Raw genomic sequence first — 56,891 nt, 5'->3', positions numbered from 1 at the left:
ACCACTCGCCGCAGAAGTGGGCCGATCAGGAGGTGTGCGGCGGGCATGCGGCGAGCCTACCGCCGGTTCGTGAGGCCGGCCGGGTGCGGTGGCTGGGACGCCGTCGCCGGCATCTGACAGGATTCCGGCATGGCCGAATATCTCGTCCTCGCTCTGGTCCTGCTCGGTGTGCTGATCGCCGGCACAGTCGGGCTGGTCGTGCCGCGTCTGCGGCGGCGGCCCGAGCCCCCGCTTCCGCGCACCGAGGTCGACACCCGCGCCGAGGAGGATCTCGCCGGCCCGCCCGTCGAGGCACCGGAGTCCGATCTGTCCACCGGCGTCCTGGTCGAGCCGCCACCCGTCATCGAGGCGCCCGCCCCGACCGTGGAGGTGCCCGAGCCGACCGCCGGCCGCCTGGTCCGACTCCGCTCGCGGCTGTCGCGTTCGCAGAACGTCTTCGGCAAGGGACTGCTTGGCCTGCTCGCCCGCGACCACCTCGACGAGGACGTCTGGGAGGAGATCGAAGACAGCCTGATCAGCGCCGACGTGGGCGTCGACGCGACCCGCGAGATCGTCGACCGGCTGCGCGAGCGGACCCGGGTGCTGGGCACCCGCTCGCCCGGTGAACTGCGCGCGCTGCTCGCGGCCGAACTGGTCAACGCCCTCGACCCCGGGATGGACCGTTCGCTGCGGACCGCCCCGAAGGACGGCGTGCCGGCGGTGGTGCTGGTCGTCGGCGTCAACGGCGCCGGCAAGACCACCACCTGCGGCAAGATCGCCCGGGTGCTGGTCGCCGACGGCCGGACCGTGCTGCTCGGCGCCGCCGACACCTTCCGGGCCGCCGCCGCCGACCAGTTGCAGACCTGGGGCGAACGGGTCGGTGCGGAGACCGTCCGCGGCCCGGAGGCGGCCGACCCGGCCAGCGTCGCGTTCGACGCGGTCCGCCGGGGTATCGACACCGGCGTGGACACCGTGCTCATCGACACCGCCGGCCGCCTGCAGAACAAGGTCGGTCTGATGGACGAGCTGGGCAAGGTCAAGCGCGTGGTGGAGAAGCAGGGGCCGATCGACGAGACACTGCTCATCCTCGATGCCACGACCGGCCAGAACGGTCTGGAGCAGGCCCGGGTGTTCACCGAGGTCGTCAACGTGACAGGTCTGGTGCTGACCAAGCTCGACGGCACCGCGAAGGGCGGCATCGTGATCGCCGTGCAGCGCAAGCTCGGCATCCCGGTGAAGCTCGTCGGCCTCGGTGAGGGCAAGGACGATCTCGCCCCGTTCGACCCGGCGCAGTTCGTCGACGCGCTGCTGGGCACCGAGCCCGCCGGACGGGACGCGTAGTCTCGGGTGACCACTGACGATCGCGCGTACGCGGGCTGGCGCGACCCCGGCCACCCTTCGCAGCGCCTCGGGAGACCGTACGTGACTTCGCAGGAGATCCCGCTGCACGGCGGCAACGTGAGCACCGTGGTCCGGGTCGGTGACACGGTCCGTCGTAACGCCGGGCCGTGGACCCCTTCCGTGCACGCCCTGCTGCGCCACCTGGAGTACGTCGGGTTCACCGGCGCCCCCCGGGCGCTCGGGATGGACGAGCGCAACCGGGAGGTGCTGTCGTACCTGGAGGGGGAGTGCGGGGAGTACCCGCTCGCCCCGCACTGGGTGACCGACGAGGCGCTGGTCACCGTCGCCACCATGCTGCGGATGTTCCACGACGCGCAGTACGGCTTCGCCCCGCCGCCGGGGGCGGTCTGGCGCTCGTTCGGGCCCCCGCCACCGGACACCGAGGTGATCTGCCACCACGACGCCGCGCCGCACAACGTGATCTGGCGGCCGGACGGCACGCTCGGGCTGATCGACTTCGACCTCGCCTCGCCCGGCGCCCGGATCTACGACGTGGCGTACGCCGCGTGGACGTGGGTGCCGATCTTCGCCGACCGGGACTCGATCACGCTGGGCTGGAAGCATCCGGACCGGCCGCGCCGGCTGCGCCTCTTCGCCGACGCGTACGGGCTGATCCCGCGGGACCGGCACCGGCTGATCCGCACCATCCGCAAGCGGATCGTGGACCACGTCGAGGGCATCCGCCGGATGGCCGCCGCCGGTGAGCCGGCGTTCGTCCGGATCGTGCACAAGGGGCACCTGCGGCGGCCGATGCGCGACCTGCGGCTGCTCGACTACGAGCGGCACGCCCTGGAGAACGCCCTCCGCTGAGCGCCGACCGGTCGGTTCCGGAAGGCGGTCGGTCGATGGCTCCACCCGGTCAGCCATCGACGTCCGCCGTCCGGGCGATCAACCCCTGTCCATGCCGCCTGGTGTGCGGACTTCGTGACACGTACGAAACAACCCGTCACGAAACGGAAACCCGCACGGGACCCTGGGTGAAACAGCCGGCCGCGAGGCTTCCGCGCAACCGGCCTACGGGCGACGCTGCCCCGGAAAGCCGCGAAGGAGGACTTCACCTTTAGGAGGCCAGCGTGCCTGAAGCACCGACGATCGACGGCGCCAATACCACGTGGCTGCTGGTTTCGACCGCGCTCGTGCTGCTCATGACCCCCGGACTGGCGCTGTTCTACGGCGGCCTCAACCGGGCCAAGGGCGTACTCAACATGATGATGATGAGCTTCTCGGCCATCGGGCTCATCTCTGTTCTGTGGTGGTTCTACGGCTTCAGCGTCGCCTTCGGGACCGACGTGAACGGCTTCTGGGGTGACCCGGGCGCGTACCTCGGCACCAAGACGTTCCTCGCCGAGACCGACCTGTGGGGCGCCACGGCGGAGAACCCCAGCGGCATCGGGATTCCGCTCTACGTGTTCATGGCGTTCCAGATGGTCTTCGCGGTGATCACCGTCGCGCTGATCAGCGGCGCCATCGCCGACCGGGCCAAGTTCGCCGGCTGGCTGCTGTTCGCCTTCGGCTGGGCCACCCTGGTCTACTTCCCGGTCGCCCACATGGTGTGGGGCGGCGGCATCATCGGCGCTGACATCCACGCACTGGACTTCGCCGGTGGCACCGCGGTGCACATCAACGCCGGTGCGGCGGCCCTGGCCGTGGCGCTGGTGCTCGGCAAGCGGCTCGGCTGGCCCCGCGAGGGCATGAAGCCGCACAACATCCCGCTGGTCGCGCTCGGCGCCGGTCTGCTGTGGTTCGGGTGGTTCGGGTTCAACGCCGGCTCGGAACTGACCGTCGACTCGGTCGCCGGTCTCGCTTTCATCAACACCCAGCTCGCCACCGCGGCCGCGGTGCTCGGCTGGATCGCGGTCGAGTGGGTCAAGGACCGCAAGCCGACCATGGTCGGCGCGTCGTCCGGCGCGGTCGCCGGCCTGGTCGCGATCACCCCGGCCTGTGGTTTCATCGCACCCTGGGCGTCCGTCCTGCTCGGCATCGTCGCCGGGGTCGTGTGCGCGCTCGCGGTAAGCCTCAAGTACCGGCTCGGCTACGACGACTCCCTCGACGTGGTCGGCGTGCACTTCGTCGGTGGCTGGATCGGCTCGCTCTGGCTCGGCCTGTTCGCCACCAACTCGGTCAACGCCGCGATCAGCGACGTGGTGGGCGCCTCCGACGGCCTGTTCTACGGCGGCGGCGCGACCCAGCTCGGTCGGCAGGCCCTCGCCGGCCTGATCGTCACCGCCTGGTCGTTCGGCATCGCCTGGGTGCTCGCCTTCGTCATCGAGAAGACGATCGGCTTCCGCGTCCAGGGTGAGGCCGAGGTCGAGGGCATCGACATCGCCGAGCACGCCGAGAGCAGCTACGACCTGTCCCCGGCCGGCGGCGGCACGGGCAGCGCGTTCGCGATGGCCGGCATCGGCACCCCTGGTGGCGGAGCGCCGAGCGGTGCCACGCCGGAGGCGGAGTCCACCGAGCCGGTCAGCGCCAAGGTCGCCGGTTAACGTTTTTGGGATGGAGGGGTTGGACATGAAGCTGGTGACCGCGGTCATCAAGCCGTACCAGCTGGACGCGGTGAAGGAGGCTCTGCACGCCCTGGGCGTGGCCGGGCTGACCGTCAGCGAGGTCCAGGGGTACGGACGGCAGAAGGGGCACACCGAGGTCTACCGGGGTGCCGAGTACACGGTCGAGTTCCTGCCCAAGATCCGGGTCGAGGTGCTCACCGACGAGATCGACGTGGAAAAGATCGTGGACGCCATCGTCGGCGCCGCCCGCACGGGCAAGATCGGCGACGGCAAGGTGTGGGTCACCGGTGTCGAGGAGGTCGTCCGGGTGCGTACCGGCGAGCGCGGCCTCGACGCCCTCTGATCCGGGCCACGACGACATGACCTCGTTGATCAAGAAGAACGCGTCAGGGCACGCCGGTGACGGCGACGCGAACCTCTTGATCAACGAGGTCGTCGGCGTACCTGGGGGGATCGGGGAGGCCGCCCGCCGGGCCCGGGCGGCCGCGTACGACGAGTTTCTGCGCGGGTTGCTGCCGGCGCGCGACGGGGTCGCGCTGATAGCCGTCGGGGGGTTGGGGCGGCGGCAGTGTGCCCCCTACGGCGACCTCGACCTGGTGCTGCTGCACGCCGGGGTGCCCGGCACGGACGAGTTGGCGGCCTCGGTCTGGTACCCGATCTGGGACGCCGGCCTGCGCCTGGACCACTCGGTGCGGACCGTCTCCGAGGCCCTCTCGGTGGCCCAGGACGACGTCAAGGTCGCCCTCGGGCTGCTCGACGCCCGCCTGGTGGTCGGCGACCAGGCGCTCGCCGACGCCCTGATCCGCACCGCCGCCGATCACTGGCGGCGTACCGCCGTCCGCCATCTGCCGGGCCTGCGGGAGGTCACTGTCGCTCGCTGGCAGGCGCACGGCGAGCTGGCCTTCCTCCTCGAAGGCGACCTGAAGGAGGCCGCCGGCGGGCTACGCGACGTCGGGCTGCTGCGCGCCATCTCCGCAGCGGGGATCACCGACGCGCTGCGCCCCGCCGTCCGCGCCGCCCACCTGCGCCTGCTGGACACCCGCGACGCCCTGCACCAGCAGGTCGGTCGCCGGGTCGACCGGCTGGTCGCCCAGGAACGCGAGGGCGTCGCCGCGCTGCTCGGGGCGGAGGACGGCGACGCCCTCCTGCGTCGGGTGGCCGGGGACGCGCGCACGGTCAGCCACGCCCTCGACGACGCCTTCCGCGCCGCCGACCGGCTGCGCTCCGGCCGCTCCCGGAGCGGGAACGGCGGTCCCGTCCGCCGGCCCGTGGCCCGGGACGTGGTCGAGCACGACGGGGAGCTGGTGCTAGCCCGGACGGCGATCGGCGCGCGCCCCGACCCGAGCCTGTCGCTGCGGGTGGCCGCCGCGGCGGCCACGACCCGGCTGCCGATCGCGCGGGCCACCTGCGAGTGGCTGGCGGCGTACTGCCCCCCGCTGCCCGCGCCCTGGCCGGCCGAGGCCCGGGCCGCGCTGACCACGCTGCTGGGCGCCGGTCCCGGCCTGGTGCCGGCCTGGGAGACCTGCGACCGGTACGGGCTGGTGGACGGCTGGCTGCCCGAGTGGACCAGACTGCGCAGCCTGCCCCAGCACAACCCGGTGCACCGCTACACCCTGGACCGGCACCTCGTGCAGGCCGCCCACGAGGCCAGCCGGCACGCCCGCGAGGTGGACCGCCCCGACCTGCTGCTGCTCGGCGCCCTGCTGCACGACATCGGCAAGGGCCTGCCCGGTGACCACAGCACCGTCGGCGTGCCGCTCGCCGAGACGGTGGCGACCCGGGTCGGGCTGCCCGGCCCGGAGGTCGAGCTGATCGGCACGCTGGTCCGGCTGCACCTGCTCCTGCCCGACGTGGCCACCCGCCGGGACCTCGCCGACCCGGTCACCATCGCGTCGGTCGCCGAGGCGGTGGGGGACACCGGCACACTCGACCTGCTGCACGCGCTGGTCCGTGCGGACGCCGCGGCCACCGGCCCGGCCGCCTGGTCGGACTGGAAGGGACGACTGGTCGCCGAGCTGGTCGCCCGCGTCCGTACCGCCCTGGACACCGGCGTGCTGCCCGAGCCACCCGCGCCCGATCCGGCGCTGCTGGCCGGGCCGCTGCCGGTCGTCCATCTCACCGGAGACCGGGTGGCGGTGGCCGCCGCCGACCGGCGGGGACTGCTCGCCACGGTGGCCGGCTGCCTGGCCCTGCACCGCCTGGAGGTGCTCTCCGCGGACGCCTCCGTGGTCGATGGCCGGGCCCTTGTCGAGTGCCGGGTGCAACCCCGCTACGGCCTGCCGGCCGACCCGGTCCCGCTGCGCGCCGACCTCCGTCGCGCGGTCGCCGGCGACGTGTCCGTCACCCAACGGCTGCGCGGCCGTGCGCTCGCCGCCCGGGGCAGCGGTGCCGCTCCCCGGGTCGTCTGGCACCGCGAGGCCGCCACCGACGCCGTGCTGCTCGAACTTCGCGCCGCGGACGCCGCCGGGCTGCTCTACCGGGTCGCCTGCGCGCTCGACGAGGCGGGAGCCCTGGTCCGCGCCGCGCGCATCTCCACCCTCGGCGCCGACGTGGTCGACGCCTTCTACCTGGTGGGTGGCTGGCCGGACGACGCCACCCGGGCCCGCCTGGAGGCCGCCGTCCTCGCCGCCGTCTGAGTGGGTGGGTACGTCCCGGGGCGTAGCGGCGGTGCCGCTCGTGGACGCACGTCAGGGGGCGTCGGCGCGGGCAGAATGACGGCCATGCGATGGAACGGGCGGCGGGCGTGGCCGGGCGCGGTGGGTGACGCCGTGCTCGCCCTGGCGCTGCTCGGGTTCGGGCAGCTCGCCACCGGGCTCGCGGGGGTCAACCAGCCGGGGTCGACGCCGGTGGACGGGTTCTGCCGGGTGCTCATGGCGGTCGCCGCGCTGGCCCTGGTCGGCCGCCGCTACGCCCCGGTGAGCACCCTCGTCGTGGTCACCGTGGCCACCACGACGTACCTGGTGCTCGGCTATCCGTACGGGCCGATTCTGCTCACTTTCCTGATCGCGGTGTACACCGTGGCCGTGCGGCTGCCGGTGCGCCCGGCGGCGCTCGCCACCGCCGGCGCGTTCGCGGTGCTGCTGGCGCACGTCTTCTGGTCCCGGGGGCCGGCGCCGGGCTGGGCCGGAGTGCTCCCCGCGTCGGCCTGGGCGGTCGTACCCTTCGCTGCGGGCGTGGTCGTGCGGGTCAACCGCGAGGCCGCCGCCCGCAGCCGCGCCGAGCAGGCCCGCGATCGTGTCGAGCAGGCCCGGCGGCAGGCCGACGAGGAGCGGCTGCGCATCGCTCAGGAGGTGCACGACGTGGTGGGGCACGGGCTGGCCGCGATCAGCATGCAGGCGGAGATCGCCCTCCATCTGCTGCCGAAACGGCCGGAGCAGGCGGAGGTCGCGCTGACCGCGATCGGTCGCACCAGTCGGGAGGCGCTGGACGAACTCCGCGTCACGCTGGGCGCGGTGCGCCGGGGCGCGGAGCGCGAACCGGTGCCGGGACTGGCTCGGCTCCCGGCGCTGTGCGAACGGTTGGCCGGTGCCGGTCTCGCCGTCGACCTGCGCCGTGACGGCGACCCTCGGGAGTTGCCGGCGGCGGTGGACCTGGCCGCGTACCGGGTGGTGCAGGAGGCGCTGACCAACGTGCTGCGGCACGCCGGGGTGACCAGCGCGGAGGTGACCGTCGGCTACCGGGCCGACGAGGTGACCGTCGAGGTCACCGACCGGGGCGTCGGCGCCGCCGCCGGCCCGTTCGACGCGGCCGACGGCCAGACCGGAGGGCACGGTCTGGCCGGTATGCGGGAGCGGGTGGCCGCGCTGGGCGGGCGGCTGACCATCGGACCGCGCCCGGACGGCGGATTCCGCGTCTGGGCCCGGCTGCCCGTGGAGCCGCCCGCGTGATCCGGGTGCTGATCGCCGACGACCAGGATCTGGTCCGCCTTGGGCTGCGCGCGCTGGTGGAGAGCGAGGACGACCTGGCGCTCGCCGGCGAGGCGGCCGACGGGCTGCGGGCGGTGGAGCTGGCCCGCCAGGTTCGGCCGGACGTGGTGCTGATGGACATCCGGATGCCCGGCATCGACGGGATCGAGGCGACCCGCCGGATCGTCGCCGACCCCGAGCTGACCGGCACGCGGGTGGTGGTGCTCACCACCTTCGAGCTGGACGAGTACGTCTTCGACGCGCTGCGCCACGGCGCGAGCGGGTTCCTCACCAAGGACACCCGGCCGCCGGAGCTGCTGCGCGCCATCCGGCTGGTCGCCGAGGGAGAGGCGCTGCTGTCCCCGTCGGTGACCCGGCGGGTGGTGCGGGAGTTCGCCACCCGGCCGTCGAGGGCACCCCGTCCGCACCCGCGGCTGGACACCCTCACCGACCGGGAGCGCCAGGTCGTCGGCCTGGTCGGTGAGGGCCTGAACAACGAGGAGATCGCCGCCCGGTTGGTGGTCAGCCCGGCGACCGCTCGGACCCACGTCAGCCGGGCGATGGGCAAGCTGGGCGCCCGGGATCGGGCCCAGCTCGTCGTCTTTGCGTACCAGTCGGGTCTGGTGTCGGGGTGAGGCCCGGGAAGCGGGCCGGGCCGGGCGGAAGCAACCCCGCGGCTGGGCGGTTACCCTAGCGGTGGCCGGACTCCGCAGTGCCGGCCGCGTTGTGCCCGCCGGAACACTGACAAACGGGATGTTCGTGTGTTTGACACCTTGAGTGACCGCCTGTCCGGGATCTTCACCAAGCTCCGCGGCAAGGGGCGGCTCACCGACGCCGACATCGACGCCACCGCGCGCGAGATCCGCCTCGCGCTGCTGGAGGCGGACGTCGCGCTGCCGGTGGTCAAGGGCTTCATCGCGGCCGTCAAGGAGCGCGCCCGCAGCGCCGAGGTCTCCCAGGCGCTCAACCCGGCCCAGCAGATCATCAAGATCGTCAACGAAGAGCTGATCAAGGTGCTCGGCGGCGAGGGCCGACGGCTCCAGTTCGCCAAGCAGCCGCCCACGGTGATCATGCTGGCCGGCCTCCAGGGCTCCGGTAAGACCACCCTCGCCGGCAAGCTGGCCCGCTGGCTCAAGGCCCAGGGGCACCAGCCGCTGCTGGTCGCCGCCGACCTCCAGCGCCCCAACGCCGTCGGGCAGCTCCAGGTGCTCGGTGGCCGGGCCGGCGTCGAGGTGTACGCCCCGGAGCCCGGCAACGGCACCGGTGACCCGGTGCAGGTGGCCCGCGCCTCGATCGAGCACGCGAAGCGCGCGGCCCGCGACATCGTCATCGTCGACACCGCCGGCCGCCTCGGCATCGATGCCGAGATGATGCAGCAGGCCGCCGACATCCGCGACGCCGTCTCGCCGGACGAGGTCATCTTCGTCATCGACGCGATGGTCGGTCAGGACGCCGTCCGCACCGCCGAGGCGTTCCGCGACGGCGTCGGCATCACCGGCGTGGTGCTCTCCAAGCTCGACGGCGACGCCCGTGGTGGCGCCGCGCTCTCCGTGCGCGAGGTGACCGGGCAGCCGATCCTGTTCGCGTCCACCGGCGAGAAGCTGGAGGACTTCGACGTCTTCCACCCCGACCGGATGGCCAGCCGGATCCTCGGCATGGGCGACGTCCTCACTCTGATCGAGCAGGCCGAGCAGGCCTTCGACTCGGATCAGAAGGAGAAGATGACCGCCAAGCTGATGGGCGGCGAGCAGTTCACCCTGGACGACTTCCTCGACCAGCTCATCGCGGTGCGGCGGATGGGCCCGATCGCCAACGTGCTGGCCATGATGCCGGGCATGGGGCAGATGAAGGACCAGCTCGCCGAGCTGGACGACAGTCACTTCGACCGGGTCACCGCGATCATCCGGTCGATGACCCCGGGCGAGCGCACCAACCCGAAGATCATCAACGGTTCCCGCCGGGCGCGCATCGCCAACGGCTCCGGGGTCACCGTGATGGACGTCAACCAGCTGCTCAACCGCTTCGCCGACGCGCAGAAGATGATGAAGCAGATGGGCGGCATGATGGGCCTGCCCGGCGGTGGCCGGCGCAAGGCGACGAAGTCCCCGAAGAACAAGCGCAAGGGCACCAAGGGTGGCGGTCGTCCGCGTACGGGCGCCGGCATGCCGGCCGGCTTCCCGGGTGGCATGCCGCAGCTCCCGCCGGGGATGGACCCGAACGACCTCGCGGGCGGCCAGGGCCTTCCGCCCGGCTTCAAGCTCCCGAAGATCGACTTCAACAAGCTCGGCAAGGGTGGCGACAAGGGCCCGCGCTGACGCGTGTCGGTGACGGCGGGCGACGTTTCCGGCGCTTAGGGTGACGTCGCCCCTTGGAAGGAGATGTCATGACCGCTGCCCCGATCCTGCCCGAACGGCACGAGTGGACGGTCGACGACCTCGGTGATCTGCCGAAGGACCTTCCGTACGAACTGATCAACGGAAGGTTGATCGTGCCGTCCCCCACGCCGCTGCACCAGTTCATCTGCGGTCGAGTCATGTTCGCCCTGGAACTCGCCTGCCCGGACGACTTCTTCGTCAGCATGGACCAGTCGCTCTCGATCGACCGCCGCAACGAGCCACGGCCGGACGTGGTGGTCATCCGCGTCGAGCAGGCCAACAGGTCACCCGTGCCGGTGCAGGACGCTCTCCTCGCGGTCGAGGTGATCTCGCCCGATTCCACTATTCGTGATCGGCACGAGAAGGTGCGCATCTACGCCAATGCAGGCGTCGCCGCATACTGGGTGATCGACCCGTTGCGGGAGAAGGTCACCTTCACCGAACTGCTGCTCAGCCCCAAGGGCGGCTACGAGCCCAGCGTGGAGACCGATGGCCTCGTCACGATCGACCGCCCGTGGAAGGTGACACTGGACCTGCCGGCGTGGACGCGCCGCCGACAGGAGGTCCTCGAACGGGCAAAGAGGTGATCGGGTAGGACTGTGCGCATGGCTCTTCATGTGCGCGGCGTGCTGCTCCCCGACGACGAGGTCCGGGATCTCTGGCTGGTCGGCGACCGGGTGACCTTCACCCCGGTGCCCGGGGCGGAGACGGTCGTCGACGGCGGGTTCGTCCTTCCGGGGCTGGTCGACGCGCACTGCCACATCGGCATCGCCCGCGGTGGCGCCCCGATCACCTCCCTCGACCAGGCCCGCGAGTTGGCCCGCGTGGACCGGGACGCCGGTGTGCTGACGATCCGTGACGCGGGTTCGCCGTACCCGTACCCCGAACTCGACGACGAACCGGACCTGCCGCGACTGGCCCGCGCCGGCCGGCACGTCGCGCCTCCGAAGCGCTACCTGCGTGACATCGGCGTCGAGGTCGGCGCGGCCGAGGTGGCGGCGACGGTGGCCGCGCAGGCCCGAGCCGGCAACGGCTGGGTGAAGCTGGTCGGTGACTGGATCGACCGGGGCGTGGGCGATCTCGCGCCAGCCTGGGACGCCGACACCCTCACCGCCGCCGTCCGGGCCGCGCACGACGCCGGGGTACGCGCCGCGGTGCACACCTTCTCCGAGTCGGCCGTCGAGATCATGGTGCGGGCCGGGGTGGACTCGGTGGAGCACGGCACCGGGCTGAGCCTCGACCTGATCGACGAGATGGCCCGCCAGGGCACCGCGCTGGTCCCCACAATGATCAACATCGCCACCTTCGGGGGCATCGCCGAGCAGGCGCGGGGCAAGTTCCCCGGCTACGCCGAGCACATGCTCGCGCTGCGCGACCGTTTCCCGGAGGTGGTGCGGGCCGCGCACGAGGCGGGCGTGCCGATCTACGTGGGCACCGACGCCGGTGGTGGCATCGACCACGGGCTGGCCGCCGAGGAGATGATGCTGCTGCACGAGCGCGCCGGCCTGGCGCCGATCGACGTGCTCGCCGCCGCGTCCTGGGGCGCCCGCGAATGGCTCGGCTTCCCCGGCCTGGTCGAGGGCGGCCTCGCCGACCTGACCGTCTACCCCGAGGACCCCCGCCACGACCTACGCGTCGTTCGTGCTCCGTCCCGCACGATCCTGCGCGGCCGAGTTCTCCGCTGACCCCACGCCGCGCCGCGCCGGGCCGCGTCACGCTGGGCCGCGTCGGGCGGTGCCGGGCCGCGTCACGCCGTGCCGGGCGGCGTCACGCCGTGCCGGGCCGTGTGCCCCGCCCACCGCAAGATCGTGCTGGATCCAGGAAGTAGGGGCCTCGGCGTCGTGGGGATGCCACTACAACCAGGATCGAGCACGATCTTGCCGGGCGGAGAGGTCGACGAGGGAAGATCCGCGCAACTTCCCTGATATTGCTGCCTCACGTTCGCCGGAGGCAGCAACATCACCGATGTTGTGCGGATCTTGGCGCGTTGCGCGGGGGCGCGGGGGCGTCGGGGGTGCGTGGGCGCGACGACGCGACGACGCGACGGTGCGGCACGTGGAGGGGCCAGATGCGGCGCGCGACGGACGGCGCGGCGCGGGGCGCTGGGACGCGGGGTGGGAGGGTCAGCGGGGCGGGCGGGTGGCGGCGGCGGTGAAGAGGTGCACGGCCAGGTCGGCCAGGGCCGTGGCGGTCTGGTCGATCGGGGAGCGGGGGAGCACGATGTGGCTCACCACCAGGCGGACGATCGTGTCGGCGGCGAAGGCCAACGCTTCCTGGTCCGCTCCCGGCAGGTGGTCGCCGGCCCACTCGATCAGCGCGCCGGACGCCTCGGTGAGGACCACCTCGGCCCGGGTGGTGAGGTACGGAAGCAGTTCGTCCGAGCCGCCCCGGGCGCTGGTGAGGATGGCCTTGACCAGCGGGTTGTCGGCCGCCGTGGCGAGGGTGTGGGCGATCGCGGCGTACGCGCCGGCCCGTACGTCGGCGCCGTGCGCGAGCAACGCCTCTCGGACGTCGCCGACGAACCGGTCCACCTCGCGCCGGGCGAGCGCCTCGGCGAGGCCCGCCTTGCTGCCGAACTCGTTGTAGACGGTCTGCCGACTGACCCCCGCCGTGGTGGCCACGCCACCCATGCGGACCGCGTCCCAGCCGGCGGCGATGGTCCGTGCGCGGGCGGCGTCCACGATTGCGTCCCGCAGTCGCTGGCGTGGTGAGTCGGTCGTCGCAGTCATGGTGGTCGAATTCTACGGTCCCCCCGCCGACCCGCCCAGCGCGCGCGGCGGGCCCCGCCCGGCGCGCGCCGCCGACGTGTCCGGCGTGCGCTGTCGACTCGACCGGCATTCGCCGAAGGCCCCGCTCAGCGCCTGCCCAGCGCGTGTCGCCGGACCGGCCGGTGCCGGGCCCTGCCGCCGCGCGGAGGGCACGTCGCGCGGCGCGGCGCCTCCCGGGCGCGGCGGGGCCCCGCGTGGCGCATAGGATGTGCGGTCATGGCACGCGTGCTCACTCCCCGTGCGGAGGACTTCCCCCGCTGGTACCAGGACCTGATCGCCAAGGCGAAGCTGGCCGACAACGGCCCGGTCCGCGGCACCATGGTCATCCGCCCGGCCGGCTACGCCATCTGGGAGCGGATGCAGGCCGAGATGGACGCCCGGATCAAGGCGGCCGGCGCGGAGAACGCGTACTTCCCGCTGTTCATCCCGGAGAGCTACCTGAAGCGCGAGGCCCAGCACGTCGAGGGCTTCTCGCCGGAGCTGGCGGTCGTCACCCACGGTGGCGGCAAGCAGCTCGCCGAGCCGGTGGTGGTGCGCCCCACCAGCGAGACGGTGATCGGCGAGTTCATGGCCAAGTGGATCGACTCGTACCGGGACCTGCCGCTGCTGCTCAACCAGTGGGCGAACGTGGTCCGGTGGGAGCTGCGCCCGCGGATCTTCCTGCGGACCAGTGAGTTCCTCTGGCAGGAGGGGCACACCGCGCACGCCACCCGCGAGGACGCCCGCGCCTACGCGCGGCGGATCCTGCACGAGGCGTACGAGGACCTGATGGTCAACGTGCTCGGCATTCCGGTGGTGGTGGGTCTGAAGACGGCCCGCGAGCGCTTCGCCGGGGCCACCGCCACGTACACCTGCGAAGGCATGATGGGTGACGGCAAGGCGTTGCAGTTGGGCACCAGCCACGAGCTGGGCCAGAACTTCGCCAAGGCGTTCGACATCAGCTACTCCGCCAAGGAGGGCGGTCGCGAGCACGCCTGGACGACCTCCTGGGGCACGTCGACGCGGATGCTCGGCGGGCTGATCATGGCGCACGGCGACGACAACGGCCTGCGGGTGCCGCCGAGGCTGGCGCCCATCCAGGCGTACATCATGATCGTCAAGGACGGCGAGGGCGTCGCCGAGGCGGCGGCCAAGCTGCGCGACGGCCTGCGCGACGCCGGTGTCCGGGTCGCGCTCGACGACCGGACCGACACCGCGTTCGGCCGCCGGGCCGTCGACGCCGAGCTGCGTGGCTATCCGGTACGCGTCGAGGTCGGCCCTCGCGACCTGGCCGTCGGCAACGCGACGGTGGTCCGCCGTACCGACGGGTCGAAGTCCCCGACGCCGGTGGCCGACGTGGTCGGCGCGGTGCTGGCGGCGCTGGAGGCCGATCAGCAGGCGCTGCACGACCAGGCCCTCGCGCACCGCGAGTCGCGCACCGTCGAGGTGTCGACGCTTGCCGAGGCGATCGAGGCGGCGGCCACCGGCTGGGCCAAGGTGCCGTGGTCGGCGGTCGGCGTGGCCGGCGAGGCCGAGGCGAACGGCCAGGGCGTGACGGTGCGTTGTCTGCTGCGCGCCGACGGCTCGGTGCCGGACTCGGAGGACGAGCCCGACCTGGTCGCCATCCTCGCTCGCGCCTACTGAGGTGACTGTCGACCGCTTCGAGCCGGGTCGGCTGATCCTGCACCGAAACGTGCGGCGGGGGCGGATCGGGTGGGTCCGGCCGGCGCGGGTCGTCCTCGACGACGAGCGAGGGCTGCTGCTCTGGATCGCGAAGGGCTCGCCGGTGGCCCACGAGGTGAACGCGGTCGGCCTGACCATGCGAGGGCTGCCGTTCGCCGACTGGATCACGCCGACCTACCAGCTCGCACAGGTGCGCTGGAACGGACCACCGCTGCTGAAGTTCCTGCCCACCGGCGCGGCGCACTCCGTCTGGTGGTTCCGCGACGCGGCGGGCCGGTTCAGCCACTGGTACGTCAATCTGGAGGAGCCCGGCGTGCGCTGGGACGACGGGGCGGTGGCCGGCGTCGACGTGATCGACCAGGATCTCGACGTGCTGGTGGCCGCGGACCGCACCTGGCAGTGGAAGGACGAGGACGAGTTCGTCGAGCGTCTCGCCTTCGGTGAGGACTACTGGGTGACCGACGAGAAGGCGGTCCGCGCCGAGGGGGAGCGGGTGATCGCGCTCGCCGAGGCGGGTGAGTTCCCGTTCGACGGCACCTGGTGCGACTTCGCACCGCCGCCAGACTGGGACGTACCGGACGAACTTCCGCCCGGGTGGGACCGCCCACCGGTGCGGTGAGAGGTGTTCCGGGTCACCGGTGACGCGGTGTCCGGGTCCGATGCGTGCGATCGGCATCGGATCTGGCAGAATGGGTCGCTGGTATCCGGCGCGCGTTCGGCGCCCTCTAACCCGGGCGCGTTGCCAGTCCACCGAGTAGTCTCCGGCCCAACCCCACGGGTCCGGTCGGCGCTCACCCATGCACACCGCCCCGTACGGGCCGGTGAGATCGCAACAGGAGCGAAACAACTGTGGCCGTAAAGATCCGGCTCCTGCGGATGGGCAAGATCCGCAACCCGCAGTACCGCATCGTCATCGCCGACTCGCGCACCAAGCGTGACGGTCGGGCGATCGAGTTCGTCGGGGTTTACCAGCCCAAGGAAGACCCCTCGATCATCGAGGTCAAGTCGGAGCGGGTCCAGTACTGGCTGTCCGTCGGCGCCCAGCCGAGCGAGGCGGTGCAGCGGCTGCTGGAGCTGACCGGTGACTGGCAGAAGTACAAGGGCCTGCCGGCCCCGCCGCCGCTGAAGGTCAAGGCCGAGCAGGTCGACCGCAGGGCCGCGTACGAGGCTGAGGCGAAGGCCGCCGCCGGGCTGGCCCCGGAGACCCCGGCCAAGCCGGCCAAGAAGGCCGCGAAGGCCGCCGAGGCTCCGAAGGCTGAGGCGCCCGCCGAGGCCCCGCAGGCTGAGGCTCCGGCCGAGGCGCCGAAGACCGAGGCTCCGGCCGAGGCTCCGGCTGCCACCGCCGACGCCGGTGAGCAGGCCTGACATGCCTCTGCGTCCGGCGTTGGAGCACCTGGTCAAGGGCATCGTCGATCACCCGGATGACGTCCGGGTCCGGATGGTCGATTCCCGTCGGGGCAAGCGGCTGGAAGTCCGCGTGCACCCCGAGGACCTCGGCACGGTGATCGGGCGGTCCGGCCGGACCGCCAAGGCGCTGCGCCAGGTGATCGGCTCCATCGGCGGGCGCGGCGTACGCGTCGACATCGTCGACTCGTACTGATGCAGCTCGTCGTCGGAAGGATCGGCAAGCCGCACGGTGTCCGCGGTGAGGTCACCGTGGAAGTGCGGACCGACGAGCCCGAAGCACGGTTCGCCCCCGGTGCAGTGCTGCGCACTGAGCCGGGGGCGACGCCCCCTTCAGCCGCCGATGAGCCGGGCGTGCCGTTCCGGGTTCCCGCGAAGCTGACCATCGAGGAAGCCCGCTTCCACCAGGGTCGGGTGCTGATCGCGTTCGAGGGCATCCTGGACCGCAACACCGCCGAGGCGCTGCGCGGGACGCTGCTCGTGGTGGACAGCGCCGACGTGGAGCCTCCGGAGGATCCGGAGGAGTTCCACGATCACCAGCTGGTCGGGCTGGCCGTGGTCACCCCGACCGGTGAGCAGCTGGGTGAGGTGGCCCGCATCGACCACGCGCCGTCGTCCGACCTGCTGGTGCTGCGGCGCCCCGAGGGACGTACCGCGCTGATCCCGTTCGTCCGGGCGATCGTTCCGGAGGTCGACCTGGCCGGTGGACGTGTGATCGTCGACCCGCCGGCCGGACTGCTCGATCTTTAGGACCACCCCCATGCGCGTCGACGTCGTGTCGATCTTTCCGGAGTACTTCGCCCCGCTGGACCTGTCGCTGATCGGACGGGCGCGGGCCAACGGCGTACTCCAGCTCGCCGTGCACGACCTGCGGACCTGGACCCACGACGTGCACCGCACGGTCGACGACACCCCCTACGGCGGCGGCCCGGGCATGGTGATGCGTCCCGAGCCGTGGGGTGCGGCGCTGGACGCGCTCGCCCCGGCCGAGGCCCCGCCGCCCCGGCTGCTCGTGCCGTCGCCGGCCGGCGTGCCGTTCACCCAGGCCATGGCGCACGAGCTGGCCGCCGAGCCGCACCTGCTCTTCGCGTGCGGCCGGTACGAGGGGATCGACCAGCGGGTCCTGGCGCACGCCGCCACCCGGATGCCGGTCACCGAGGTGTCGCTCGGCGACTACGTCCTCTTCGGCGGCGAGGTCGCGGTGCTGGTGATCCTGGAGGCGGTCACCCGACTGCTGCCCGGGGTGCTGGGCAACGCCGGCTCGCTGGACGAGGAGTCGCACGCGCATGGGCTGCTGGAGGCCCCGATCTACACGAAGCCTCCGAGCTGGCGCGGGCACGACGTTCCGGAGGTGCTCCGCTCCGGCGACCACGGCAAGATCGCGCGCTGGCGGCGCGAGGAGGGGCTGCTGCGGACCGCGTCCCAGCGCCCGGACCTGCTGGCCGCGCTGCCGCCCGAGCGGCTCGACAAACGGGACATCGCGGCGCTGGAGCGGGCCGGATTTCGGCCACCGCCGGGGGATGTGGCAAAGTAGGGGGGTTGCCGCATCCGTCCGCGCCCGCGGGCGGCTGCGAGGATCCCCGACCGGGGTCGGCCCGCCGACCACCACCCGGGAATCAGAATCACCCACCCGCGCACCGAGTGACGGTGCGCCGTGAGCCTTACGAGGACGCAGCGATGAACATCCTGGACGCCCTTGACGCCCAGTCGAAGCGGACCGACCTTCCCGACTTCCGTGCCGGTGACACCGTCAAGGTGCACGCGCGGGTCGTCGAGGGCAACCGGTCCCGTGTCCAGATCTTCCAGGGCGTCGTGATCCGCCGCCAGGGTGACGGTCTGCGCGAGACCTTCTCGGTCCGCAAGGTCAGCTTCGGTGTCGGCGTCGAGCGGACCTACCCGCTCAACGGTCCGGGCATCGACCGGATCGAGATCGTGACCCGCGGTGACGTGCGTCGCGCCAAGCTCTACTTCCTGCGCGAGCTGCGCGGCAAGAAGGCCAAGATCAAGGAGAAGCGGGAGAAGCAGCCCAGCTGACTTCCCGCTCGCCACGCCGCCTGAGCTGCGCGTATGCCGTACCGACCAGACCGCACTACCCTGGTCGTACGGGCGCAGCCAGGCGGCGGCCCCGCCTTCGTGGCGGGCAGCTGTCCACTACCGCCCGTGGAGCCTCGACGAGGCTCCCGGGCGGTGGTGTTTCTGCGGACCGGGGAGTGGCGTGGTGCAGACGCTTGACGAGGACGGCACCGTCGATCCGTGGCGCCGGCGGGTGCGCCGCGGCCGCCGGCAGATGCCCCTCTGGCAGGAGCTTCCACTGCTGCTGGTGGTCGCGTTCTGCCTCGCGGTGCTGATCCGCACATTCCTGCTCCAGGCGTTCTTCATCCCGTCCGGTTCGATGGAGGACACCCTTCTGATCGGCGACCGGGTGCTGGTCAACAAGGTCGTCTACGACGTCCGTGACCCGGTGCGCGGCGAGGTGGTGGTGTTCCGGGGCACCGACCGTTGGGCGCCGCAGGTCGACGAACAGCCGCAGCCCGGGTTCGCCGGCAAGGTCGCCCGCACCGTCGGGGACCTGGTCGGGGTGAGCCGTCCCGGCGAGAAGGACTTCATCAAACGGGTGATCGGCCTGCCCGGTGACCGGGTCAAGTGCTGCGACTCCCAGGGTCGGGTCACCGTGAACGGAACCCCGCTCGACGAACCGTACGTGCTGCGCGACTCCCCGCTGGATCTGCCACCGAATCCGCAGGAGTGCCGCTCCCGACGCTTCGACGAGGTGGTCGTACCCCCGGGTCAGATCTTCGTGATGGGCGACCACCGGGAGGTCTCCCAGGACGCGCGCTGCCAGGGGCCGGTGCCGATCGACAACGTGGTCGGCCGGGCGTTCATGGTGGTCTGGCCGTCGTCGCGCTGGGCCGCGCTGTCGGTGCCCTCGACCTTCGACGACGTGGCCGCGCCGGCTGCCGCCTCCTCCGGGGCGCCCCCGGTCCGTCCGTCCCCGCAGGGCGGTGTGCTGCTGATTTTCCCGTTGATGGCCGCGCTGAGGGGTTCCCGCGCGTTCCGGACGGTGCCGTCCGGCCCGGCAACGTAGGCTCCTTGGCGTGATTGACGAGCAGACCGACAAGCCCCGCAGCTCCTTCTGGAAGGAGCTGCCGATCCTGCTGGGTGTGGCGATCCTGGTCGCGGTGCTGGTCCGCGCCTTCGTGCTGCAGACCTTCTTCATCCCCTCCCCGTCCATGGAGAACACTCTCAAGATCGATGACCGGGTGTTGGTCAACAAGCTGGTCTACGACTTCCGATCGCCGCACCGCGGCGAGGTGATCGTCTTCAAGGCGCCCACCGAGTGGAGCGGCAACCCCGACGGTGAGGACTTCATCAAGCGGGTGATCGGCGTCGGCGGCGACCACGTGGTCTGCTGCGACGCACAGGAACGGCTGATGATCAACGGCAAGTCGCTCGACGAGCCGTACATCTTCTCGATCGACGGGGTCCGCGACAAGCCGGCCGACCAGGAGTTCGACATCACCGTGCCGAAGGGGCGGCTGTGGGTGATGGGCGACCACCGGTCGGCCTCGGGTGACTCGCTGGAGCACTGGCAGCAGTCCAACCAGAACATCACCGAGGCCACGATTCCCGAGGGCGAGGTGGTCGGGCGGGCGTTCACCGTCTTCTGGCCCGTCAACCGGGCCACCTGGCTGACAGTGCCCGATCAGTTCGACGGCATCGGAAAGCCGTAGAACCGGCGGGGGCATGGGCGATCGGCCGCACGTCTGGCAGGCTGGTGCGGTGACCGTCTACACCCCTCGACGCGCGGCGCGGGTGCTGCTCGTCGACGCGGCCGGCCGGGTCCTGCTGTTTCAGGGCTTCGACCCGGCCCGCCCGGAGCACCGCTACTGGTTCACTCCCGGCGGCGGGCTCGACGAGGCGGAGTCCCCGTCGACCGGCGCGGCACGGGAGTTGGCCGAGGAGACCGGGCTGCGGGTCGATCCCGCCGAGCTGGGCGAGCCCGTCTGGTCCGACACGACCGAGTTTCCGTTCGACGGCGACTGGTACCGCCAGGAGCAGGATTTCTTCCTGCTCCGGGTGCCGTCGTGGCAGGTCGACACCGTTGGCTTCAACGACGTCGAGCAGCGCAGCATCGCCGGTCACCGCTGGTGGCTGCCGGCCGAGCTGGCCGCCAGCGGCGACCGGTACTACCCGCCCGAGCTGCCCGACCTGCTGGCCCGGCTCCTGCCGCCGGCCGTCGAGGCGTCGTGCTGACCCCGCCGCGCACCGTCGTGCGCCGGGAGGCCGGCCTCTACGCGCTGGAACGGGCGCTGCAACGGCGCGGGTTCCGGCACGTGGCTGGCGCCGACGAAGCCGGCCGGGGCGCCTGCGCCGGCCCACTGGTCGCCGCCGCGGCGGTGCTGCCGGAGGGGCGACGCGGCGAGATCGACGGGCTGGCCGACTCCAAGCTGCTCACCCCGGCCAGCCGGGAGCGGGTGTACGCCGAGGTCGTGGACCGCGCCCTGGCGTACGCCGTGGTGGTCATTCCGGCCGACGAGGTCGACGCCCGGGGTCTGCACGTGTGCAACCTGGCCGCCATGCGCCGGGCGCTCGCCTCGCTCACCACCCGACCGGAGTACGTGCTGACCGACGGCTTCGGCGTGGACGGCCTGGGCGTGCCGGGGCTGGCGGTGTGGAAGGGCGACCGGGTGGCCGCCTGTGTGGCGGCGGCCAGCGTGCTCGCCAAGGTCACCCGCGACCGGATCATGGTGGAGCTGGACGGGGTGTTCCCGGCGTACGGCTTCGCCGAGCACAAGGGCTACATCACCCCGGAGCACAGCGCGGCGCTGCGGGAGCACGGGCCGTGCCGGGAGCACCGCTTCTCGTACGTCAATGTCGCAGCGGTCTCCGGCCGCGACGGCCGGCCGCCGCGCGCCCGACGGCCCGTCGGCCCGGCGTCGGACGAGCCGATGGAGCGCTCCTGGGCGTCAGGGGGTACCGTCGGCGTGGCGTTGGGCGAGCAGCCTCGGCCTCCGGCGCCGGTGGGGGAAGATGTGGTCATGGAAGGCGGAGTGCGATGAGCGCGGAAGATCTCGAAAAGTACGAGACCGAGATGGAGCTGCAGCTCTACCGGGAGTACCGCGACATTGTCCGCCAGTTCTCCTACGTGGTGGAGACGGAACGCCGGTTCTACCTGGCCAACCAGGTCGACCTGCACGTGCGCAACTCCGACGGCGAGGTCTACTTCGAGGTCGAGATGCACGACGCCTGGGTGTGGGACATGTATCGTCCTGCCCGCTTCGTGAAGAACGTCCGAGTGATGACTTTCAAGGACGTCAACGTCGAAGAGCTGGAGAAGCCCGACATCTCGCTGCCCGCCGACTCCGGCTTCGGCGGCTGACGACCCTCGGCCACGCCACGGTCCCCCCATCCGTGGCGCGGCCCGCCGCGCCGGTCACTCGGCCGGCACCACGACCTCGACGCGCTGCACCAGGTTGTTGGCGAAGCCGCCACGGTTCCACGGCTGCTCGACCGGCTGGGTCCGCCCGGACGCGTCGGTCGCCCGCGCGCTGAGCACGTACCGACCCGGCGTCGCCGTCCACTCGTGCCGCCACCGCCGCCAGGCGAACTCCCCGCCCGTCGCCGGGTCCAGCTCGGCCGGCGCCCAGCTCGCCCCGCCGTCGACGCTCACCTCCACCGCGACCACCGGGGCATGCCCCGACCAGGCCCGACCGTCCAGAGTGCATGGTCCCGGCGGCAGCACCCGGCGGCGCGTCATGAAGTCGGGAAAGCCCGGCGGGCGGACCAGCGCGCGTGGCTCGATCCGGGTGACCGGCACGCCCGGGTCGTCGGCGTCGCGACGCAGCCGGTACGCCACCGCGTTCTGGTAGCCCTCGAACGGCTCCGTCCGGACCTCGATCGAGTGCAGCCACTTCACGTGCGCCATGCCGTACCAGCCCGGCACGATCAGCCGCAGCGGGGCCCCGTGCTGCGGCAGCAGGGGAGCGCCGTTCATCTCGTACGCCAGCAGCACCTCCTCGCGCAGCGCGTCGGCCACCGGCAGCGCCCGCTGGTAGTCCTGCTCGACGCCGCGCTCGACCCCGTGGTCGGCGCCGGTGAAGACCACGTCGACCGCGTCCGCGCCCAGGCCCGCCTCGCGCAGCAGCGGCGCGAGGGGGGTGCCGGTCCACTCGGCGTTGCCGACCGCCTCGACCAGCCAGGGCTGGCTCACCGGCCGGGGGTGCAGCAGAGCCCGGCCGTTGCCGGCGCACTCCATCGTGACCCGGTGGGTGACCCGGGGCCGTTCGCGCAGGTCGGCCAGCGTGACCGTCAGCGGTCGGTCCACCGCGCCGCCGATGGTCAGTGTGTGCGCCGCCGGATCCAGCTCCGGAATGTCGTAGTGGATCAGCAGATAGTGCAGCCCGGCCGGGGTGACGTCGTACCGCAGCGCCTCCAGCGGAAGGCCGTGGTTGCGGGCGGCGAGCTGCAACTCGTCGGCACTGATCGCCTCGTCGGGCTCGGCGAGCCGCGACGGGCCGCTCACGTCGGCCGCCCTCGGCCCCCGGTCATCGACAGTGGTCATGCGATGCCTCCCCGGTGCAGACGGCGGCACCCGCCGTACGCGGCCCAGCCTAGGCCCTTCGTGGCGGCCCGGTGGTGGTGTCCTGGGCCGGTTGGCGTCGGGCCGGGACAGCGCTCGCATAACAGATCATCGAGCCCTTCGGTGGTCGTCCACAGCACCTCCGGTTGTCCACAGCTTCGTCGGCCGGGCTGGCGGACGAGTCGGCCTCGGCCGGAGGCTGCCGTCATGCGACCGCCACCCGTCGACTCGATCCGCCGCACGCTGCTGCTGTGCGCCGCGCTCCCGCTCGCACTGACCGTCCAGCTCTGCGGGCTGGCGGTGCTGGTCGCGGCGGTGCCCGGCCAACCACCGACGCCGACAGTGCCGGTCGCGGCCGTGACCGACCCGCCCGCCGATTCAGCGCCCGCCGAGCGGTTCCGCTGGCCGGTCGACGGGCCACCTCGTCCGGTGCGCCGGTTCGACCCGCCGCCCCGACCGTGGCTGCCTGGCCACCGCGGCGTCGACCTGGCCGCGCCGGCCGGAGCGGTGGTCCGTAGCGCCGGGCCGGGCAGCGTGCTCTTCGCCGGCCTGGTGGCCGGTCGACCGGTGGTCACCGTGGGGCACGCCGACGGGCTGCGGACCACCCACGAGCCGGTCCAACCCGTCGTACGCGTCGGCCAGGCGGTCACCGCCGGCACGCCGCTGGGCGAACTGCTGCCCGGGCATCCGGGTTGCCCGGCCGAGGCGTGCCTGCACTGGGGCCTGCGGCGGGGCGAGGAGTATCTCGACCCGTTGGCCCTGCTCGGCCTCGGCCCGGTGCGACTGCTCCCGGTGCGCCCGCCTCCGCTCGGTCGGGCGGGAGACGGTCAGCGCTGGGCGAGCAGCGCCGGCAGCCGCACGGCCAGCCGTTCGTACTCGTCGGCGGCGTTGTAGACCTGACCGGTGAGCCGCAGCCATCCGCGACCGTTCCAGCTCATCACCGCGACCTCGGCGGCGAGCCGCTCGCCGATCCGCGCCTGCAACGCCCGCGCCGCGTCGATCGTGGTGCCCGTGCCGGGCGGCAGCGGAATGAGGCGCAGGGCCACCCCCGGTCCGCCGGGGTCGGGCAGATCAGCGGGGGCCACCCCGAGCGCGTCCCCCACCACCCGCTGACCGTACGCGGCGAGCGCGGCGTTGTGCGCCCGTACCCGGTCGACGCCGAGGCTGCGCAGCGTGAACAGTCCGGCCGGGGCGGCCAGCCAGGAGGTGTAGTCGAGGGTGGCCTGCCATTCGAGCCGGGCCGGGAAGCCGGCTTCCTGCTCCCACGAGACCACCAGCGGCTCGATCCGCTCCCGCCACTGTGGGGCCACCGCCAGCAGGGCGGTGCCGCGCGGGGCGTACCCCCACTTGTGCAGGTTGCCCGCCCAGAAGTCTGCGCCGATGCTGGCGACCGTGGTGGCCAGCATCCCGGGGGCGTGTGCCGCGTCCACCAGGACGGGCACGCCGCCCTCGTGGGCCACCCCGACGATGGCGGCGATCGGGAAGAGCCTGGCGGTGGCGGAGGTGAGCTGGTCGACGACGAGCAGCCGCGTCCGCCCCGGGCGCAGGCCGGCCCGGATGGTCTGCACGATCTGTTCGTCGGTGGCGGCCAGCGGGATCGGCAGGACGCGGCTGACCGCGCCGGTGCGCCGGCACTCCCGCTGGATGGCCAGGCTCACCGCCCCGTACCCGTGGTCGGTGCTGAGCACCTCGTCACCGGGTTTCAGGCCCACCGACTGAAGCACCACGGCGACGCCGGTGGTGGTGTTGCCGATCAGCGCGCTGCCGTCCGGGTCGGCGCCCAGGAACCCGGCGAGGTGCCGGCGGGTGTGCGCGATCCGGTCGACGAGCCCCTGGGTGAAGAAGCGCAGCGGGTTGGCCTCCATCTCGTCGCGCAGCCGCTGCTGGGCTCGCTGCACGCCGATCGGCACCGCGCCGAACGATCCGTGGTTGAGATGGCTGACCGCCGGGTCCAGGGAGAACAGCAGGCGGGCGCCCGGGATCGGCTCGGGGGGCTGCGGGACGCTCACCCGATGATCGTAACCGTCGAGCGACCCGCCCCCTCGGCCCTTGATCAGGCGCGGGGATGTGCCTGCCGGTAGGCGGCGCGCAGCCGTTCCACCGAGACGTGGGTGTAGATCTGCGTGCTGGCCAACGACGAATGGCCGAGCAGCTCCTGCACGGCGCGCAGGTCGGCCCCGCCCTCCAACAGATGGGTGGCGGCCGAGTGGCGCAGCCCGTGCGGGCTGGTCCGGGGAAGGCCGGCCGTCTCGGCGTACCCGCCGACGATCTGTCGCGCGGTCGTCGGGTTGAGCCGGCCACCGCGAGCCCCGAGCAGCAGCGCGTCGCCGGAGCGGGCACCCGCCAACAGCGGTCGGCCCCGGCGCAACCACTCGTCCAACGCCCGCTGCGCGGGCACCCCGTACGGCACCGAGCGCTCCCGCCCGCCCTTGCCGAACACCCGGATCACCCGGCGACCGTGGTCGACGTCCCCGAGGTCCAGCCCGCACGCCTCGCTGACCCGCACGCCGGTGGCGTAGAGCAGCTCCAGCAGAACCCGGTCGCGCAACAGCACCGCCTCGGCGGCGGCCGCGTCCGGCGCCGCAACCGTCATGGCTTCCGTCGTGATCGTGGCGGGTGCGGTCGTCGGCTGCCGGGCCGGTGCCTCCACCAGGGCGGCGGCCTGGTCGGCGCGCAGGACGCTGGGCAACTCCCGGTGAGCACGAGGGCTGGCCAGTGCGGCGCCCACGTCGGAGGGGAGCAGCCCGGCGCGGTGCGCCCACGCGCTGAACGCCCGCGCCGAGGCGGCCCGACGGGCCAGCGACGTACGGGCGGCGCCGGTGGTCCGTTGCCGGGCCAGCCAGCTCCGCAGCACCGACAGGTCCAGCTCGGCCACCTCCAGGCAGCCCATCCGGACGGCGTGGTCGAGCAAGGCGACCACATCGGTCACGTACGCGCGGACGGTGTGGGCCGACCGGTTGCGGACCCGGGAGAGGTGCTCGGCGAAGTCGTCGACCGCGTCCCGCAGCGCCGGCGGCAGCTCCTGGTGGGTGGCCCGGGTGCCCCGGGTGGACCGGCTCACCGCCGCCGCGCCGATGGCGGCGTTGCGATGGCTGCACCCCCACTGACAGTTGGCACGGCACCAGCGTACGGCCGAGAGCCGCGCAGCGTTCGCCACGATGGTGCCGGTGTCGCCACCACGCCCGTGCACTGGGGCAGTTCGTCCGTTTATGCGCCGCCCCTTCGGCTTGGTGGCCGGGGCGAGGGCGCAGCCGTCGTCGCGGCCACCACCATGGACGGCCCTTCAGCAACGACAGCTTTCGCCTAGACGAATAAGTCCTAACTCAAGACGGGGCTGGGGCTGCGGCGAAGGGCGCCGGTCATCCGCTGTGGCTGCCCGTCGTGTCGATGTGCTGTTGAGCGGTATACCTCAGAGGTATGAATATGACTCTGAGGTATACCGCTTACGACCGCATCCGCCCCCACGGAGGTGACCGAGGGTCACCGCCGGCCGCCGGCTGCGCCAACCGCCGCAGCAAAGGTTAGGAATTATTTGTCTAGGCCTTAAGGTGGCGGGACGGACCTGGAGCTGGTCCGCCTGAAGCGGCAGATAGCCGGCGGCGGCGTGGAGTGGCTGATCCCCGCCGTGACGGAGCGCGGGAAGCCCGGCCGCCGCTTCGGTCCCCCGAAGGCAGGGAGACGGCCCCGGGTGCGGCTACCGCCCCGGGGCCGCTCCGTGTCTCGGGAGGGCCTCCGGACGGGCGGAAGGACCTACTCCTCGTCCCCGCCCGGTGGCGAGTTTCGCGGCGGGCGGGGGTGCCCCTCCGACCCCGACCCGGGAGGTTGACGTGGCACCAGACGACGAACTAAACCGACTAACTGAGCGGGTCCCAGCGGGCACCCGGGGTGGTCTTCGGCTCGGTGAACTCGGTCCTGAACAACGCGCATCCACCCCTGCGCCGGTTGAGCCGCTGGTCGCCGGTTCGGTACCGGGGAATCCAGCGGTGAGCGACCTTCAGCGGCACGCCCCGGTCCGACCGTTCTGGTTCTGCGCGGCGGATGCCCAGCCCTGGCCGTGTGGTCGAGCCCGCGCCGATCTGGCCGGCGAATACGCCGACGAGCCCCGGTTACTGGCGGTCGACATGGCTGATTGCTTGGGGGAGGCGACCCGGGACCTGTGCGGGCTTTACCCGGAGCCCCCGAACCCAGTCGAGATGTACGCCCGCTTCCTCGGCTGGGTCCGGCACCTCGCGATCAACCGGTTCCGCAATGCCGGCCGGTTCCCGCTATAGCGCAGTAACGCCGAGCTTTCGTTCCTCCGGTCGGGGACTCACGCATATCCGTCGGACGGCGGAGATGGCCCCCGCACGGCCGAGTATCCGCCGCCGCAGTCCACACTGGTGCCGGTGTCGCCACACCCATGACTGTGCGCCGTGGCGGTTCGTTGCTTATCCGCCGCCCTTCGGTGTGGTGGCCGGGGCGAGGGCGTAGCCGTCGTCGCGGCGCACCACCATGGACAGCTCCTCCAGCAGCGACAGCTTGCGCAGCGCGGTACGCACGTTCACGCCGGCGCGGGCGGCGAGCGCGTCCACTCCCCGTACGCCCCGGCGGGGCAACGCCTCCAGCAGCGATCGGGCGTCGTCATCCAACGCGTCGGTCGGCCGCTGCGGGCCACGGGCCAGCGGGGCCAGGTCCGCGCCGACCCGGCCCACCTCCTCGAGCACGTGCGCCACCCCGGTGACCAGCCGCACCTCGGAGCGCTCGCGGAGCAACTCGTGTGCGCCGACGGACATCGCCGAGGTCACCGGCCCGGGCACGACCATCGCGACCCGTCCGGTGTGGATGGCCCGTCGGGCGGTCTGCGTCGCGCCGCTGCGCGCCGACGCCTCCACCACGACGGTGCCGAGGGTGCCCCCGGCGATGACCCGGTTGCGGATCAGGAACCGGGGGCGTAGCGGCTCGGCGCCGGGTGGCCACTCGCTGACCAGCAGCCCCGTGTCGGCGATCCGGTCGAAGAGCGCGGTGTTGCCCATGGGATACGGCCGGTCCACCCCGCAGGCCAGCACCGCGACGGTCAACCCGCCCGCGTTGAGGGCACCCCGGTGGGCTGCCGCGTCGATGCCGAACGCGCCGCCGGAGACCACGGTCCAGTCCCGCTCGGCCAGCCCGTACCCCAGTTCCGTGGCGACGTGCTGGCCGTAACCGGTGGCCGCCCGCGCGCCGACCACCGCCACCGAGCGCTCCAGCGCCTCGCCCAGCGGCCAGGCTCCGCGTACCCAGAAGCAGAGCGGCGGCGCGGTTTCACCGTCCACCCGGCGGGTGGCGTCCGGCAGCCGGAGCGTTTTCAGGCCGGCCACCCGGGCCGGCCACTCCGCGTCGTCGGGGGTGACCAGGCGGGCACCGAGCCGGTCGGCCCGCTCCAACGCCTCGGCGGCGACCGCCCGCGCGTCACCGGCGGCCGACCGGGCCGCCACCGTGCTGTGCAGCCAGCCGTCGGGGCTGCCGCCGTCGAGCAACAGGTCCAGTGTGGCCACCGGACCGAGTCGGTCGACCAGCTGGTACACCGCCCGGGTGCCCGGCTCGGCCAACCAGGTCAGCGCCACCCGGGCCAGTCTGCTCTCCTCGTCGGCGCTCATGCCGCCTCCCCTGTCCGTAGTTGGATCGCCTCTCGTACGTCGTCGCGGTCCGGCCGGTCCCGGCCGTCCAGGTCCGCGATGGTCCAGGCCATCCGGATCACCCGGTCGAAGCCCCGTGCCGAGAGCGAGCCGGAGTCGAGCCGGCCGCGCAGCTCGGCGGTGACCAGCGCCGGTAGCCGCCACGGCGGGCGGCGCAGGAGCGGGCCGTCCACCTCGGCGTTGAGTCGCCGCCCGAGGCTGGCCCAGCGGTTGGCCGCCGCGCGGCGGGCCGCCGCGACCCGGGCGGCGACCGTGGCCGAGGACTCGGCGTCGCCGACGGACGCCATCAGCTCCGCCGCCCGTACGGGCATCAGCCGCACCTGCACGTCGATCCGGTCGAGCAGCGGCCCGGAGAGCCGGCCCAGGTAGCGACGGCGGACCAGCGGCGAGCACTCGCAGTACGCGTCGCCGGACGGCTTCGCGCACGGGCACGGATTGGCGGCCAGCACCAGTTGGGTCCGGGCCGGGTACTCGGTGCCGCCCCCGCTGCGGCTCAGCTGGATGCGGCCGTGCTCCAGTGGCTGGCGCAGCGCCTCCAGCGCGCCCTTGCTGAACTCCGGCGCCTCGTCCAGGAAGAGCACCCCGCGGTGGGCCAGCGACACCGCGCCGGGGCGGGCCAGCCCGGAACCGCCGCCGACGAGGGACGGGATCGTGGCCGTGTGGTGCGGTGCCTGGAACGGCGGGCGGCGCAGCAGTTGACCACCCGGTGGCAGGAGCCCGGCGACCGAGTGCAGTGCGGTCACCTCCAGCGCCGCGTCGTCGTCCAGCTCGGGCAGGAGTGACGGCAGCCGCTCGGCCAGCATCGTCTTGCCGGCGCCTGGAGGGCCGAGCAGCGCGATGTGGTGCCCGCCCGCCGCGGCGACCTCGAGCGCCCGCCGGCCCAGCTCCTGCCCGGCGACCTCGGCGAGGTCGGGGCCGCCGGGAACCGGTGCCGGGGCGTCCGGCGGTGGTTCGATCAGCGGGCTGCCGTCGCGCACGAAGGCGACCAGCCGGTGCAGCGTGTCCACCGCCCGCACCCGTACGCCGGGGATGACCGCGGCCTCGGCGGCGTTGCCGGTCGGCACGATGACCCGTTCGACGCCGGCCCTGACCGCGGCGGCGACCATCGGCAGCACCCCGCGCACCGGCCGGACCGTCCCGTCCAGTCCCAACTCGCCGAGGACCACGACCCCCTCCAGCGGAAGCAGCGGTAGCTCACCCGAGCCGCCCAGCAGCGCGGCGGCGATGGCCAGATCGAACGCCGAGCCGAACTTCGGCAGCGTGGCCGGCAGCAGGTTCAGCGTGATCCGCCGGTTCGGCCAGCGTTGGCCGGAATTGACCACGGCGGCCCGGACCCGGTCGCGGGCCTCGTGCAGGGCCGTGTCCGGCAGGCCGGAGATCACCACGGCCGGCAGGCCGGCGGCCAGGTCCGCCTCGACCTCGACGAGGTGGCCGGTGACGCCGACCAGCCCCACGCAGAGCACCTTCGCGTAGCTCATGACGCGTCACCGATCCGTCGGCGGCGCATCTCAGAACGCGCCCTTGAGGTGATCGACCTGCGCGGGACCGGCGGCGGGCAGTCGTACCGACAGCACGTCGAACCGCACCTCGTCGGCGCTCGTGCCGGTCTCGGCGAGCCAGATCGCGGCGAGCCCGCGCAGGCGACGGGCCTTGGCCGGGACGACAGCCTCGGCCGGTGTGCCGAACACATCGCCCCGACGCGTCTTCACCTCGCAGAACGCGAGCACCGGCCCGTCCCAGGCGATGATGTCGATCTCGCCTTGCGGGCAGCGCCAGTTCCGGACGATCGGGCGTAGCCCCGCCTCGCTCAGGTGCCGGGCGGCGCACCGCTCGCCGTACGCGCCGACCGCCTGGTTCCGCTTCGTCATGGCCGCGACGGTGCCCGTCCGAGTGCGGGCGTCGCGACCCCACGACGGCCCGGCTGTGGACGACGGGTGTCCTGTGGACAACCGGACGATCAAGCCCGGGCTGTGCTATGCGGCGACCCCGACCCGGACGCCGTGCCGCACGCCTCCCCGCTGATCGCTGGCGGCCGGCCGGGCCGAAATGGCGCGGGCGTGGCCGGTCGCATACGGTGCCTGACGTGGACGGACGACGGAGCTTTCCGGAAGATCAGGAGTCGCGCTGGTATCCCGACGAGCGGGGTCGCGGTTACGGCGATTCCGAGTGGCGCGGTGCGGGTGAGCCGCGATACCGGGACAGCGAGATCCCCGAGCAGCGCGGCGGCGAAGACGGTCGATCCGTCGAGGACACCGGCGTCGGCCGACGCCGGGAGCCGGATTCGACGCGCTTCGGCGCAACCCCGGAGCTGGGCTCGGGCCGATTCGGCGCGGTGGACGCGGGCCGCTTCGGTGGCCCGCCCGAGTCGGACTCGGGCCGTCTGAGCGCGGTGGACGCGGGCCGGTTCGGTGGCCCGCCCGAGTCGGACTCCGGGCGGTTCGGCGCCGTCGACGCCCAAGCGGGGATGTTCGGCAGCGGCGAGGCCGACTCTGGACGCTTCGGCGCGGTCGACCCGCTGGGTGACGCGCGTACGGACGGGGACGGTTACCGGGCGACCCGCTCGCGCAGGGCGGATCGGGACCCCTCGGAGATCTCCGGGGAGCTGCCCGGCCGCCGAGCCGCCCGAGAGTCGCTGAGCCCCGCCGCGCCGGAGGTGGCGCGAGACGCCACGCCGGAGGCCGCCCGAGACGCCGGGTCAGCGGCCGGCAGAGATGTCGGGCCAGCGGCTGGTGTGCTCGCCGACCAGGCTCGGCCCGCCCCACTCGCCGGATATCCGATCATCGAGCCGAACCGGGGCGGCGGGGAGCAGCCGCACCCGCTGGAGATGCCTACCGGCCCGATGCCGGGGATCGGCCCGCGGCCCGACCTGCCCGCCGGCGAGCCGCCGGTTTACCCCCAGCCGGCAGACGGTGTCTACCGGACCCGTCGCCCGGCGTTGGCCGCGCTCTTCGCCCTGCTGGCGTTGATCTTCGAGGTCCCCGCGCTGCGGGTGTTGCTGGCGGGCGTGACCGGCGACCCGCTGGACGCCGGCAACGTCGTGGTGGGCATCTGCCTGGTCGCCGCGCTGCCGATCTTCGCATCGGGACTGTACGGGCTCAAAACCGGCGGAATGGCGCTCTCCGACAGCGGACGGGGCTGGCTGCGCCCTCCCACGGCGTACCTGACCGTCGGCCTGGTGCTCTTCGTCGCCGCCGCCCTCGCCGCCGGCTGATCCCCGCCCGGCCGCCCCGCCCGGCCCGGCAGCCCGGCCCGGCAGCCCGGCCCGGCAGCCCCGCTCGCGCGCACCCGGGGGCCGTCGGGCGGGGGAGGGGCGTACACTGGCCAACTGGCGACCGCCTCGCGCGGTCGACCTCGCGCGCCCTCTTCACGAATCGTCGTGAAGCGACGGCCTCCCTGGTCCCGATCTTGATCGGGCCCACCATGGGCCGGCGACCAGGCGCCAGGACGCCCGGCCACCGGCCGGGCGTGACAACCAGGGATCTTGAGGAGTACCCCAACCATGGCCGTCGTGACCATGCGTCAGCTGCTGGAGAGCGGTGTCCACTTCGGGCACCAGACCCGGCGCTGGAACCCGAAGATGAAGCGCTTCATCATGACCGAGCGCAACGGCATCTACATCATCGACCTGCGCCAGACTCTCGACTACATCGAGAAGGCGTACGAGTTCGTGCGTGGGACCGTCGCCGAGGGTGGCAGCATCCTCTTCGTCGGCACCAAGAAGCAGGCCCAGGAGGCCATCGCCGAGCAGGCGACCCGGGTCGGTCAGCCGTACGTCAACCACCGCTGGCTCGGTGGCATGCTGACCAACTTCCAGACGGTGTACAAGCGGCTCCAGCGGATGAAGGAGCTGGAGGGCCTGGGTGACCTCAGCGGCACCGCCGCCGGTTACACCAAGAAGGAGACCCTGCAGCTCTCCCGCGAGAAGATCAAGCTGACCCGCACGCTGGGTGGTCTGCGGGACATGCAGAAGCTGCCGGCCGCGGTCTGGATCGTCGACACCAAGAAGGAGCACATCGCCGTCGACGAGGCCCGCAAGCTGGGCATCCCGGTGATCGCCGTTCTCGACACCAACTGCGACCCGGACGAGGTCGACTTCCCGATCCCGGGCAACGACGACGCCATCCGCTCCGCCGAGCTGCTGACCCGGGTCGTCGCCGCCGCCGTCGCGGATGGTCTGATCGCGCGTTCCGGCCGTCGTCGGGGCAACGACGAGAAGCCCGAGGGTGTCGCGAGCGACGAGCCGCTGACCGAGTGGGAGCGCGAGCTGCTGGAGCCGAAGAAGGCCGACGAGTCGGCCGCTGCCGCCGCCGAGCAGCCCACCGAGCAGCCCGCCGCTGCCGCCGCCGAGCAGCCCGCTCCGGAGCAGCCGGCGCAGGCCGCCACCGAGCAGCCGGCGGCCGCCACCGCGGAGTGACCCGCACCGTCGCTGCCCGTTCGTCCGTTTTCCGAAGACGGCGGGCAGCGACGGTACGCCGGGCACGATCCGCCCGGATCCGGGTAACCGGCACCTCTGACCATCCACACGCCGTCTCAACACCGAAGAGAGAGCCATGTCCCAAATCACCGCCGCGGACGTCAAGAAGCTCCGCGACCTCACCGGCGCCGGCATGATGGACAGCAAGAAGGCGCTGACCGAGGCCGAGGGCGACTTCGACAAGGCCATCGAGATCCTGCGCGTCAAGGGCGCCAAGGACGTCGGCAAGCGGGCCGGCCGTACGGCGGCCAACGGCCTGGTCGCCCACTCCGGCAAGGCGCTGCTCGAGCTCAACTGCGAGACCGACTTCGTCGCCAAGACCGAGTCGTTCATCGCGCTGGCCCAGCAGCTGGTGGAGCACGGCGAGCGTTCCGGCGTGAACAACGCCGAGGAGCTGCTCGCCTCCGAGCTGGACGGCAAGGTCGTCGCGGACCTGGTCCAGGAGCAGTCCGCCAAGATCGGCGAGAAGCTGGTGCTCAACCGGTTCGCCAAGGTCGAGGGCACCACCGCGGTCTACCTGCACCGCAAGGCGCAGGACCTGCCGCCGGCCGTCGGCGTGCTGGTGTCGTACACCGGCAAGTCGGACGAGGCGGGCGACGCTGACGCCCGGGGTGTCGCGATGCAGATCGCCGCGATGCGGCCGAAGTACCTCACCCGGGACGAGGTTCCGGCCGAGGTCGTCGAGTCCGAGCGGCGCATCGCCGAGCAGACCGCCCGCGAGGAGAACAAGCCCGAGGCGGCCCTGCCGAAGATCGTCGAGGGTCGGGTGAACTCCTTCTTCAAGGACTACGTCCTGATCGAGCAGTCGTCCGTGGCTGACAACAAGAAGACGGTGAAGCAGGTGCTGGCCGAGGCCGGCATCGAGGTCACCCGCTTCGTGCGGTTCGAGGTCGGCCAGGCCTGAGCCGCCACCGGGCGCCGCGCGCGCCCGTGGGCGCAAGACGTCGACGAGGAGGCCGCCGGTGTACGTGACAGGCACCGCGGCCTCCTCGTCACATAGGGTCGGCAGCGGCAGGTTCGCGGTAACGCGTCGCGCGGGGCGTGCGCGTGGGGGAAGGCGGGGCGGATGACGCAGGTTGTGAGTGACCGGACGCTGGCGGTGGACGATCCGACGGCGCCGCCGCCGGGACGGGCCCGCCGGGTGGTGCTGAAGCTCTCCGGTGAGGTGTTCGGTGGCGGCGCGATAGGCGTCGACCCGGACGTCGTCCAGGCCATCGCCCGACAGATCGCCACCGTGGTCCGCCGCGGCGTACAGGTCTCCGTCGTGGTTGGCGGCGGCAACTTCTTCCGCGGGGCGGAGCTGCAGAAGCGCGGCATGGACCGGGCCCGCGCCGACTACATGGGCATGCTCGGCACCGTGATGAACTGCCTCGCCCTTCAGGACTTCCTGGAGAAGGAGGGCATCGAGACCCGGGTGCAGAGCGCGATCACGATGGCCCAGGTCGCCGAGCCGTACATCCCGCTGCGGGCGATCCGGCACCTGGAGAAGGGCCGCGTGGTCATCTTCGGCGCCGGCGCCGGGATGCCGTACTTCTCCACCGACACGGTGGCCGCCCAGCGGGCGCTGGAGATCCGGGCCGACGTGGTGCTGATGAGCAAGAACGGCGTGGACGGCGTCTACACCGCCGACCCCCGGATCGACCCCACCGCCAGCAAGCTCGACTCGATCACCTTCTCCGAGGTGCTGCGCCGCAACCTGCGGGTGGCCGACGCGGCGGCGTTCAGCCTCTGCATGGAGAACGGCCTGCCGATGCTGGTCTTCGGCGCGCAGGGTGACGACACCATCATCCGCGCGGTGGGTGGCGAAAAGATCGGCACCCTGATCACCGCCTGAGCCCCGCCGGTGGCGACGGCAGCAGCGGTCTGACGACTTTCAGCAAGGCCCACGACGAGCACAGAAGGAGGCGAGGAGACCGGTGATCGACGACACCCTCCTCGAGGCCGAGGAGAAGATGGAGCGTGCGGTTGAGCACGCCAAGGAGGAGTTCGGCGCCATCCGTACCGGTCGCGCCAACGCCGCCATGTTCTCCAAGGTCATCATCGACTACTACGGCACGCCCACGCCGCTGACGCAGATGGCGTCCATCGCGGTTCCCGAGCCGCGGATGGCCATCATCAAGCCGTACGACAACTCGCAGATCAACGCGATGGAGAAGGCGATCCGCGACTCGGACCTCGGGGTGAACCCGAACAACGAGGGCAACCAGCTGCGCATCCTGCTCCCACAGATGACCGAGGAGCGCCGCCGCGACATGATCAAGGTGGCCCGGCACAAGGGCGAGGAGGCCAAGGTGGCCATCCGCAACGTCCGCCGCCGCGCCAAGGAGGAGCTGGACCGGATCGTCAAGGACGGCGAGGCCGGCGAGGACGACGGTCGCCGCGCCGAGAAGGAACTGGACGACCTGACGCAGCGCTACGTCGCCAGCATCGACGACCTGGTCAAGCACAAGGAGACCGAGCTGCTGGAGGTCTGAGGCCCGACCCGGCGTCCGCCGGGTGAGCAGCCGACGTGAGGCCCGCCCCCGATCCGGGGACGGGCCTCGTGCCGTCTGCGCGTCAGCGGGGGATCCGGACGGTACGGGTCGTCTCGGTCAGGGTCGTTCCGACGTACGCGTCGTGCAGCTCGAAGCGCACGGTGGCCCGGCCCGGGTGCAGCACCGGGCCGCCCCGGTAGAAGCCCATCGAGATGCTGGCGGTGCCACCGTCGCAGACGATCTCGCCGGGCCGCCGTGCGGCCGCCGCCGTCGTGGCAGCGCGGCGACTCGCCGGATCTCGCTCACCGCGACCCCCGGAGGGGCCCCGGCGGTCAGGGACGCCATCGTCCGCCTCGCCCCGGCGGCGGGTGCAGTAGGCTCGGCAGGATTCCCGGCCACCGGGCGGTGCACACCGGGAATCGACCGACCGTCGGGGCGGTCGAGCCGGAGGAACACAGTCGCGCGTGTAGGGGATGCTTGTGGTCTTGCGTCATGTGGTGGTACTCGTGCCGCGTCGCGGTGCGTGATGTCCCACCCCGACCCCTACACCGACGAGCCGCGCGGCTGGGACCGGCCCGAGCGCCCGGTGGCCCTGCCCTGGCCCGAGCAGGAGCTTGAGGCGGGCCAGTGGAGCCGCCGTCCGGCCGCCGGGCCCGAGTTGTACGCCGAGCCCCGCAGCCGCCCGTACGCCGATCCGTACCCGGCAGACCCGTACCCCGCGGACCCGTACGACGAGCGCGGCCGGACGGTCCGCCCGGACGACCGGGACCGCTTCGACGACCGGGACCGGCGCGACCGTTTCGACGACCGGGACCGCTACGACGACGGCAACCAGCCCGACCGGTACGACGACCGGGGTCGCCCCGGCCGCTACGGCGACCGCCCGCCAGCGGGTGACGCTTCGCCACGTTATGCCGACCCCGGCGCCGGCCAGCGTTACGACGACCGGGACGCGCCGTCCCGCTTCGACGACCGTGACGTTCCGCCGCGCTTCGACGACGATGCCGGTTACCCGACCGCGCAGCTCGCGCCCATCGGCGCCGAGATCCTGCCGGACGACGATCCGGTGACCGAGCCGGAGCCGCCGAGCGGCCGGCGGCCGAAAGGCCGGCGACGGGCCAGCCTCGACCGGCCGGCGACCCAGCAGGTGGGCACCGGGCGGGCCGGCCGGAACCTGCCGGCGGCGATCGGGGTCGGGCTCGGCCTCGGCGCGCTGATCGTGGTTCCGCTGGTCTTCTACCCGCTGGCGTTCCTGCCGGTGATCGCCGCCGCCATCGCGGTCGGCATCTGGGAGATGGCCCGGGCGGTCCGCCGCAGCGGCGCCCACCCGCCGCTGGTGCCGCTGCTCGCCGGTGGCGTGCTGACCATCGGGCTGGCGTGGTTCGCCGGCCCGGACGCGCTCAGCCTGGGCCTGCTGGTCACCGTGCTGGGCACGATGGTCTGGCGGTTGGGCGACGGCCCGGCCGGCTTCCAGCGGGATCTCACCGCGGCCACCCTGATCGCGGTGTACGTGCCGTTCCTCGGCGGTTTCGCGGCGTTGCTGGCGGCGGCCCCCGACGACGGCCGGCTGCGCATCCTGGCCACGCTGATCGCGGTGGTCCTCTCCGACACCGGCGGGTACGCGGCCGGCGTCTCCTTCGGCCGCCACCCGATGGCCCCGTCGATCAGCCCCAAGAAGTCCTGGGAGGGTTTCGCCGGCTCGGTCACCGCGGCGGCGCTGGGCAGTGCCCTGCTGCTGTGGCTGATGTTCGAGGTGGCCCCCTGGTGGGGTGCCGTGTTCGGGGTGGCCGTCTCCTGTGCGGCGGTCCTCGGCGATCTCGCCGAATCGATGATCAAGCGGGACCTCGGGGTCAAGGACATGAGCAACCTGCTGCCCGGGCACGGTGGCCTGATGGACCGGCTGGACTCGATCCTGTTCGCGGTGCCGACCGCGTACCTGCTGTTGGCGATCTTCGTGCCGATGGTGGGGTGAGGCATGGATCACCGTGGCCCGAGCGTTCGCGACCGCCGGCCGGGAGCGGTTCCACACCTCCGGAGGGGTGCCCGGCGCCGGAGGCGTGACACACTGGACCAGCCATGACGAGCCTGCCGTTGATCCCCGCCATCTCGGAAGCCCCCGCCGCACGCCGGGCCTCCATGCCGCCGCAGCACCTCGCCGACCTGGATCTGGCCGGCCGCCAGGCGCTGGTCGCCGGGTTGGGTGAGCCCGCGTTCCGTGCCAAGCAGATCTCCAACCACTACTTCGGGCGGCTGGTTCGCGACCCGCAGGCGATGACCGATCTCCCGGCGGCGACGCGTGAGCGGCTGGCCGACCAGTTGCTGCCCACGCTGCTCAATCCGGTGCGCGAGCTGGCCTGTGACGACGGCGCGACCCGCAAGGCGCTCTGGAAGCTGCACGACGGCGCGCTGGTGGAGAGCGTGCTGATGGGCTACCCGGACCGCGTCACGGTCTGCATCTCCAGCCAGGCGGGCTGCGGTATGGCCTGCCCGTTCTGCGCCACCGGCCAGGCCGGGTTGACCCGCAACCTGTCCACGGCGGAGATCGTCGACCAGGCGGTCTACCTGGCCGGGGTGGCGGCCTCGGGCGCGGTCGCCGGCTCACCGCCGCGGCTGTCGCACGTCGTGTTCATGGGCATGGGCGAGCCGCTGGCCAACTACAACCGGGTCATCGCGGCGATCCGTCGGCTGGTCAGCCCCGCTCCGGAGGGCCTGGGCCTCTCCCAGCGGCACATCACCGTTTCCACGGTCGGCCTGGTTCCGGCCATCCGCCGACTGGCCAGCGAAGACCTCTCTGTGACCCTTGCGTTGTCGCTGCACGCGCCCGATGATGATCTGCGCGACGAACTCGTGCCGGTAAACCAGCGCTGGAAGGTAGCCGAGGTGCTGGACGCAGCGTGGGACTACGCCGCCCGGACGGGCCGTCGCGTGTCCATCGAATACGCAATGATCAAGGACGTGAACGACCAGCCGTGGCGAGCTGACCTGCTCGGGCGGCTGTTGGCCGGCAAGTTGGCGCATGTGAACCTCATCCCGCTCAATCCGACGCCGGGCAGCCGCTGGGACGCGAGCCCGAAGCCGGTCGAGCGGGAGTTCGTCCGGCGCTTGCGTGACGCGGGAGTCTCCACCACCGTACGGGACACCCGGGGTCGCGAGATCGACGGCGCGTGTGGCCAGCTCGCCGCCGCCGAGGACACCGACACCTTCACCGACCGCGCCGGAGAGGCACCGGCGTGACCGGGCGTGGCGAACGAGACCAGGAGACATAGTGGCGAGTCAGGGTCAGCGTTTCCGGCGCAAGGCGCTCCGCCGGGGATACAAGGTCGACGAGGTGGATGCCTTCCTCGACCGGGTCGAGGCGACGCTCGACGGCCGGCAGGTGGGTGCGCCGGTGGCCTCCCAGGAGGTCCACGACGTCGTCTTCCGGGTCCGGTTCAACGGCTACGACGAGTGGCAGGTCGACCTGCACCTGGACCGGGTCGAGCGACAGCTGGCCGAGCTGGAGGAGCGCACGAGCGCCGGGCGCGGCGGCGACCCTCGGATGGGTGACCGGTTGGGCCCTCCGGATCGGATGGGCCCGCCGCTGCGCGACGACCGTGGGGGCATGGTTCCGCAGCCGATGCCGCCCCGGCCGATGCCCGCGCAGGCCGGTCCGCCGGCCGACCGCTACGGCCGGTACGACGAGCCCACCGGCGCCTTCGCCGGCGGGTACGACGCCCCCCGCGGCGGCTACGACGCGCAGCGCGGCCCCGGCGGCCCCGGCCCGATGGGGCCTGGTGGTCCGATGGGTGGCCACGGCGTCCCGCCGCGCGGTCTGCCCGCCGGTCCGGGGGCCTACGGTCCGCCGGACGAGCAGCGCATGCCCGGCGGCTACGGTCCGCCCGACGACCAGCGTGGGCCCGGTGGCTACGGCCCGCCCGACGACCAGCGTGGGCCCGGTGGCGGCTATCCGCCGGAGGAGCCCCGCTTCGACGGCTTCGAGGCCGGTCGGCACGGTCGCGCCGACATGACCGCCGAGATCCGGATGCCCGAACGGGAGCTGCGCGACATGCGCCGTGGCCCGGCCGGCCCGCCCCCGATGCCGCAGCAGGGCCTCGGTGGCCCGCCGATGGCGGGTCCGCCCGCCGTGGCCGGCCCGCCGATGGGTGGCCCGCCGATGGCCGGGCCGCCGATGGGTGGCCCGCCGATGGCCGGCCCGCCCGGAAGCGACCTGTACCGGGTCGACCAGATCCGCCGCAGCTTCCAGGTGCGCCGTTTCGGCAGCGGGTACGACCCGGACCAGGTGGACCGGTTCTTCGAGACCCTGCTCGGCGGCATGCAGCGCCGCAACCCGATGCCGGTCGACCCGAAGGATCTTGACACGCTCCGGTTCGGCCTGGTGCCCGGCGGCTACTTCGAGGCCGAGGTCGACGCCGCGCTCAAGGACGTGCAGGACATCCTCTTCGGGCGCTGACCCCGACACGTACGCGAACGAGGGCCCGTCCCCCGGGTGGGGGCGGGCCCTCGTACGTCGACCGGGTTGTCCGGCGAGGTCAGGAACGCAGACCGTTGCGCCGCAGCACAGCGTCGCCGATCACGATGACCAGCAGCAGCGCGGCCAGGCCGACCAGCCAGATGTCCTCGACCCTGCCCTCGTGGTTGCCGCAGAACGCCATGACGACCAGCGCCAGCGCGGACAGCACGGCGCCGATGCGCCCCGACTTGCGGTGCCCGGGCTTGTGCTGGTCCGGCGACGTTACCGGCTCGCTTCCTGCCACTGTCGGTCCTTCCCTCGCGATCGGATCTTTGGTTAGTCTGGCACGCCTCCCGCACGGGGCGGCGCGGTGGGGGTTTCCCCGCCTTCTGGCCCTGCCCGCCCAGGCCGGACGGCACTACGGGCGTCGCGGGGTGGCGGTCAGACTCCCTCCGGTAGCGTTTGGCGTACACCTGATTGTCTGTTTGAGGGGGACTGTGCGGTGCGAGTGACCGGAACCGGGCACGCCAGCATGCGGATCGACACGGCCGCGGGCAGCATCCTGTGCGACCCGTGGGTCAACCCGGCCTACTTCGCCTCGTGGTTTCCCTTCCCGGACAATTCCCTGCTCGACTGGGAGACGCTGGGCCAGGTCGACTACCTGTACGTCTCCCACCTGCACCGGGACCACTTCGACGCGAAGCACCTGCGGGACTTCGTCTCGAAGGACGCCACCGTCCTGCTCCCCGAGTTCCCCACCTCGGAGATGGAGGACGAGTTCCGGGCGCTGGGCTTCACGAAGTTCCTCAAGGCGCCCAACGAGCAGGTCGTGGAGCTGGACGGCGGCCTGAAGATCATGATCCAGGCGCTGACCAGCCCCACCGACGGCCCGATCGGCGACTCCTCGCTCTGGGTCGAGTACGACGGTGTGCGGCTGCTCAACCAGAACGACGCCCGCCCCACCGACCTGAGCGTCTTCGCCGAGCTGGGGCACGTGCACGCGCACCTGCTCCAGTTCTCCGGGGCGATCTGGTACCCGATGGTCTACGAGCTGCCGCAGGCGGCGAAGACCGCGTTCGGCAAGCAGAAGCGCGACCGGCAGTTCGACCGGACGTGGCGCTACATCGACGACCTGAAGGCCGACCACGTCTTCCCGATCGCCGGCCCGCCGTGCTTCCTCGACGACGCGCTGTGGCAGTTCAACGACATCCACGGCGACGAGGGCAACATCTTCCCGGACCAGTCGGTCTTCCTGAGCGAGTACGCGAAGGTCGGCGGCACCAACGGCATCGTGCTGCTGCCGGGCAGCGTCGCCGAGGTCACCACCGAGGGCGCGAGCACCACCCACCCGGTGCCGGTGGAGGAGTTCTTCGCGAACAAGGTCGCCCACCTGGAGGAGATGCGCGAGCGCAAGCGCCCGATCATCGAGGCGGAGAAGGCGTCCTGGCGGCACCCCGAGGTGGACGTGCTCGGCGAGATGAAGCGCCGCATCGAGCCGCTGCTCGACGAATCGATCTACCTGGCCAAGGGGGTCGGCGGCCCGGTCCGCTTCGACCTGGTGGGCACCGACGACTCGGGCGGGGAGACCATTGAATCCATCGTGGTGGACTTCCCGGGCAAGGAGGTCCGGCCGTACGCGGACGAGAAGGTCCGCTACCGCTTCCGGACCGACCGGTCGCTGATCGAGCACCTGCTCTTCATCGACGAGGTGGACTGGGTCAACTCGCTCTTCCTGTCCTGCCGGTTCTCGGCGGCCCGGATCGGCCAGTACAACGAGTTCGTCTACGCGTTCTTCAAGTGCCTCTCCGAGGAGCGCCTCCAGTACGCCGAGGGTTGGTACGACGAGCACGAGCGCAGCACCGACGCCGAGGACATCACGCTGGGCGACTGGGTGGTGCAGCGGCGCTGCCCGCACCTGAAGGCGGACCTGACCCGGTTCGGCATCGTCGAGGGTGACCAGCTGACCTGCCAGCTGCACGGGTGGCGCTTCGACCTGCCCAGCGGCCGCTGCCTGACCAGCGTCGGCCACAAGGTCCGCGCCCACCGCGTCGACGCGGAGACCCCGGCCCCGGCGGGCGAAGCCCTGAGCTGACCCCCGTCCCCGCGATCTTGCACTTCCGGCGGCAGCAAAGTTCGGCAATCGCCCCGGAACGGCGACCGGAAGCGCAAGATCGCGGGGAGGGGTGCGCGAGCGACGCACCACCGGGAGCGGGGCAGGCGTGGCGGGGGCGGACGCGCAGGAGGAGGAGTACCGGTACGAACGCGGCCGGGAGAAGGCCCGGGACGCCGCCCGGGTGGAGACGTTCAGCGACGGCGTCTTCGCGGTCGTCCTGACGGTGATGGCCGTCGAGCTGCTCCAGACCGGCCCCGCCAGGGACAGTGGACGAGAGGTTCCGGACGCCCTGGCCCACGCCTGGCCGTCCTACCTGGCGTATGTGATCACCTTCGCGCTCGCCGGGCAGGTCTGGCTCGCCCACCACAACCTGTGGCGGTACGTGGTCCGGGTCGATCAGATGCTGCTGGTCTTCAACCTCGGCGTCCTGCTCTTCATCGCCACCCTCCCGTTCACCGCCGACCTGCTGTCGGACAACCTGCGGGGTGGGGCGACCGAGCAGCGACTGACCGCCGCCCTGTACCTCGGCACCGTGCTCGGTGAGGCGATCTTCGTCAACCTGAGCTGGTGGTGGGCCCGCAGGCGCGGGCTGCTGAACCCCGACCTGGATCCCCGGCTGGCCCGGGCGATCGCACGTCGGGTGCTGCTCAAGCCCCTGCTCTACCTCGTCGCCTTCGCCGTCGTCTTCATCGACCCCATCCTGAGCCTCTGCGCGTACCTCCTGCTGGTCGGCTACTACCTGATCGGCGGCCCGGGTGACCTCCGGCCGTCCGCCGGACCGAGCGGGGACCGGTCAGCGCCCTAGGTCGGCGAGGATGCGTCGGGCGGCGTTGTGGCCGGCGGCGCCGATGACGCTGCCCGCCGGGTGGCAGCCGGCGCTGCCCGCGTACACGCCGTCGATGCCGGTGGCGTACGGCATGCGGTCGGTGAACGAGACGGTGTTGTCGACGTGGTGGATGTGACCGCCGGTGATGCCGAAGTGCTTCTCGATGCCCGGCGGGGGCAGCGGCACCGCGTCGGCGATCAGGTCGGCGGTGCCCGGCGCGTACCGCTCGACGATCTCGACGAGCCGGTCGACGTAGCCGGGCAGCTCCGCGTCCCAGCTGGTGCCGGCCAGCTCGTAGGGGACCGACTGGACGAACAGCGCCGACGAGTGGTGCCCGGCGGCGTCGGAGAGCGACGGGTCGACTGTGGTGTGCAGGTACCACTCGATGGTCGGCTCCGCCGGCAGCCGCCCGGCCTGCACGTCCGCCCACATGTCCCGCAGCGCGGTCATCGGCGAGGTGGCGTCGCCGCCGACCAGCGACGCGGACCCGGGCAGCAGGTGGATGGTCGAGCCGAACGGGCTCGGCGTACCCGCCGGCAGGCAGGAGAACTGCGGCAGGCCGGTGAGCGCCAGGTTGAGCTTGAGGGTGGTGCCGGGGCGGCGGACCGCCGCCATCCGTTCGCCGAGTCGCGCCGGGAGCGCGCCGTCGGGCACCAGGTCCATCAGCCGGTACGGGTCACACGCGCCGAGCACCACCCTCGCGGCGACCTCTCGACCGTCGGCCAGCACGACTCCGCTGGCCGCGCCGCCGTCGAGGGTCACCGCGCGCACCGGCGTACCGGTCGCGATGGTGGCTCCGGCGGCGCGCGCGGCGTCGGCGAACGTGCGGGAGACGGTGCCCATCCCGCCCTCGGCGATCATCCAGGTGCCGCCCGAGCCGGGCAGCCGGCACATGTTGTGCACGAGGAAGTTGTGGCCGGTCCCGGGGTCGTCCGGGCCGGCGTTGAGGCCGGAGAGCCCGTCGGTGACCGCGTACATGCTGACCAGCAGTTCGGAGCGGAACTCGAACCGGGCCAGGTAGTCCGCGACCGAGCCCCGGACGAGGTCGACGAAGACCTGCCGCAGCGCCGGGCGGACGTGCCGCTCGGCGGTCTCCTCGGCGGTCAGCGGCTCGGCCAGCCAGGCCGGGGCGAGGTCCTCGCGCAGCGCGGCCAGCTCGGCCTGCATGGCGTCGTCGGCGGCCACGTCGGCGGGGGAGAAGAACTCCGCGAGCTGTGCCCGGGTGGCGGCGGTGTCGCTGCCGAAGAGCAGGTACGGCGAGCCGAGGCCGCCGGGCGTGGGCAGGAAGTAGTGCGGGTCGCGGCGCAGCACCGGGATCCGCACGTCGAGGGTGGCGAGCAGCTCCGGCGGCATGAGCCCGAGCAGGTACGACCCGGTGGAGTGGCGCAGCCCCGGCACCTTCGGGAACGGGTTCTCGGTGCGGGTGGCGCCGCCGATCACGTCGGCCGCCTCCAGCACCAGGACGTCCAGGCCGGCGCGGGCCAGCAGGATGGCGGAGACCAGACCGTTGTGCCCGGCACCGACGATCACGACGTCGGTCCGGCCGGGAAGTTCACTGCTCATGCCGCCGCAGCCTAGCCCCACCACCCCGCCGGGTCAGCCCACCCCGCGTTGCGAAGGGGTGCGTTGGGCGCGCCAGCGGGAGAGGGCCAGCGTGGCGGAATAGCCGGCCAGGACGATCACGTGGAACAGGTACAGCCACAGGAGCACGGCCACGCCGGCGCCGATCTCGTCGAAGCCGCCGAACGGCGCTCCCAGATCCAGCGGCAGGGACGCGAAGAGCACGAAGCCGTGCAGGAACCCGGAGAGGTTCGCCGCGGTGAACGACCCGACAACGAGGGTGGAGAGCCAGTCCGGCGATGCTGGCCCCACCACCCGGAACACCCACACCAGCACCGGTGTGAGCACCAGCCACACCGCCAGGAACGACAGCACCACGCCCAGAGCGCCGACCCAGCCGCCCTGGGTGACCAGGTGGGTGGTGAGCGGGAGCGCCAGCAGGATCGACAGCAGCAGCGCGGGCGCCGGTGCGAGCAACGGCAGCAGCAGCAGCCGACCTCGCCAACCGACCAGGTGCTCGTCGCTGCGCGGAGCCGCCACCGACACGAACGCCCGGCGCAGCCCCTCGCCGTACAGCGACGCGGGCAGCAGCGACGCAAGGGCCAGCACCGGGGTCAACTCCACCCCGGCGTCGACCAGCGCGGCCACCGCCCGGGGCGCGCCGATCGCCGTCGGCAGGGCCTCCACGGCGTACGACGTGAGCCGGCGTACCCGATCGGCTCCCGCGATCAGCGAGGTGAGCCAGAGGGCCAGCAGCGCCACCGGGACCACGGCGATCGCCCCGTAGAAGGTGATCGCGGCGGCGTGCAGCGACAGGTCCCGCCCGCGCACCGGACGGAACGCGGCACTGGTGATCCGCTTCGCGCGCTGCCATCCGTTGCCCACCGGGTTGTCCTTCCCTGTCCTCGGTGCGGTCACTCCTTAAGATCGCCGGTCATGACTGTTCTCACCACCGAACGTCTCATCCTGCGCGATTGGACCGACGATCCGGCCGATCTGGCCCGCATCTACGACATCTACTCCCGCAGCGAGATCACCCGCTGGCTGGGCATGGCACCCGGGCTGCCGCTGACCGATCCGGCGCAGGCCGCCGAGCGGTTGCGACTCTGGCGGGACCGGCACGCGGCCGACCGCGGCCGGTACGGCACGTGGGCGATCGAGGTGCGCGACAGCGGGCTGGTGGCGGGCACGGTGCTGCTCAAGCCGCTCCCGGGGCGGGACGAGACGCGCCGTACGTCAGACATCGAGGTGGGTTGGCACCTGCACCCGGATTCCTGGGGTCACGGCTACGCCACCGAGGCGGCGCGTGCCGTCGTGGCGCGGGAGTTCGCCGCCGGCACCCCGGAGATCTACGCGGTGGTGTCGCCGGGCAACGAGCCGTCGATGGCGGTCTGCCGGCGACTCGGCATGGCGCACGTGGGGCAGCGCACCGACTGGTACGGCGGAGAGCTGTTGGAGACCTTCGTCCTGGCGGCACCAGATACCTGACCGGGCAGGCAAGCCCATCAATAGTCACAGTGGTCGAAGTGTTGACGCTCCCGTAGCACGTCAGTAACCTTTGGCCAAAGTAACGCAAGATTTCGACAAAGACGTGCACGATTCCGAGCACGTATCCGGAAGATTCAACGGGCCTCTCTGGGGTCCGTTGCTGGTCGTGCCCCGCGCCGTCCGTACCACCCCCGTCTCTCTCGACGCCGGCCCGCTCTTGCGGGCCGGCGCTGCACCGCCGCACCCCCACCCCCGTGGTCACGCCGCCGCGGCAACCGTCCCCCACGACAAGGACAGTGATGAGACGAACGAATCTGTTCAGGATGGTGGCGGCCATGGCCGCGGCCACGCTGATGGCCACGGCGGGGGCGACCGCGACCGCGAGCCCGGCCGGCGCCGCCCGCCCCGCCGCCCCGGCCAGCAGCGCCTTCGCCCCGGCCGCCACCAACCTCGCCCAGGGTCGTCCCACCCAGGAGAGCGGCCACGCCGACGTCTACGACTCGTCGAAGGTCGTCGACGGCAACGTGGGCAGCTACTGGGAGAGCCTCAACAACTCGTTTCCCCAGTGGGTGCAGGTCGATCTCGGCTCGTCGCAGTCGGTCAACCAGGTCGTGCTGAAGCTGCCGACCTCCGGTTGGGCGACCCGTACGCAGACGTTGAGCGTGCAGGGCAGCGCCACCGGTTCGTCGTTCACCGACCTGGTCGGGTCGCAGACGTACACCTTCAACCCGGCGAGCGGCAGCACCGTCACGATCAACTTCAGCTCGGCCTCCACCCGCTATGTGCGGATCACCGTCACCGCCAACAGCGGCTGGCCGGCTGGGCAGCTCTCCGAGCTGGAGGTGTACGGCAGCGGCACGACCACCCCGGACACCACCGCGCCGAGCGTCCCGGGCAACCTCTCGTACACCCAGTCGGGCACCACCATCACCCTCAACTGGGTCGCGTCCACCGACAACGCGGGCGGCAGCGGCATCGCCGGCTACGACATCTACCGCAACGGCGCGTTCCTCCAGTCCGTCGGCAACGTGACCACCTTCACCGACACCCAGCCGGCCACGGCGACGGTGTCGTACTACGTCCGGGCGCGCGACGCCGCCGGCAACCTCTCCGGCAACAGCAACACGGTCACCCGTACCGGCAGTGGTGACACCACCGCGCCGAGCGTGCCGGGGACGCTGTCGCAGAGCACGTCGGGCAGCACGATCACGCTCACCTGGGGCGCGTCGACCGATTCCGGTGGCAGCGGCCTGGCCGGCTACAACGTCTACCGGGGCGGCAACCTGATCGCGACGCTGGGCACCGTCCTCACCTATCAGGACACCCAGCCCGCGACGGCGACCGTGTCGTACTACGTCCGTGCCCGCGACGGCGCCGGCAACCTCTCCGGCACCAGCAACACCGTGACCCGGACCGGCAGCAACCCGCCCGCCTGCACCAACGTGGCGCAGGGCAAGAGCATGACCGCGAGCGGCTCCACCTTCAGCTTCACCCCGGACAAGGCGAACGACGGGCAGCTCAGCACCTACTGGGAGGGCGCGGCGAGCTACCCGCAGAACCTGACCGTGGCGCTGGGCGCGAACCACTCGATCTCCGGCGTCACCGTCAAGCTCAACCCCGACCCGGCCTGGGGCACCCGTACCCAGACCATCCAGGTCCTCGGCCGCGACCAGGCGTCGTCGGCGTACACCAGTTTGGTGTCGGCGGCGGCCTACCAGTTCGTCCAGGGCGCCAACGTGGTGACCATCCCGGTCACCGCGACCACGGCGGACGTGCAGTTGCGGTTCACCGGCAACACCGGCGCCCCGTCCGGCCAGGTGGCCGAGCTGGAGGTGTGCGGCACCCCGGCGCCCAACCCGGACCTGGTCGTCAGCTCGGTGACCTGGTCACCCACGTCGCCCACCGAGGCCAGCGCGGTCACCCTCTCGGCCGTCGTGCAGAACATCGGGTCGGCCGCCGCCGGCGCGACCACTGTCAACTTCAGCCTGGCCGGCGCGGTCGTCGGCAGCGCCACGGTGGGCGCGCTCGCCGCGGGCGGCTCGACCACCGTGTCGTTCAACGCCGGTACGCGGCCGATGGGCAGCTACGCCGTCTCGGCGGTGGTCGACCCGACGAACACGATCGTCGAGCAGAACAACGGCAACAACAGCCTCACGGCGGCGTCGCCGCTGGTGGTCGCGCAGGCACCGGGGCCCGACCTCCAGGTGCTCAGCATCGCCTCGAACCCGCCGAACCCGGCCGTCGGAGCGTCCGTCACCTTCACCGTGGCGGTCCGCAACCGGGGCACCACCGCGACCGGCGCGACCACCGTCACCCGGCTGGTGGTGGGGAGCACCACGCTCAACACCAGCACCGCCTCGATCGCGGCTGGCGCGACGGTCACCGTGGCCGTCACCGGCAGCTGGACCGCCACCAGCGGCGGTGCCACCATCACCGCCACCGCTGATGCGACAAACGTGGTGACCGAGACCAACGAGAGCAACAACGCGTTCAGCCAGTCGATAGTGGTCGGTCGCGGGGCCGCCGTTCCGTACGTCTCCTACGAGGCCGAGGCCGGCCGTTACCAGGGCACGCTGCTGGAGACCGACCCGCTGCGCACCTTCGGGCACACCAACTTCGCCAGCGAGTCCTCCGGCCGCAAGTCGGTACGGCTCACCAGCACCGGCCAGTTCGTCGAGTTCACCTCGGCCAACCAGGCCAACTCCATCGTGGTGCGCAACTCGATCCCGGACGCGCCCGGTGGAGGGGGCATCGAGGCGACCATCAGCCTCTACGTCAACGACGTGTTCTCCCGGAAGCTGACGTTGTCGTCGAAGCACAGCTGGCTCTACGGCAACACCGACGGGCCGGAGGCGCTGACCAACACCCCGCAGGCCGACGCCCGACGGCTCTTCGACGAGTCGAACGCCCTGCTGGCGCAGTCGTACCCGGCCGGCACTCGGTTCAAGTTGCAACGCGACTCGGGTGACACCGCCTCCTTCTACGTCATCGACATGATCGACCTGGAGCAGGTCGCCCCGCCGGCCAGCCAGCCCGCCGGCTGCACCTCGATCACCGCGTACGGCGCGGTTCCGAACGACGGGCTCGACGACACCGCCGCCATCCAGCGGGCCGTGACCGACGACCAGAACGGTGTCATCGGCTGCGTCTGGATCCCCGCCGGGCAGTGGCGGCAGGAGCAGAAGATCCTGACCGACGACCCGCAGAACCGGGGCATGTACAACCAGGTCGGCATCAGCAACGTCACGATCCGGGGCGCCGGCATGTGGCACTCGCAGCTCTACACGCTGACCGAACCGCAGAACGTGGTGGGCGGCATCAACCACCCGCACGAGGGCAACTTCGGCTTCGACATCGACAAGAACACCCAGATCTCCGACATCGCCATCTTCGGCTCGGGCCGGATCCGTGGCGGTGACGGCAACGCCGAGGGCGGCGTCGGTCTGAACGGTCGCTTCGGCACCGGCACCAAAATCAGCAACGTCTGGATCGAGCACGCCAACGTGGGTGTCTGGGTGGGCCGCGACTACGACAACATCCCTGAGCTGTGGGGCCCGGCCGACGGGCTGGAGTTCACCGGCATGCGGATCCGCGACACGTACGCCGACGGCATCAACTTCAGCAACGGCACGCGCAACTCGCGGGTGTTCAACTCGTCCTTCCGCACCACCGGCGACGACGCGCTCGCCGTCTGGGCCAACCCGTACGTCAAGGACCGCAGCGTCGACATCGCCCACGACAACCACTTCGTCAACAACACCGTCCAGCTGCCCTGGCGGGCCAACGGCATCGCCATCTACGGCGGCTACGACAACTCGATCGAGAACAACCTGATCTACGACACCGCGAACTACCCGGGCATCATGCTGGCGACCGACCACGACCCGCTGCCCTTCTCCGGAACGACGCTGATCGCCAACAACGGGCTCTACCGCACCGGCGGCGCGTTCTGGAACGAGGACCAGGAGTTCGGCGCCATCACGCTCTTCCCGGCAACCCGGGACATCGTCGGGGTCACCATCCGCGACACCGACGTCATCGACTCGACGTACGACGGCATCCAGTTCAAGAACGGCGGCGGCAACATGCCGAACGTCGCCATCACCAACGTACGGATCGACAAATCCAACAACGGCGCCGGCATCCTCGCGATGGGCGGGGCGCGCGGCAACGCCAACCTGACCAACGTGACCATCACCAACTCGGCCGACGGCAACATCGTCGTCGAGCCGGGCTCACAGTTCGTCATCAACGGGGGCTAGTCCCGGTCGGGGGCCGCTGCGCCGGTCCCCGACCGTTCCACCCATCGCCTGATCAACACGCTTTCACCGAAATCGGGGTGTCCGCGGCCCGCGGACACCCCGACTTCCGTGAACCCGAGTCGATCAGCGCGGCCTGGTCAGGCGGTCGGCACCGGCGCCAGGGCCGCGGCGAGGGCCTCGGCGTTCTTCTTGTCCACCCGGGGGAACGTCAGCGTGACGCCGTCCCCGCCGGCGCCGAAGGCGAGGCGCAGCAGGCTCACGATGCCCATCTTCGCCTCGGCGAGTGCGACCTGCTCCCGAGGCACCTCGCCGAGCACACCGGTGCCGGGCCCGCCGAGGAAGGTCTGCGGCAGAAAGATCAGCCGCCGGTCGGTGAGGACGACGAACTGCTTCTTGGTCCGTGACAGCGCGTGGCCCACCGCCCCGGCGCCCGCGGTGATCAGTCCCTGCGAGACGACCGTCCCGAGTCGGCCGGCCGAGAAACTGCCGACCATCGCCCGGGTCGCGCTGACCGGCTGTTCCCCGGGTTGCAGGATCGACGCCACCCGCTCGAACGCGCGCGCCTGAAGCTTCTGGTTCATGTGGTCCCCTCCGTGTTTGACCGTGATCGCCGCTGATGCTCGCGGAGCAGGACACCCCCGGGCCATCCGTCGATCAGACGCATGATCATGACGGTCGGCCAGGGTCGGCGTCGGGTCACCCGCGGTTTCGGGCCGGCCCGCAGGGGCCGTCGTGGGCGTCGGGACGCCGGCACCGGCCTGCGCCGCCGAGCCGGGCGTCACAGAACACTCGGGTACGCAGGAACTGCGCGTCCTCCTCGCTGAGCGTCGTCTCCCCGAAGTCGACGACGGCGAGGTGACCGAGCGAGTCGCACAGTGCCACGGCCAGGGCGGTGGCGTCGTCGAGACTGGTCAGGGTGGTCGGTAGGTGGACGATCCACCGTGGCGCGGTCACCGCGTCCACCGGCAGGGCCACAGCGGCCGGGCCGCACGACGCTGCCGGTCCGGACAGGGCCAGCGCAGCCCGCAGGTGCAGTACCGACCCCACCGTGCCCAGTTGCGCCGATGCCTCGGTGTCATTGGCACCAACCCGACCTGCTTGCCCATCACGTCCACCTTCCTCGTGCCTGTTCACACTCTGGTGTGGACGCGACTACCGTCGGAAGGTGGCGAGCGCCCTCAGCGCCGGGTGTGCCGATCCGCCGAGACGCGGTGATGGCTGGTGGTGACTGGTGGGCGAGATGTGGTGGAGGTGTGATGGACAGCGGCCCGGTGTCGACGCTGGAGTTTCTCGGGGCGGAGCTGCGACGGGCTCGCCGGGAGCGTGGGCTGAGCCAGGAGGAGCTGGCGCAGCGCATCAGCTACTCGTCGTCGCTGGTGGGGATGGTGGAGATCGGTCACCGCACCCCCTCGCAGGACTTCATCGCCCGGGTCGACGGGATATTGGAGGCCGGTGGGCTGTTCGAGCGACTGCTCACCCTGGTCCGGGCCGACGCCGCCCCGCCGTGGTTGCGTGAGTGGATCACCGTCGAACGGGATGCGACCATGATCCGCTGGTTCGAGCCGTCGTTGATCCCCGGCCTCCTGCAGACCGAGGCGTACGCCCGGGCGGTGCTGCGCGGCGGGAGGATGCTGCGGGAGCCGGAGGTCGAGCAACGGGTGGGCTCACGGTTGGACCGGCAGTCGGTGCTGAGCCGGGAGCACCCGCCGGAGTTCGTGGCCGTCGTCGACGAGGCGGTGCTGCGGCGGGGGATCGGCGCACCGGCCGTGATGGTGGCGCAGTTCGAGCACCTGCTCCAGATCACCGAGCAGCCGCACGTGGACCTCTACGTCGTGCCGGCCGGGGCGGGCATGCATGCCGGGTTGGCGGGTCCGTTCATCCTGGCCCGGACACCGGACAGCGGTGAGGTCGCGCACCTCGACACCGCGGTGCGCGCGCACGTGACCGATCGCCCGGAGGACGTTGATAACCTTCAGCGCAGGTGGGAGAGCCTGCGGGGCGAGGCGTTGCCCCGGCGGGCCTCACGGGATCTCGTGCGGGAGCTGGCGAAGTCATGGACCTGACCGGTGCGGTGTGGCGCACGTCCACCCGCAGCGACAACGGGGGCTCCACCTGTGTGGAGGTGGCCACCAATCTGTCGCACCTGGTCGGCGTACGCGACAGCACGGACCGGCACGGGCCGGTGCTGACCTTCACCCCCTCGGCCTGGGCCGCCTTCATCGAGTTCACGGTGGTCAGCCAACCCTCGCGATGACCGCGCCCTGTCAGCCGCAGATCTTGGACAGTTTCCGTTCGGACCTAACGGAAACTGTCCAAGATCTATTCGTGCCGTGCGGGATGCTGCGGATCGAGCGGCGGCGGACTCGGTGTGCGATGACGTGCTGCGGGGGCTGCGGTGGCTAGGCTGACCTGAGCATGATGGTCCGCTGAGGGGGTGAGCCCGGATGGCCGAGGCAGCGTTCGCGCCGGAGCCGGCGCCGCAGCACACCGAGCCGTCGTTCGACGTGCTGCGGTGGCATGACGAGCCGTGGACCGCGCAGCTCGCCCTCGACCTGTTGCCGGAGACCAACGGCCCCAAGGTTGAGGTCCTGAGCGGAAGCGTGATCGTGACACCACACGCGGGAATCGACCACCAGTCGGTCGAGAGGGAACTGCCCTACGTGCTGCACCGTGCTGCGCGAAAGGCCGGCTTCTGGGTCTATCCGGAGATCAACGTCCTCTCCGGGGATGATCTCTTCATTCCAGACATCGTTGTGCTGCCCAGCTCCGGGGGTGGCCGCACGACGGTTCCCATCGTCGAGGCGGTACTACTCGGGGAGATCGTTTCGCCGGGCAACCGACGCAAGGACGTGATCGACCGGCCCCGGGAGTACGCGGCTGCCGGAGTTCCGTTCTTCCTCCGGGTGGACCTGCGCAATCGGGTACCGACACTGGCTCTGTTCGAGCTGGTCAACGGGGAGTACCGGCCGGTGGCCGCCGCAGCAGCGGGCAGCACCTTCGCGATGCGCGAGCCCTTCGAGTTCTCCATCGATCCGGCCGAACTGCTGGACGAGGAGGCGGTCCCAGAAGAGTCCGGCACCGCTTGATCGACACGGTTTCGGCGATGTCGGGGTATCCGAGAGCTGCGGATAGCCCGACATCGGCGATCTGGAGTTGATCATGCCGCGAGCGCCGCGCGGCGGCGGCTGAGGCTCCCAGCGGGCGTGCAGCGGCGGTGGGGGAGAATGGCCTCGTGACTTCCCCCCGCGACCTTGTTCTGCTCGGGTCCACCGGTTCGATCGGCACGCAGGCCATCGACATCGTCCGGCGCAACCCGGACCGGTTCCGGGTGGTGGCGCTCGGCGCCGGCGGTGGCAACGTCGAGTTGCTCGCCGCGCAGGCCCTCGAACTGGGCGTCGAGGCGGTCGGGGTGGCCAAGGCATCCGCGGCGCAGGACCTGCAACTCGCGTTCTACGCGGAGGCGAGCCGCCGGGGCTGGGCCACCGGCGACTTCAAACTTCCCAAGATTGTCGCCGGGCCGGACGCCATGACCGAGTTGGCGCAGTGGCCGTGCGACGTCGTGCTCAACGGCGTGGTCGGCTCGCTGGGCCTCGCTCCTACGCTGGCCGCTCTGCGCGGTGGTCGTACTCTCGCGTTGGCCAACAAGGAGTCGCTCGTGGCCGGCGGCCCGCTGGTCAAGGCCGCGGTGACGCGGCCGGGGCAGATCGTGCCTGTCGACTCGGAGCACTCGGCGCTGGCCCAGTGCCTGCGGTCCGGGTCGCGCGGCGAGGTGCGGCGGCTGATCGTCACGGCCAGCGGTGGCCCGTTCCGGGGTCGGCGGCGCGACGAGTTGACGCAGGTCACACCCGAGCAGGCGCTCGCGCACCCGACCTGGAACATGGGGCCGGTCGTCACGATCAACTCGGCCACCATGGTCAACAAGGCCCTTGAGGTGATCGAGGCGCACGAGTTGTTCGACGTGCCGTACGCCGACATCACCGTGATGGTGCACCCGCAGTCGGTGATCCACTCGATGGTCGAGTTCACCGACGGGTCGACGATCGCCCAGGCCAGCCCACCGGACATGCGGCTGCCGATCGCGCTGGGCATCGGCTGGCCGCACCGGGTGCCCGAGGCCGCCGCCGCCGTCGACTGGACGGCCGCGCACACCTGGGAGTTCGCGCCGCTCGACGACGAGGCGTTCCCGGCCGTGGCCCTGGCCAAGGCCGCCGGGGAGGCCGGGCGCTGCCGCCCGGCGATCTACAACGCGGCCAACGAGGAGTGCGTGGCGGCGTTCGTGGCGGGCCGACTGCCGTTCCTCGGCATCGTCGACACCCTCGAACGCGTGTTGGAGGACGCTCCGGACTTCGCCGAACCAGGTACCGTCGAGGACGTGCTCGCGGCCGAGTCGTGGGCGCGCGCGCACGCGCAGGAGATCATCGCGGGTTCGGTGGAAGGAGCTTGATGTCGTACCTGCTCGGGGTGGTCCTCTTCGCCCTGGCCATCCTCATCTCGGTGAGTCTGCACGAGGCGGGGCACCTGCTCACCGCCAAGATGTTCGGGATGAAGGTCACCAAGTACTTCGTCGGCTTCGGTCCCACCATCTGGTCGTTCCGACGGGGCGAGACCGAGTACGGCCTCAAGGGCATTCCCCTCGGCGGTTTCTGCAAGATCGTCGGGATGACGCCGCAGGACGACGACGTCGAGCCGGGCGACGAGTCGCGGGTGATGTGGCGCTACCCGGTGTGGAAGCGCACCATCGTGATGGCCGCCGGGTCGATCACGCACTTCGCGCTCGCGCTGATCACCATCTGGATCCTCGCCGTCTCCGCCGGCCTGCCCAACCCGGACTTCCCCACCACGGACGCGCAGGCCCGCAAGGAGCCGGCGGTCATCCAGCTCAGCCCCTGCGTGGTGCCGGAGAACACGCTGCGGGAGTGCACCCCCGCTGACGCGGCCAGCCCGGCCGCTCAGGCCCAACTGCGCGACGGCGACCGGATCACCTCGATCAACGGCACCCCGATCAGCAACTACGGCGACCTGCTGACCACGCTGCGCAGTCTCAAGCCGGGCGACACCACGCGGATCGAGTACGTCCGCGACGGGCAGGCGGGCAGCACCAGCACGGTGCTCGCGCAGACCCAGCGTCCGCCCCTGGACGACCCGAAGGGCGCCGCCGCGCCGGTGGCCGCGCTCGGCGTCGGCCTCGTGCCCAGCACCCCCACCCGCGTGACGTACGGGCCGGTCGGCGCCTTCGGGGCCACCGCCGACTTCACCGGCCAACTCGCCGTCGGCACCGCGCAGGCGTTGCAGCGCATCCCGCAGAAGGTCCCCGCCCTGTGGACCGCCCTCACCGGTGGCGAGCGGGACGTGGACACCCCGATCAGCGTGGTCGGCGCCAGCCGGCTCGGCGGGGAGGCCGTGCAGAACAACGCCTGGCTGGTCTTCTTCATGCTCTTCGTGTCGCTGAACTTCTTCATCGGGGTGTTCAACCTGCTGCCGCTTCTCCCGGTGGACGGCGGCCACATCGCCATCGCCTGGTTCGAACGGGCCCGCTCCTGGGTCTACGCGCGGATCGGCCGGGCCGACCCGGGCCGGGTCGACTACCTCAAACTGATGCCCTTCACGTACGCGGTGATCCTGATCGGTGGCGCGTTCACGCTGCTCACCATCGCCGCGGACGTGGTCAACCCCATCACGCTCTTCTCAAGGTGAGTGCCTGAAGTGACCGCTATCAGTCTCGGTATGCCCGCCGTGCCGCCCCCGCCGCTCGCTCCCCGCCGGGCCAGCCGCCAGATCATGGTCGGTTCGGTGCCCGTCGGCGGCGGTGCGCCGGTGTCCGTGCAGTCGATGACCACGACCCTCACCTCCGACGTCAACGCGACCCTGCAGCAGATCGCCGAGCTGACCGCGTCCGGCTGCCAGATCGTCCGGGTGGCGGTGCCGTCCCAGGACGACGTCGAGGCGCTGCCCGCGATCGCCAAGAAGTCGCAGATCCCGGTGATCGCCGACATCCACTTCCAGCCCAAGTACGTCTTCGCCGCGATCGACGCGGGCTGCGCGGCGGTCCGGGTCAACCCGGGCAACATCCGCCAGTTCGACGACAAGGTCAAGGAGATCGCTCGTGCCGCGGGGGATGCGGGGGTGCCGATCCGGATCGGCGTCAACGCGGGCTCGCTGGACAAGCGCCTGCTGACCAAGTACGGCAAGGCCACCGCCGAGGCGCTCGTCGAGTCGGCGCTGTGGGAGTGCTCGCTGTTCGAGGAGCACGGCTTCCGCGACATCAAGATCTCGGTCAAGCACAACGACCCGGTCGTGATGATCCGCGCGTACCGGCAGCTCGCCGAGCAGTGCGACTACCCGCTGCACCTCGGCGTCACCGAGGCCGGGCCGGCCTTCCAGGGCACCATCAAGTCGGCGGTGGCGTTCGGTGCGCTGCTCGCCGAGGGGATCGGCGACACGATCCGGGTGTCGCTGTCCGCCCCGCCGGTCGAGGAGATCAAGGTCGGCAACCAGATCCTGGAGTCGCTGGGCCTGCGCGAGCGCGGTCTGGAGATCGTCTCCTGCCCGTCCTGCGGGCGGGCCCAGGTGGATGTCTACAAGCTCGCCGAGGAGGTCACCGCCGGCCTGGAGGGGCTGCCGGTGCCGCTGCGGGTCGCCGTGATGGGCTGCGTCGTGAACGGCCCGGGCGAGGCCCGCGAGGCCGACCTCGGCGTCGCCTCCGGCAACGGCAAGGGCCAGATCTTCGTCAAGGGCCAGGTCGTCAAGACGGTGCCCGAGGCGCAGATCGTGGAGACGCTGATCGAGGAGGCGCTGCGCATCGCCGACGAGATGGGCGCCGAGCTTCCCGAGGAGCTGCGCGGGCTGGTCACCGGCCCGACCGTCACCGTGCACTGATCTCTGCTGCCTGCCGAAGAGCGGCCGCCTCCCCGAGGGGAGGCGGCCGCTCTTCGGCATCCGTGGCGGTCGGGGGTCAGAACGGTTACGCGGTGGAGCCCGACAAGTTTTAGCACGGCGGCGAGTGCGCCAT

The 56,891-nt window shown here is 72.0% G+C and carries 56 protein-coding genes (1 of these 56 running past the window's edge); 42 read left to right on the top strand and 14 right to left on the bottom strand.

The window, feature by feature from the left end:
- A protein-coding gene (locus ABZU46_RS11430) for an alkaline phosphatase D family protein (RefSeq protein ID WP_354856416.1) crosses the window boundary here: on the bottom strand, positions 1-47 show its beginning. Its footprint begins 1,666 nt before the window's first position; 47 of the gene's 1,713 nt are visible here — the first part of the coding sequence; its start codon is at positions 45-47; its stop codon lies beyond the left edge, outside the window.
- A gap of 82 nt (positions 48-129) precedes the next feature.
- Between ABZU46_RS11430 and ftsY the strand changes: the two genes are divergently transcribed.
- From ftsY to ABZU46_RS11380, 10 genes are all read left to right on the top strand, one after another.
- Positions 130-1,320, top strand: a complete 1,191-nt coding sequence (gene ftsY / locus ABZU46_RS11425; protein WP_354856414.1) for a signal recognition particle-docking protein FtsY — start codon at positions 130-132, stop codon at positions 1,318-1,320.
- A gap of 6 nt (positions 1,321-1,326) precedes the next feature.
- Entirely contained in the window at positions 1,327-2,190 is an 864-nt protein-coding gene (locus tag ABZU46_RS11420) for an aminoglycoside phosphotransferase family protein (RefSeq protein ID WP_234590129.1), read from the top strand.
- Positions 2,191-2,453: 263 nt separating this feature from the next.
- Positions 2,454-3,866, top strand: a complete 1,413-nt coding sequence (locus tag ABZU46_RS11415; RefSeq protein ID WP_354856412.1) for an ammonium transporter — start codon at positions 2,454-2,456, stop codon at positions 3,864-3,866.
- Positions 3,867-3,891: 25 nt separating this feature from the next.
- Complete coding sequence (locus ABZU46_RS11410) at positions 3,892-4,230, top strand: P-II family nitrogen regulator (RefSeq protein WP_007456507.1); 339 nt, start codon at positions 3,892-3,894, stop codon at positions 4,228-4,230.
- A 16-nt stretch (positions 4,231-4,246) separates the two neighbouring features.
- Positions 4,247-6,523 (top strand): [protein-PII] uridylyltransferase, encoded by a 2,277-nt coding sequence (locus ABZU46_RS11405; RefSeq protein ID WP_354856410.1) that lies wholly within the window; start codon positions 4,247-4,249, stop codon positions 6,521-6,523.
- A gap of 84 nt (positions 6,524-6,607) precedes the next feature.
- A complete protein-coding gene (locus ABZU46_RS11400) occupies positions 6,608-7,774 on the top strand; it encodes a sensor histidine kinase (RefSeq protein ID WP_354856408.1) in 1,167 nt (388 codons plus the stop codon).
- Positions 7,771-8,427, top strand: a complete 657-nt coding sequence (locus ABZU46_RS11395; protein ID WP_234590136.1) for a response regulator transcription factor — start codon at positions 7,771-7,773, stop codon at positions 8,425-8,427. The genes ABZU46_RS11400 and ABZU46_RS11395 overlap by 4 nt, the downstream gene beginning before the upstream one ends.
- Positions 8,428-8,553: 126 nt before the next feature.
- Positions 8,554-10,107 (top strand): signal recognition particle protein, encoded by a 1,554-nt coding sequence (ffh, locus tag ABZU46_RS11390; RefSeq protein ID WP_354856405.1) that lies wholly within the window; start codon positions 8,554-8,556, stop codon positions 10,105-10,107.
- A gap of 68 nt (positions 10,108-10,175) precedes the next feature.
- Entirely contained in the window at positions 10,176-10,754 is a 579-nt protein-coding gene (locus ABZU46_RS11385; RefSeq protein WP_354856403.1) for a Uma2 family endonuclease, read from the top strand.
- Between the two features lie 18 nt (positions 10,755-10,772).
- Positions 10,773-11,852 (top strand): amidohydrolase family protein, encoded by a 1,080-nt coding sequence (locus ABZU46_RS11380; RefSeq protein WP_354856401.1) that lies wholly within the window; start codon positions 10,773-10,775, stop codon positions 11,850-11,852.
- A gap of 438 nt (positions 11,853-12,290) precedes the next feature.
- On the opposite strand, the gene ABZU46_RS11375 is transcribed toward ABZU46_RS11380, so the two are convergent.
- Entirely contained in the window at positions 12,291-12,896 is a 606-nt protein-coding gene (locus ABZU46_RS11375; RefSeq protein WP_354856399.1) for a TetR family transcriptional regulator, read from the bottom strand.
- Between the two features lie 255 nt (positions 12,897-13,151).
- Here ABZU46_RS11375 and proS point away from each other — a divergent pair, with 255 nt between their 5' ends.
- The 12 genes from proS to ABZU46_RS11315 all read left to right on the top strand — a co-directional run bounded on the left by proS (position 13,152) and on the right by ABZU46_RS11315 (position 21,381).
- A complete protein-coding gene (proS, locus tag ABZU46_RS11370; protein WP_354856398.1) occupies positions 13,152-14,558 on the top strand; it encodes a proline--tRNA ligase in 1,407 nt (468 codons plus the stop codon).
- Position 14,559: 1 nt separating this feature from the next.
- Positions 14,560-15,216, top strand: a complete 657-nt coding sequence (locus ABZU46_RS11365; protein WP_354856397.1) for a DUF402 domain-containing protein — start codon at positions 14,560-14,562, stop codon at positions 15,214-15,216.
- A gap of 230 nt (positions 15,217-15,446) precedes the next feature.
- Positions 15,447-15,962, top strand: coding sequence for a 30S ribosomal protein S16 (gene rpsP, locus ABZU46_RS11360; protein ID WP_354856395.1), 516 nt, complete (start codon positions 15,447-15,449; stop codon positions 15,960-15,962).
- A 1-nt stretch (position 15,963) separates the two neighbouring features.
- Positions 15,964-16,197, top strand: coding sequence for an RNA-binding protein (locus ABZU46_RS11355; RefSeq protein ID WP_013284588.1), 234 nt, complete (start codon positions 15,964-15,966; stop codon positions 16,195-16,197).
- Positions 16,197-16,751 (top strand): ribosome maturation factor RimM, encoded by a 555-nt coding sequence (gene rimM, locus ABZU46_RS11350; RefSeq protein ID WP_354856392.1) that lies wholly within the window; start codon positions 16,197-16,199, stop codon positions 16,749-16,751. The genes ABZU46_RS11355 and rimM overlap by 1 nt, the downstream gene beginning before the upstream one ends.
- A gap of 10 nt (positions 16,752-16,761) precedes the next feature.
- A complete protein-coding gene (gene trmD, locus ABZU46_RS11345; RefSeq protein ID WP_354856390.1) occupies positions 16,762-17,535 on the top strand; it encodes a tRNA (guanosine(37)-N1)-methyltransferase TrmD in 774 nt (257 codons plus the stop codon).
- A gap of 143 nt (positions 17,536-17,678) precedes the next feature.
- Positions 17,679-18,035: a 50S ribosomal protein L19 gene (gene rplS, locus ABZU46_RS11340; protein WP_354856388.1), complete on the top strand. Its 357-nt coding sequence runs from the start codon at positions 17,679-17,681 to the stop codon at positions 18,033-18,035.
- A 181-nt stretch (positions 18,036-18,216) separates the two neighbouring features.
- Positions 18,217-19,086 (top strand): signal peptidase I, encoded by an 870-nt coding sequence (lepB, locus tag ABZU46_RS11335; protein ID WP_354856386.1) that lies wholly within the window; start codon positions 18,217-18,219, stop codon positions 19,084-19,086.
- Positions 19,087-19,096: 10 nt separating this feature from the next.
- Complete coding sequence (gene lepB / locus ABZU46_RS11330; RefSeq protein ID WP_354856385.1) at positions 19,097-19,732, top strand: signal peptidase I; 636 nt, start codon at positions 19,097-19,099, stop codon at positions 19,730-19,732.
- Positions 19,733-19,781: 49 nt separating this feature from the next.
- Positions 19,782-20,255, top strand: coding sequence for an NUDIX domain-containing protein (locus ABZU46_RS11325; protein WP_354856384.1), 474 nt, complete (start codon positions 19,782-19,784; stop codon positions 20,253-20,255).
- The gene (locus ABZU46_RS11320; RefSeq protein ID WP_354856383.1) at positions 20,249-21,061 is read left to right on the top strand and encodes a ribonuclease HII; all 813 of its coding nucleotides are present in this window, start codon (positions 20,249-20,251) and stop codon (positions 21,059-21,061) included. The genes ABZU46_RS11325 and ABZU46_RS11320 overlap by 7 nt, the downstream gene beginning before the upstream one ends.
- Positions 21,058-21,381 carry a DUF2469 domain-containing protein gene (locus ABZU46_RS11315; RefSeq protein ID WP_007075222.1) on the top strand — a complete coding sequence of 108 codons (324 nt, stop codon included), beginning with the start codon at positions 21,058-21,060 and terminating at the stop codon, positions 21,379-21,381. The genes ABZU46_RS11320 and ABZU46_RS11315 overlap by 4 nt, the downstream gene beginning before the upstream one ends.
- Positions 21,382-21,435: 54 nt before the next feature.
- Here ABZU46_RS11315 and ABZU46_RS11310 read toward each other — a convergent pair whose 3' ends face one another.
- The gene (locus ABZU46_RS11310; RefSeq protein ID WP_354856382.1) at positions 21,436-22,563 is read right to left on the bottom strand and encodes a sulfite oxidase; all 1,128 of its coding nucleotides are present in this window, start codon (positions 22,561-22,563) and stop codon (positions 21,436-21,438) included.
- 225 nt (positions 22,564-22,788) lie between these two features.
- Here ABZU46_RS11310 and ABZU46_RS11305 point away from each other — a divergent pair, with 225 nt between their 5' ends.
- Entirely contained in the window at positions 22,789-23,475 is a 687-nt protein-coding gene (locus ABZU46_RS11305; protein WP_354856381.1) for a peptidoglycan DD-metalloendopeptidase family protein, read from the top strand.
- Here ABZU46_RS11305 and ABZU46_RS11300 read toward each other — a convergent pair.
- Complete coding sequence (locus tag ABZU46_RS11300; protein WP_354856379.1) at positions 23,409-24,590, bottom strand: aminotransferase class V-fold PLP-dependent enzyme; 1,182 nt, start codon at positions 24,588-24,590, stop codon at positions 23,409-23,411. The two genes, ABZU46_RS11305 and ABZU46_RS11300, sit on opposite strands and share 67 nt — an antisense overlap.
- Positions 24,591-24,634: 44 nt before the next feature.
- On the bottom strand, positions 24,635-25,642 hold the full coding sequence (locus ABZU46_RS11295) for a tyrosine recombinase XerC (RefSeq protein ID WP_354856430.1): 1,008 nt from the start codon (positions 25,640-25,642) through the stop codon (positions 24,635-24,637).
- A 922-nt stretch (positions 25,643-26,564) separates the two neighbouring features.
- On the opposite strand from ABZU46_RS11295, the gene ABZU46_RS11290 reads away from it, so the two are divergent.
- Entirely contained in the window at positions 26,565-26,852 is a 288-nt protein-coding gene (locus ABZU46_RS11290) for a flavin reductase (RefSeq protein ID WP_354856377.1), read from the top strand.
- Between the two features lie 156 nt (positions 26,853-27,008).
- Here the strand turns inward: ABZU46_RS11290 and dprA are convergent, their stop codons facing one another.
- The 3 genes from dprA to ABZU46_RS11275 are packed head-to-tail and all read right to left on the bottom strand — an operon-like array spanning position 27,009 to position 30,103.
- Entirely contained in the window at positions 27,009-28,196 is a 1,188-nt protein-coding gene (dprA, locus tag ABZU46_RS11285; RefSeq protein ID WP_354856375.1) for a DNA-processing protein DprA, read from the bottom strand.
- Positions 28,193-29,713, bottom strand: coding sequence for a YifB family Mg chelatase-like AAA ATPase (locus tag ABZU46_RS11280; RefSeq protein WP_354856373.1), 1,521 nt, complete (start codon positions 29,711-29,713; stop codon positions 28,193-28,195). Before ABZU46_RS11280 ends, dprA begins: the two co-directional genes overlap by 4 nt.
- A 30-nt stretch (positions 29,714-29,743) precedes the next feature.
- Positions 29,744-30,103 carry a YraN family protein gene (locus ABZU46_RS11275; RefSeq protein WP_354856371.1) on the bottom strand — a complete coding sequence of 120 codons (360 nt, stop codon included), beginning with the start codon at positions 30,101-30,103 and terminating at the stop codon, positions 29,744-29,746.
- A gap of 215 nt (positions 30,104-30,318) precedes the next feature.
- On the opposite strand from ABZU46_RS11275, the gene ABZU46_RS11270 reads away from it, so the two are divergent.
- The 5 genes from ABZU46_RS11270 (at position 30,319) to frr (ending at position 35,183) form a co-directional block, all read left to right on the top strand.
- Positions 30,319-31,446 carry a hypothetical protein gene (locus ABZU46_RS11270; protein ID WP_354856369.1) on the top strand — a complete coding sequence of 376 codons (1,128 nt, stop codon included), beginning with the start codon at positions 30,319-30,321 and terminating at the stop codon, positions 31,444-31,446.
- A 288-nt stretch (positions 31,447-31,734) separates the two neighbouring features.
- On the top strand, positions 31,735-32,649 hold the full coding sequence (gene rpsB / locus ABZU46_RS11265) for a 30S ribosomal protein S2 (RefSeq protein WP_354856368.1): 915 nt from the start codon (positions 31,735-31,737) through the stop codon (positions 32,647-32,649).
- Positions 32,650-32,785: 136 nt separating this feature from the next.
- The gene (gene tsf, locus ABZU46_RS11260) at positions 32,786-33,613 is read left to right on the top strand and encodes a translation elongation factor Ts (protein WP_354856366.1); all 828 of its coding nucleotides are present in this window, start codon (positions 32,786-32,788) and stop codon (positions 33,611-33,613) included.
- Between the two features lie 162 nt (positions 33,614-33,775).
- Positions 33,776-34,543, top strand: coding sequence for a UMP kinase (gene pyrH / locus ABZU46_RS11255; protein WP_354856364.1), 768 nt, complete (start codon positions 33,776-33,778; stop codon positions 34,541-34,543).
- Positions 34,544-34,625: 82 nt separating this feature from the next.
- Positions 34,626-35,183, top strand: a complete 558-nt coding sequence (gene frr, locus ABZU46_RS11250) for a ribosome recycling factor (RefSeq protein WP_354856362.1) — start codon at positions 34,626-34,628, stop codon at positions 35,181-35,183.
- An 82-nt stretch (positions 35,184-35,265) separates the two neighbouring features.
- Here the strand turns inward: frr and ABZU46_RS11245 are convergent, their stop codons facing one another.
- A complete protein-coding gene (locus tag ABZU46_RS11245; RefSeq protein WP_354856360.1) occupies positions 35,266-35,391 on the bottom strand; it encodes a hypothetical protein in 126 nt (41 codons plus the stop codon).
- Positions 35,392-35,709: 318 nt separating this feature from the next.
- Between ABZU46_RS11245 and ABZU46_RS11240 the strand changes: the two genes are divergently transcribed.
- From ABZU46_RS11240 to ABZU46_RS11230, 3 genes are all read left to right on the top strand, one after another.
- On the top strand, positions 35,710-37,155 hold the full coding sequence (locus ABZU46_RS11240) for a phosphatidate cytidylyltransferase (RefSeq protein ID WP_354856359.1): 1,446 nt from the start codon (positions 35,710-35,712) through the stop codon (positions 37,153-37,155).
- A gap of 104 nt (positions 37,156-37,259) precedes the next feature.
- On the top strand, positions 37,260-38,417 hold the full coding sequence (rlmN, locus tag ABZU46_RS11235) for a 23S rRNA (adenine(2503)-C(2))-methyltransferase RlmN (protein WP_354856357.1): 1,158 nt from the start codon (positions 37,260-37,262) through the stop codon (positions 38,415-38,417).
- A gap of 31 nt (positions 38,418-38,448) precedes the next feature.
- A complete protein-coding gene (locus tag ABZU46_RS11230) occupies positions 38,449-39,633 on the top strand; it encodes a DivIVA domain-containing protein (RefSeq protein ID WP_354856356.1) in 1,185 nt (394 codons plus the stop codon).
- A gap of 79 nt (positions 39,634-39,712) precedes the next feature.
- Here ABZU46_RS11230 and ABZU46_RS11225 read toward each other — a convergent pair whose 3' ends face one another.
- Positions 39,713-39,937, bottom strand: coding sequence for a DUF2631 domain-containing protein (locus ABZU46_RS11225; protein ID WP_007456591.1), 225 nt, complete (start codon positions 39,935-39,937; stop codon positions 39,713-39,715).
- Between the two features lie 198 nt (positions 39,938-40,135).
- Here ABZU46_RS11225 and ABZU46_RS11220 point away from each other — a divergent pair, with 198 nt between their 5' ends.
- Together ABZU46_RS11220 and ABZU46_RS11215 are read left to right on the top strand one after the other, a co-directional pair.
- Positions 40,136-41,725, top strand: a complete 1,590-nt coding sequence (locus tag ABZU46_RS11220) for a Rieske 2Fe-2S domain-containing protein (protein WP_354856354.1) — start codon at positions 40,136-40,138, stop codon at positions 41,723-41,725.
- A gap of 127 nt (positions 41,726-41,852) precedes the next feature.
- Positions 41,853-42,551: a TMEM175 family protein gene (locus ABZU46_RS11215; protein ID WP_354856352.1), complete on the top strand. Its 699-nt coding sequence runs from the start codon at positions 41,853-41,855 to the stop codon at positions 42,549-42,551.
- Here ABZU46_RS11215 and ABZU46_RS11210 read toward each other — a convergent pair.
- Both ABZU46_RS11210 and ABZU46_RS11205 read right to left on the bottom strand, forming a co-directional pair.
- Positions 42,540-44,135: an NAD(P)/FAD-dependent oxidoreductase gene (locus ABZU46_RS11210; RefSeq protein ID WP_354856351.1), complete on the bottom strand. Its 1,596-nt coding sequence runs from the start codon at positions 44,133-44,135 to the stop codon at positions 42,540-42,542. The genes ABZU46_RS11215 and ABZU46_RS11210 overlap by 12 nt on opposite strands.
- A 33-nt stretch (positions 44,136-44,168) precedes the next feature.
- Positions 44,169-45,017 carry a YhjD/YihY/BrkB family envelope integrity protein gene (locus tag ABZU46_RS11205; RefSeq protein WP_354856349.1) on the bottom strand — a complete coding sequence of 283 codons (849 nt, stop codon included), beginning with the start codon at positions 45,015-45,017 and terminating at the stop codon, positions 44,169-44,171.
- 51 nt (positions 45,018-45,068) lie between these two features.
- Between ABZU46_RS11205 and ABZU46_RS11200 the strand changes: the two genes are divergently transcribed.
- Together ABZU46_RS11200 and ABZU46_RS11195 are read left to right on the top strand one after the other, a co-directional pair.
- Positions 45,069-45,620 carry a GNAT family N-acetyltransferase gene (locus ABZU46_RS11200; RefSeq protein WP_354856347.1) on the top strand — a complete coding sequence of 184 codons (552 nt, stop codon included), beginning with the start codon at positions 45,069-45,071 and terminating at the stop codon, positions 45,618-45,620.
- A gap of 299 nt (positions 45,621-45,919) precedes the next feature.
- Positions 45,920-49,882, top strand: a complete 3,963-nt coding sequence (locus tag ABZU46_RS11195; protein WP_354856346.1) for a CARDB domain-containing protein — start codon at positions 45,920-45,922, stop codon at positions 49,880-49,882.
- Positions 49,883-50,019: 137 nt separating this feature from the next.
- On the opposite strand, the gene ABZU46_RS11190 is transcribed toward ABZU46_RS11195, so the two are convergent.
- Positions 50,020-50,463 (bottom strand): hypothetical protein, encoded by a 444-nt coding sequence (locus ABZU46_RS11190; RefSeq protein ID WP_354856345.1) that lies wholly within the window; start codon positions 50,461-50,463, stop codon positions 50,020-50,022.
- Between the two features lie 115 nt (positions 50,464-50,578).
- The gene (locus ABZU46_RS11185) at positions 50,579-50,929 is read right to left on the bottom strand and encodes a hypothetical protein (protein ID WP_354856344.1); all 351 of its coding nucleotides are present in this window, start codon (positions 50,927-50,929) and stop codon (positions 50,579-50,581) included.
- 209 nt (positions 50,930-51,138) lie between these two features.
- Between ABZU46_RS11185 and ABZU46_RS11180 the strand changes: the two genes are divergently transcribed.
- The 6 genes from ABZU46_RS11180 (at position 51,139) to ispG (ending at position 56,758) form a co-directional block, all read left to right on the top strand.
- A complete protein-coding gene (locus ABZU46_RS11180) occupies positions 51,139-51,945 on the top strand; it encodes a helix-turn-helix transcriptional regulator (protein ID WP_354856343.1) in 807 nt (268 codons plus the stop codon).
- A complete protein-coding gene (locus ABZU46_RS11175) occupies positions 51,936-52,136 on the top strand; it encodes a DUF397 domain-containing protein (RefSeq protein WP_354856341.1) in 201 nt (66 codons plus the stop codon). The genes ABZU46_RS11180 and ABZU46_RS11175 overlap by 10 nt, the downstream gene beginning before the upstream one ends.
- 190 nt (positions 52,137-52,326) lie before the next feature.
- Positions 52,327-52,968 (top strand): Uma2 family endonuclease, encoded by a 642-nt coding sequence (locus tag ABZU46_RS11170; protein WP_354856339.1) that lies wholly within the window; start codon positions 52,327-52,329, stop codon positions 52,966-52,968.
- A 146-nt stretch (positions 52,969-53,114) separates the two neighbouring features.
- The gene (gene dxr / locus ABZU46_RS11165; RefSeq protein ID WP_354856338.1) at positions 53,115-54,326 is read left to right on the top strand and encodes a 1-deoxy-D-xylulose-5-phosphate reductoisomerase; all 1,212 of its coding nucleotides are present in this window, start codon (positions 53,115-53,117) and stop codon (positions 54,324-54,326) included.
- Positions 54,326-55,576, top strand: a complete 1,251-nt coding sequence (locus ABZU46_RS11160) for a site-2 protease family protein (RefSeq protein WP_354856336.1) — start codon at positions 54,326-54,328, stop codon at positions 55,574-55,576. Before dxr ends, ABZU46_RS11160 begins: the two co-directional genes overlap by 1 nt.
- Positions 55,577-55,585: 9 nt before the next feature.
- The gene (gene ispG / locus ABZU46_RS11155; RefSeq protein ID WP_354856334.1) at positions 55,586-56,758 is read left to right on the top strand and encodes a flavodoxin-dependent (E)-4-hydroxy-3-methylbut-2-enyl-diphosphate synthase; all 1,173 of its coding nucleotides are present in this window, start codon (positions 55,586-55,588) and stop codon (positions 56,756-56,758) included.
- Positions 56,759-56,891: the final 133 nt, after the last annotated feature.

It is taken from the genome of Micromonospora sp. NPDC005197, from assembly GCF_040608295.1.
In the GTDB taxonomy this organism is placed as follows: domain Bacteria; phylum Actinomycetota; class Actinomycetes; order Mycobacteriales; family Micromonosporaceae; genus Micromonospora.
This window is presented reverse-complemented; position numbering and strand designations above follow the sequence as displayed.

Coding starts and splice junctions, on each gene's coding strand:
- ftsY (WP_354856414.1), top strand. CDS start 130: ATGGCCGAATATCTCGTCCTCGCTCTGGTCCTGCTCGGTGTGCTGATC.
- ABZU46_RS11410 (WP_007456507.1), top strand. CDS start 3,892: ATGAAGCTGGTGACCGCGGTCATCAAGCCGTACCAGCTGGACGCGGTG.
- ABZU46_RS11405 (WP_354856410.1), top strand. CDS start 4,247: ATGACCTCGTTGATCAAGAAGAACGCGTCAGGGCACGCCGGTGACGGC.
- ABZU46_RS11400 (WP_354856408.1), top strand. CDS start 6,608: ATGCGATGGAACGGGCGGCGGGCGTGGCCGGGCGCGGTGGGTGACGCC.
- ABZU46_RS11385 (WP_354856403.1), top strand. CDS start 10,176: ATGACCGCTGCCCCGATCCTGCCCGAACGGCACGAGTGGACGGTCGAC.
- ABZU46_RS11380 (WP_354856401.1), top strand. CDS start 10,773: ATGGCTCTTCATGTGCGCGGCGTGCTGCTCCCCGACGACGAGGTCCGG.
- ABZU46_RS11375 (WP_354856399.1), bottom strand. CDS start 12,896: ATGACTGCGACGACCGACTCACCACGCCAGCGACTGCGGGACGCAATC.
- proS (WP_354856398.1), top strand. CDS start 13,152: ATGGCACGCGTGCTCACTCCCCGTGCGGAGGACTTCCCCCGCTGGTAC.
- ABZU46_RS11355 (WP_013284588.1), top strand. CDS start 15,964: ATGCCTCTGCGTCCGGCGTTGGAGCACCTGGTCAAGGGCATCGTCGAT.
- rimM (WP_354856392.1), top strand. CDS start 16,197: ATGCAGCTCGTCGTCGGAAGGATCGGCAAGCCGCACGGTGTCCGCGGT.
- trmD (WP_354856390.1), top strand. CDS start 16,762: ATGCGCGTCGACGTCGTGTCGATCTTTCCGGAGTACTTCGCCCCGCTG.
- rplS (WP_354856388.1), top strand. CDS start 17,679: ATGAACATCCTGGACGCCCTTGACGCCCAGTCGAAGCGGACCGACCTT.
- ABZU46_RS11315 (WP_007075222.1), top strand. CDS start 21,058: ATGAGCGCGGAAGATCTCGAAAAGTACGAGACCGAGATGGAGCTGCAG.
- ABZU46_RS11310 (WP_354856382.1), bottom strand. CDS start 22,563: ATGACCACTGTCGATGACCGGGGGCCGAGGGCGGCCGACGTGAGCGGC.
- ABZU46_RS11305 (WP_354856381.1), top strand. CDS start 22,789: ATGCGACCGCCACCCGTCGACTCGATCCGCCGCACGCTGCTGCTGTGC.
- dprA (WP_354856375.1), bottom strand. CDS start 28,196: ATGAGCGCCGACGAGGAGAGCAGACTGGCCCGGGTGGCGCTGACCTGG.
- ABZU46_RS11280 (WP_354856373.1), bottom strand. CDS start 29,713: ATGAGCTACGCGAAGGTGCTCTGCGTGGGGCTGGTCGGCGTCACCGGC.
- ABZU46_RS11275 (WP_354856371.1), bottom strand. CDS start 30,103: ATGACGAAGCGGAACCAGGCGGTCGGCGCGTACGGCGAGCGGTGCGCC.
- rpsB (WP_354856368.1), top strand. CDS start 31,735: ATGGCCGTCGTGACCATGCGTCAGCTGCTGGAGAGCGGTGTCCACTTC.
- tsf (WP_354856366.1), top strand. CDS start 32,786: ATGTCCCAAATCACCGCCGCGGACGTCAAGAAGCTCCGCGACCTCACC.
- pyrH (WP_354856364.1), top strand. CDS start 33,776: ATGACGCAGGTTGTGAGTGACCGGACGCTGGCGGTGGACGATCCGACG.
- ABZU46_RS11245 (WP_354856360.1), bottom strand. CDS start 35,391: ATGGGCTTCTACCGGGGCGGCCCGGTGCTGCACCCGGGCCGGGCCACC.
- ABZU46_RS11240 (WP_354856359.1), top strand. CDS start 35,710: ATGTCCCACCCCGACCCCTACACCGACGAGCCGCGCGGCTGGGACCGG.
- rlmN (WP_354856357.1), top strand. CDS start 37,260: ATGACGAGCCTGCCGTTGATCCCCGCCATCTCGGAAGCCCCCGCCGCA.
- ABZU46_RS11210 (WP_354856351.1), bottom strand. CDS start 44,135: ATGAGCAGTGAACTTCCCGGCCGGACCGACGTCGTGATCGTCGGTGCC.
- ABZU46_RS11200 (WP_354856347.1), top strand. CDS start 45,069: ATGACTGTTCTCACCACCGAACGTCTCATCCTGCGCGATTGGACCGAC.
- ABZU46_RS11195 (WP_354856346.1), top strand. CDS start 45,920: ATGAGACGAACGAATCTGTTCAGGATGGTGGCGGCCATGGCCGCGGCC.
- ABZU46_RS11190 (WP_354856345.1), bottom strand. CDS start 50,463: ATGAACCAGAAGCTTCAGGCGCGCGCGTTCGAGCGGGTGGCGTCGATC.
- ABZU46_RS11180 (WP_354856343.1), top strand. CDS start 51,139: ATGGACAGCGGCCCGGTGTCGACGCTGGAGTTTCTCGGGGCGGAGCTG.
- ABZU46_RS11175 (WP_354856341.1), top strand. CDS start 51,936: ATGGACCTGACCGGTGCGGTGTGGCGCACGTCCACCCGCAGCGACAAC.
- ABZU46_RS11170 (WP_354856339.1), top strand. CDS start 52,327: ATGGCCGAGGCAGCGTTCGCGCCGGAGCCGGCGCCGCAGCACACCGAG.
- ABZU46_RS11160 (WP_354856336.1), top strand. CDS start 54,326: ATGTCGTACCTGCTCGGGGTGGTCCTCTTCGCCCTGGCCATCCTCATC.